The sequence below is a fragment of the Gordonia gummivorans genome (genome assembly GCF_022513585.1).
Classification (GTDB): Bacteria; Actinomycetota; Actinomycetes; order Mycobacteriales; family Mycobacteriaceae; genus Gordonia.
In genome coordinates this window covers 1-57671 of sequence record NZ_JAKWBF010000019.1, presented here as the reverse complement: position 1 = coordinate 57671, position 57671 = coordinate 1, and the positions used below count along the sequence as shown (strand labels likewise).

Here is a 57671-nt window from a genome sequence, read left to right as displayed (position 1 = left end):
AAGGCCATGCCCAGGGGCAGGGCGATCAGGACACCGAAAACGGCGGCCACGTAGAGCGGCACATCGACGTCGACAAGCCGGGCGCCCAGCACGATCACAACCGCCACCACCACGACCAACGCGAGTCGGGCCAGGGTGTAGGCGGCCAGCGCGAGGGCCAGCGACCCGGCGGTGGCACGCTCGCCCGAGGAGGGGGTGTCGGTCTTGTCTTCGGCAGCACTCACGACGACCAGACTACTGGGCGCGTTCCGGACCACGGTCCGCGCGTCCGCAGGTCACAGGCTTCTTTGCCGGTTCTTTACCTTCTGCTGACGGTTCGAGTACCTGGGCGATTTGCGTGTATTCATGAACCATCGCGCCCGAGGACTCGGGTGCGGCTGACAGAGGGGAACATCCGTGACCACCATCAATCCGGCACCCGCCGCAGCGTTCATCACTCCGGGCATGGCCAGCCAGCACACGCTGACCCCGGGCCAGGTCGCAGCGATGTTCAACGTCAACCCCAAGACCGTGGCGCGCTGGGCGACCTCGGGCATCCTCGGCTCCATCCGCACCCCCGGTGGCCACCGTCGCTTCCGTGAAGAGGACGTCGTCGCGCTGCTGAATCGCCGCACTCACTGAACGACAGTTGGCGCGTTACGAGACACCCTCACGTACTCTGGGTTACGGGAGGTTGCCATGACTTATCTGTTCGCCCTGATCGGTGTCATCGCCATCGGTTTCCTGTTGTGGCGTGCCTTTGGCCCGCAAAGCGAGGGCACCGGCGGCGTCTCGTCGGGCCCCAAGACGACGCGGGGTCCGCTGGGCCCCGACGACGATCAAGACTTCCTTCGCGACCTCGACAACAAGACCCGCGGCACCAACGGATCCGACGGTGATGACAGCTGATCGCCTCGATAGCTCATCTCCCCGGCAGCTGATCATCTGACCCACTCCGCACCTGCGACACCCTCCCGCAATGTCATCGCGTGCAACCGCCATACCTCGGGGTAGGGTTGATTTTCCGACACGCGAGGGGGTGACGAGGGTGAACCCGGGACGGGCAGGTGCAACCGCGTCCGACGACGACCTCAGCTTCGCCGAGAAGCTGGCACATCTCTTCGAGCACAGCCGTGATGAGAACGGCGTGCGCTACACAGGCAAGAAGATCGCCGAGAAGGCCAACGCCCTCGGCTACTCGCTCTCCGACGCCTACATCTCGCAGCTCCGCACAGGTAAGGCCCGCACGCCGTCGTTCCGGACGGTCGAGGCCATCGCGCGGGCGTTCGAGGTCAGCGTCACCTACTTTCTTGCCAACCCCGACGAAGACCTCGACCGCGTCCGGCAACAGCAGGACTACGTCGAGATGCTCGCCGTCACCGGCACGCATCTGTCGGGGATCGATCTCAACTCGCTGTGCCCGGACACCATCGACGTCATGATCGACCTGCTGAAGATGGTCAGGGCGCAGGTGGTGGAGAACCGGGATTCGGGTGGGTCGTCAGCTGCTGGCTGAGTCCCCTCCTGCTGGTTGAGTAGGCGAGCCCCATAGGGCGAGCCGTATCGAAACCCGGTGAGGCGAAGATGTCCGCAATCCGTGGTCACCGATACGCTTGACTCACGAGGTTTCGATACGCGTCGGACTCGCTGCGCTCGCTCGCCGCTACTCAACCAGCAGAAAAGGCCGCCCCAGCCAGCAAAGTGGCGACCGATCAGAGGCCCTGGTAGGAGTGCAGGCCCGAGACGACCAGGTTGATGATGAACAGGTTGAACAGCAGCGCGACGAAGCCGGCGACGTTGATCCAGGCGGCGGCGGTGTTGCGCCAGCCGGCGGTCGCGCGGGCGTGCAGGTAGGCCGCGTAGATGACCCACGCGATGAACGAGACGGTCTCCTTGGGGTCCCAGCCCCAGAAACGGCCCCACGCGGACTCGGCCCAGATGGCACCGCAGATGACGCCCAGACCGAACAGCGGGAAGCCGAAGACGACGCATTTGTAGGCGAGGCGGTCGAGGGTATCGGCGTTGGGGATGTGCGCGACGACGCGTCGAACCGCTCCCCCGAAGCCTTTCATCCCGGTGCCGTCGACCAGCGAGTCGTATGCCTCGTCGGCGGTCTGTGTGCCCCAGCGCATCTTGATCAGGTACAGCACGCTGGCGACGCCCGAGACGAGCAGGACGCCCGACGAGATCGAGATGATCGACACGTGGATGGCCAGCCAGTACGACTTCAGCGCGGGGACCACGGGTGCGGCGTCGGTGTAGAGGTAGCGGCCGCCGATGAACATCAGCAGCGTGACCGGCAGCAGGACGAACGAGATCAGCGGGCGATGCTCGGGTTTGCGCAGCACCACGAGTCCGGCGACGACGCAGGCCGCGCAGGTCAGCGAGATGAACTCGTACATGTTGCCCCACGGCGCACGGTCGGTGGCCATGCCGCGGCAGACGATCGAACCGATGTGGGCGAGCAGCCCGACGATGACGACCGGGTAGGCCATGTTGCCGAGCTTGTCGCCGAAGCTGCGACGCGGTGCCTGCTCGAGCTTGCCGGGGGTGCGCGCGCCGGTCTCCGTGGTGCCGACACCCGCGCCCACCAGCGACTTGTCGGCCAGCTTGCGGCTGCGCACCGCGGCCAACGACACCAGGAACATCGCCATGGCCAGCACGTAGATCGTGATGGCGGTACCGAAGAGGAGGTCGGAGTAGCGTGCCATCGTCTCGTCGACCGGTACGCCGTTGACGGTGGCCGCCATGTGCTCAACTGCACTGCTCACAAGTGCCGTCCTCTCCCGCTCGCCTACAACCGACCCCGGGAGCGTCGGGACGTGCGCGCGCTCTCCGGATCATCGGTGACCAGGGCCGACGCCTGCTCGTCGAAGCCCTCGCCCCAACCGGCCTGATCCGTGCGGGCCAGGCCGGCAATTTCTACTACAGTACGTCGTGCTCGGCCGCTCTGTCCGTCGGGAGTGTCTGCGGCGACCGGCACGAGTCGCGCCCAGATGCGCCGACGACGAATCAGCAACGACACCAACAGCCCGCCGAGCATGACGATTGCGCTGACCAGCACCCAGTTCTGCGCCGGGTCGTGCGACACCTGCACCGACACCCACCGCTGGTAGCCGTCGAAGCGGACGACGGTGCCGTCGGCGAGCGTGGTGCTCTGTCCGGACGCGAGGTTCACCTGCGACTGCCGGACGAGGCGTCCCTGGTCGATGAGTTTCTGGTCGAGTGCGTACGCGTTCTGCGGGCGGCCGGTGTCCAGGCCGGTGTCGCCCTTGTAGATGCGGATGGCGACGTACGGGTCGTCGGGGACGGGCGACGCCGAGAGCAGCAGCGTGCCGTGGAAGGTGGCGGTCGGCGCGAACAGACCCTCGATGGCGATCTGGTTCTTGCGGCGCACATCCTCGTCGGGGTACATGCCGGCGGGGGTGTCGAAGCGGACGGCACCCGACGACATCATGGTCGTCAGATCGTCGGGGATGAACGGCACGGTCTGGGTGCGGGTCTTCCCGTTGGGGAAGGTGACCGTGAAGGTCGGGGCGAATCCGTTGCCGAGCACGTACACGCGGTCACCGGCGACGCGCAGCGGCTCGTTGACGCGCACCGACTTGGTCTGCCAGGTCGACGGCGGACCGGGGTGCGGCCCTTCGGTGTAGCGCATCGTGGCGTCGTACATGTCGGGCTGACCGCTGGGCAGGAAGGTCGCGGAGAACTTGTCGATGCGGAAACAGAAGGGTGTCAGGTCGGTTCCGTCGACGAGGCTGCCGGCGCGGAACGAGTCGTAGACGGCGGTCGAGTTGTTGCACAGCGCCTGCTCACCGTCGGCGACGAGTGTGCGGGTGCCCTCGTAGCCGTAGACCTTGCCGACGGCGATCGCGACCAGCAAGGCCAGCAACGCGAAATGGAAGACCAGGTTGCCGAATTCGCGGAGGTAGCCCTTCTCCGCCGACACCTCGACCACGCCGTCGGGATAGCGCTCACTCGGTTCGCGCACCACCACGGTGCGTCGCCAGCCGCGCAGCCTGCTGTTGATCCGGGCCGCGATCTCCTCGGGGTCGCCGTCCACGGTGTGTTCGACGTGCCGCGGCAGCCGCGACAGATTCCGCGGCGCGGCAACCGGTTTGGCGCGCAGGTTGTGGAAGTGTTCGACCATGCGCGGTGTCAGGCAGCCCACCAGCGACACGAACAGCAGCACATAGATCGCGGTGAACCAGGTGCTGGAGAAGACCTCGAACAGCTGCACGCGGTCCATCAGCTCGCCGAGCGTTCCGTGATCGGCGATGTACTGCACCGTCTTCTGCTCGTTGAGATCCCGTTGTGGCAGCAGCGCACCGGGAATGGCCGCGAGCGCCAACAGGAACAGCAGCACCAGAGCGGTGCGCATCGACGTCAGCGACCGCCACAGGTTGCGCAGCGGCCACAGCACGCGGCGCTTGATCCAGTGTGGTCGGGACGCAGCGGGTTTCGGCGCGTCCGGCGGTGGCGCGTCGTGCGTGGTGGTTTCGACGACGCCGGTCATATCGGCAATTCCGTGTCGGTGATGAAGGCCTCACGAACCCAGACGGTGAACTGATCCCACAGGCCGGTCACCAGTGCGATACCGACCAGGATCAGCATGATCCCGCCGAACACCTGGATGGCGCGCGCATTCCGGCGCAGCCACCCCATGCTGCGCAATGCCCACGCCGACGAAAAGGCCAAGACCACGAACGGGATTCCCAATCCTGCGCAGTAGGCGACGATCAGCGCCACACCCTTGGCCGCGGTCACGCCCTCGGTACCGGTCGCGGTGACCACGATCGCGCTCAGCGTCGGACCCAGACACGGGGTCCAGCCCAGCGCGAACACCGCGCCGAGCAGTGGTGCACCCACGAGGTTGGAGACGAGTCGCGGATGGAATCGGTAGTCGCGCTGCATCATCGGGACCAGTCCGATGAACACGAGGCCCATCACGATGGTGATGACTCCGCCAACCCGTTGCAGCAGATCATGATTGATGACGTAGCTGCGGGTGAGTCCGAAGACGCTCGCGGTAGCGATGACGAAGACGGCAGTGAACCCGGCGACGAACATTGCCGCCGCCATCGCCACACGATGCCGTCCACGTTTGGCCGGTTCGTCGGCCGTCACCGCCGGGGCCTCCGCCCCGACCAGCCCGGCGAGATAAGACAGGTAGCCCGGGACGAGCGGCACGACGCACGGCGAGGCGAACGAGACCAGGCCGGCCACCAGGCAGGCGGCCAACGCAAGGAGCAGCGGTCCGCTGAGCACGGTGTTCTGGAAGCTCTCCCCCACCGCGGCCTGCGGTTGCGCCGCCATCAGCGCGAGGGTGGTCATCCGGCCACCGGACCCGAGGTCTCGGCGACCACTCGCGCCACCGCGGCACCGAGTTCTTCGGCGGTGATGGATTTGATGAAGACCGCGGCCGGCCGGTGTTGCCGGTCGAGGACCACGGTCACCGGCAGCACCGGCAGCGGGATGCCGAGGTCGCCGACGGTGGCTCCGGCGTAGTCGTAGATCGACGGATATCCGACCTTGCGGTCGCCGACGAAGTCCTGCGCGGACTGCCGGTCGTCGCGCATGTTGAGGCCGAGGAAGTCGACGCCCTGCGCTTTGAACTGCTCGTAGACCTGCTCGAGGTCGTCGGACTCGCCGCGGCACGGACCGCACCACGACGCCCACGCGTTGATCACCACGACCTTGCCGGCATAGCGCGGGTCGGTGATCGACAGTGGCTGCCCGGTGAGGAGGTCCTCGCCGGAGACCGGGCCGATCGGCTTGCGGTCGTCGGGGTCGTAGGTGATGACGGTTTTGCCGCCGGGCGAGACGAATTGGAAGGTGTCACCCTGCGCGACCGCGTCGTCGCCGGTGCTACACGCCCCGGCGAAGCCGACGACAGCGGCGAGCAGGAGAGCCAGGATCGCCACGCGGCGGTATCGCCGACTGGTCTGAACACTGCTCACTTGAACCGCCGTCATTCGCTGTTGTTCCGGGTCAGGCCCCGGTCACCAGCGGGTCGGATGCCCCGGCCGGTTCGGAATAGATGATGTCGACGAGCGCGTCGTCCTCGTAGATCAGGCTGGTCAGCGACGCGAGCGAACACTGCCGACGACGCGGGTCGTGCCAGAGTCGCTGGCCTTCCAGGAAGCGGCGCAGCGTGTACACGGGCAGCTGATGGCTGACACAGATGGCCTCGTGGCCCTTGGCCGCGTCGCGCGCCTTGTTGGCGGCGGCGAGCATGCGGTGGGCCAACTGGATGTACGGCTCGCCCCACGACGGGGTGAACGGGTCGCGAATCTTGGGCCAGTGCCGCGGCTTCGACAACGCGCCGTCGCCGACGGACACCTTGAGTCCCTCGAAGACGTTGTCGGCCTCGATGAGGTCGTCGTTGGTGAAGATCGGCAGTCCGTGCGCGGCCGCGATCGGTGTCGCGGTCTCCTGCGCACGCTGCAGCGGCGACGCGAACACGGCGGTGACGTCGTGGTCGGCGAGGGTGTCGGCGACTTTGCGGGCCTGCACCCGGCCCGTGGTCGACAGCCGGAATCCGGGCAGCCGTCCGTAGAGGATGCCGTCGGGATTGTGCACCTCACCGTGGCGCATCATGTGGACGATCGTGTGCATCAGTCGGTCTCCCCCGGTCGGCGGGCCGCGCCTGCCGCTTCGGCAGCGGCAGGAAGCGCGTCGGCGATTCGTGAAAAAGCGTCGTCGCCGAGTGCGGCCGAGACGAACCACGCCTCGAAGGCACTCGGCGGTGCGTACACGCCCCGGTCGAGGAGCGCGTGGAAGAACGGCGCGAACCGCCAGGTGTCGGTGGCCTTGACGCCCGCGTAGTCGACGATCTCGGTGTCGGGGTCGTCGGTGAAGAAGATACTGATCAGGCTGCCCGCACGCTGCACGCGGTGGGAAACCCCCGCAGACGTGAGGGCGCCGGTGAAGAGTTCACCGAGTCGGTCGGCGTTGGCGTCGAGGGCGGCGTAGACGTCGACGTCGGCGTTGCGCAGGGTCGCCAGTCCGGCGGCCACGGCCACTGGGTTCCCTGACAGGGTGCCCGCCTGATAGACGGGACCGGTCGGCGCGAGGCGTTCCATGACGTCGGCGCGACCCCCGAATGCGGCGGCAGGTAGCCCGCCGCTCATCACCTTGCCGAAGGTGTAGAGGTCGCCTGCGACGCCTTCGAGGCCGTACCAGCCGGCGGGGCTCACCCGGAATCCGGTCATGACCTCGTCGATGATCAGTAGCGCCCCGTGCCGGGCGGTCAGTTCACGCAGGCCGGCGTTGAATCCGTCACGCGGCGCGACCGCACCCATGTTGCCGGCGGCGGCCTCGGTGATGACCGCGGCGATCTCGTCGCCGAACTCCTCGAAGGCCTTGGCGACGGCTTTCAGGTCGTTGTAAGGCAGGACGATGGTGTCGTGGGCGGTGGCGCCGGTGACGCCCGGCGACGTCGGCAGGCCGAGGGTCGCGACTCCCGACCCCGCGTCGGCGAGCAGGGCGTCGACGTGACCGTGATAACAGCCCGCGAACTTGATGATCTTGCTGCGGCCGGTGAATCCGCGTGCGAGGCGGATGGCCGACATGGTGGCCTCGGTGCCCGAGTTGACCAGCCGGACACGTTGCACGGGGTCGACGCGGTCGATGATCTCCTCGGCCAGTTCCACCTCGGCCTCGGTCGGGGCGCCGAAGGACAGGCCACCGACCGCCGCGCGCGCTACGGCCTCGACGACCGCCGGATGGGCGTGGCCCAGGATCATCGGACCCCATGAAGAGACCAGGTCAACGTAGTCGGCGCCGTCGGCGTCGTAGAGGTGGCAGCCCTGCGCGCGGGCGATGAATCGGGGTGTCCCGCCGACCGCGTAAAACGCGCGGACCGGGGAGTTGACCCCGCCCGGGATGACCTTCCCGGCGCGCGCGAACAGAGCGGCTGACGTCTCGGCGGTCGGGGCGGTGCGGGTCACGGCCTCCAGTGTTCCAAACGGCACCGGGTGACCCAAATCGTTCAGGTGCTTCTCAGGCCAGCGACCTGGCAACCTGGTCGGCGATCGCTTGCTGCCCGCGCGCGTTCGGGTGCACGGCACCAGGCCCGCTCCTGGTCATCGGCTCGATCCAGCGTTGACTTCCCGCGCAGGCGTCGTGCCCCTCGGACACCGCTTCCATGTCGACGTAGGTGGCGCCGGTCTGGGCGGCCGCGCGTCGGATCGCGTCGTTGAGAGTTGCCTGCAGATGACGCAGGTAGGGAACGTCGCCGGCGGCGACTCGCATGGTCGGATAGCAGCCGCCCGTCGCCGGAAGAATCCACGGATAGCCGACGATGACGACCCGGGCGTGTGGCGCCTTCTGCTGCACCTGCCGGAGCGCCGTCAGCAGGCTCGGATAGGTCGTGGTGAGGATCGGCTTCTCCAGCGAATCGCCGTAGCGGTCGCGGCACGGCGAGCCGGACGGATCGCTGGACGCGACGTCGCGGCAGGCGCGGATCGAACCGGAGTACGTGTCGTTGTCGTTGCCGCCGATCATCATGGTGACCAGGTCGGTGTCGGGTGTCACGGCGTCGAATTGCGCTGGGACGCCGTCGTATTGGGCGTTCGCCAAGTCCGCGGTGTCGGCGCCGGCGCAGCTGACGTCGGTCAGCCGGTAGTGCTGCCGCTCGGTGAGGATCTGAGCGAAGTTCCGCGACGACCGCTGACATAGGAACGGCGACCCTGCCGCGAGCGGGCTGACCCCGGTGCCCGCGCTGTAACTGTCGCCCAGATTGACCTGATCGATCGTGGTGTCGATGCTCGTGGATGGTGCGCTACTGGTGGTGCTCGCGTCGTCGGGTGCGTTGCAGCCGGCGAGGGTGCACGCGGCAACGGCAATCGCAAGCCAGGAGATCCGACGACTGATCACCGTCCCCACCGTACCGAGCAGATTGGATTCGACCCGCTCGCTCCGCTCCCGGCGTCGTGAGAGGCACACTGGGGTCATGGCCGAGCAACGAAGTTCCGCAACCAGCAACAACGAAGTTCTCGACGTCGGCGCCGTGCTCGACGGCGTCCCCACCGGCCTGTGGATCGGCGGCAAGTCGGTTCCGTCCGCGTCGGGCAAGACCTTCCCGGTGTACGACCCGGCGACCGAGGAGCCACTGGTGTCGGTCGCCGACGCCGGGGTCGAGGATGCGCGCGCCGCTCTCGACGCCGCGGCGGCGGCCGCTCAGGACTGGGCCGCGACCGCCCCGCGCGAGCGTGGCGAAATCCTGCGTCGCACCTTTGAACTGCTCACCGATCGCGCCGACGACATCGCGCTGCTCATGACGGCCGAACTCGGTCGCGCGCTGCCCGACAGCGCCGCGGAGGCCAAGTACGGCACCGAATTCTTGCGCTGGTTCGCCGAGGAGGCGGTCCGGGTGAACGGTCGCTTCACCCAGGCCCCGGCGGGCAACGGTCGGATTCTGGTCAGCCACGCGCCTGTTGGGCCGTGTCTGGCAATCACGCCGTGGAACTTTCCGCTCGCGATGGGTACGCGCAAGATCGCGCCGGCATTGGCTGCGGGCAACGTCATGCTGGTCAAACCCGCGCACGAGACCCCCCTGACCATGCTTGCGCTCGCCGAGGCGTTCGCGGAGGCCGGTCTTCCGCCGGGAGTTCTGTCGGTGCTGCCGACCAGCGACAGCCGCGGCGTCAGCACGGCGCTGATCGAGGACGACCGCATCCGCAAGATCAGCTTCACCGGGTCCACGCCGGTCGGGCGCGGATTGTTGGAGCAGGCCGCCGAACGTATCCAGCGGACGTCGATGGAACTCGGCGGCAACGCGCCGTTCCTCGTCTTCGACGACGCGGATGTCGACGCAGCGGTCGAGGGCGCATTCGCGGCCAAGATGCGCAACGGCGGCGAGGCGTGCACGGCCGCCAACCGGTTCCTCGTGCAGTCCGGCGTCGCCGACGAGTTCACCACCAAACTCACCGAGAAGATGGCCGCGGTGCGCATGGGTCCCGGGTATGTCGACGGGGTCACGCTCGGACCGCTCGTCAACGCCTCCCAGCGCGACAAGGTCGCCGACGCCGTCGAGGGCGCGATCGCCGACGGCGCCCGGGTTCGCACCGGCGGAGAACGTCCTGATGGCCCCGGATTCTTCTATCCGGCAACGGTTCTCGACCAGGTGGACCCCTACGCTCCCGTCACACGCGGTGAGATCTTCGGGCCGGTCGCGGTGATCAGCACATTCACGAGCGAGGACGACGGCATCACAGCGGCAAACTCCACCGAATACGGCCTTGCCGCGTACTTCTACAGCCGCGACCTCGACCGCAGCATGCGCGTCGCCGAGGCGCTCGACTCCGGGATGGTCGGTGTCAACCGCGGCGTGATCTCCGACGCGGCAGCACCTTTCGGCGGCGTCAAACAGTCCGGCATCGGACGCGAAGGCGGTTCCGAGGGTATCGAAGAGTACCTTTCGGTGAAGTACGTCGCTCTCACATGAGGGTTTATCGACCCTTGATCCGATCGTCACTTTGGTCACATTGACCTCACCAGTAACTTCCGTACACTCGTCGTCATGCGTGTTCGAAACCTCGTGTCCGCAGTCGCCCTCTCCACCGCTCTCGTCACCGGCGCTGGAGTACTCACCGATGCCCCGGCGAAGGCTGCACCGGTCAGCACCGATCTCGGGAGCGTGGACCTCGGCAGCAGCGACCTGCTCACGCCGAACAGCATCTTCCTCTGGCAGGGCATCGCCACGCGCTACATCGTCGTACTCGGCGCCAAGATGGGCACCTACGGACAGACGCCGGCCATCCTCGACCGTCGTCTCAACGTCGCGGCACGGATGGCCAAACAGCATCCGTTCAACCGGATGATCGTCTCCGGCGGCAACACTTGGTGGCTGCCGGTATCGGAGGCACAGTTCATGAACCTCGGGCTCATCCGACGCGGAATTCCCATGTGGCAGATGGTGAATGAAGGCCGTTCGACCTCCACCGTGCAGAACGCGTCGTACACCGTCGGCATGCTGAAGGCGATGGGCGCCAACGGTGCGGTCATCGTCACCAACGGCTTCCACATGGGCCGCGCCCTCGGCGACTTCCGCGCGGCCGCCCGGAAGCAGCACGCACGCATCGAGTTTCGGGCGGCGTACGCCTGAGTTTCCAGAAACCTCACTTCTGGTCAGAAACCTCATTTCTCGCCAGAGACCGTCGGCCGTTCCGAAGGTCTCCGACTGGAAGTGAGGTCTTTGGCCAGCACCGGAACCGGTCGGAGCCTGCGCGCGTCTAATCTGGCATGGACATCTTCTCGTCACTCAAGGGCGCGGTCAGCCGCCCAGAACTCCTGGCCGCAGGCCTCGACGACCACGAGATCAGGGCAGCTCTGCGCTCGAAGCGACTCGTGAAGCTCGGCAACGGCATCGTGATACCGGCCGAAATGCTCGACGGCACACCGGAGACGCGCCATCGGCAGCGAGCGCTTGCCGTGGCGCGCAAGTCCGCAGGTGAAAGCCGCGCCCTCGGTGGTTCGGCGGCGGCCGCCGTCCTCGGTCTTCCCGTCTGGGGCTTGGATGTCACCCGGGTGGTGTTCGTCGAAAACGGCGCCAAGAAGGCGCGTACCCGGGCCACGGGTGCAGTGCGGGTCGAAATGGACCGTCGGCCACCCGCGATCACCGACGTTGACGGCGTGCGGGTTGTCTCGGCGGCGCGTGTCGTCGTCGACCTTGCACGCACCGCCGAACGCATCCCAGCCATCGCTGTCGGCGACGCAGCCCTGCACCTTGACCTGTGCACGGCGGATGAACTCGCAAACGAACTCGACCTCATCACCGGTATGGCCGGCGCAGCACGGGCACGGAGGGTGGTCGCGGAACTCAACGGAGATGCTGAATCCGTGTTGGAATCCCGCAGTCGGATCACCTTTGTCGACGAAGGCCTGCCCGTCCCAGAGCTTCAGGTGGATTTGTACGATGCCTGGGGTAACTGGGTGGCACGGGTCGATTTCCTTTGGCGCAAGCACGGTCTCGTGGGCGAATGCGACGGGAAGAAGAAGTACAGCGGCCAGGATGGCAGAGGCCGCTTGCTGTATGAAAAGTACCGGTCGGACGCGATCGCCGAGCTCGAGTATCAACAGGTTCACTGGGGATGGTGCGACCTCGAAGACCTCGACGATAAGGCACGGCTGATCAAGCGTCTTCGCCGCAAGCTCGGCCTGGACAAAGACCCCACAAATGGTCAGGGACCTTCGGAAGTTCCGAAGGTCCCTGACGAGAAGTGAGGTTTCTGACGAGAAGTGAGGTTTCTGCGTCGAACGCTCAGCGCAGCAACGCGCGCGACATGACGACGCGCTGGATCTGGTTGGTGCCCTCGTAGATCTGGGTGATCTTGGCGTCGCGCATCATGCGCTCGACCGGGAAGTCGCGGGTGTAGCCTGCGCCGCCGAAGAGCTGCACGGCGTCGGTGGTGACCTCCATTGCAACGTCGGAGGCGAAGCACTTCGACGCCGACGAGATGAAGCCGAGGTTCTTCTCGCCACGCTCGGCGCGGGCGGCCGAGGTGTAGACCATGAGGCGGGCCGCCTCGACCTTCATCGCCATGTCGGCGATCATGAACTCGACACCCTGGAACGTGCTGATCGGCTTGCCGAACTGCTTGCGGTCCTTGACGTATTCGATGGCTTTGTCGAGGGCGCCCTGCGCGATGCCGACGGCCTGCGCGCCGATGGTCGGGCGGGTGTGGTCGAGGGTCTGCAGCGCGGTCTTGAAGCCGGTGCCCTCGTCGCCGATGATGCGATCCTCGGGGATGGTGCAGTCCTCGAAGTAGAGTTCGGCGGTCGGAGATCCCTTGATGCCCAGCTTCTTTTCCAGCGGCCCGACGGTGAAGCCGGGATCATCCTTGTGCACCATGAACGCGGAGATGCCGTTGGCCTTGCGCTCCGGGTCGGTGACCGCCATGACGGTGTACCAGGATGACTTGCCGCCGTTGGTGATCCAGCACTTGGAGCCGTTGAGCACCCAGTTGTTGCCGTCCTTGCGGGCGCGGGTCTTCATGCCCGCGGCGTCGGAGCCGGCCTCGCGCTCCGACAGCGCGTACGACGCCATCGCCTCGCCCGACGCGATCGACGGCAGCACCTGCGCCTTGAGCTCGTCGGAGCCGTTCAGGATGAGACCCATGGTCCCGAGCTTGTTGACCGCCGGGATCAACGACGACGACGCGCACACCCGCGCGACCTCTTCGATGACGATGCAGGCAGCGACGGAGTCGGCGCCCTGACCCTCGTACTCGTCGGGGACGTGGATCGCGTTGAAGCCCGACGCGACCAGCGCGTCGAGGGCCTCCTGCGGGAACCGCGCCTCTTCGTCGACAGCGGCGGCGTGCGGCTCGATCTCCTTCTCGGAGAGCGCGCGGATAGCCTCGCGCAGCGCGACGTGCTCCTCCGGCAGCTCGAAGACGTTGAAATCAGGATTTCCGAATCCCATGAGTCGACTCCTCACGGCACTGCGTGCCAAACGTTGGATAAGTCCAGTTCATCACGGCACTCAGTGCCATGTCAATCTGATGTGGCCTACTCCGATTGTCCGTTACCGGGCCCTGCCTCGCCCAGTTGTTCGGCGACTCGACGCGCGATGTCGGCGACGGGGGTGCCGGCCGGATAGGTGACGACGCTGACCACCGCGTCGGCAGGAGTCTCGACGGTCGGGGCCGCACCGGCACCGAGTGCCGCCCGCACGCGCGCGAGTTCACTGCGCAGCCGTTCGGCGGTGGCGTCGGCGTCGCCGCGGATCATGCGTCGGAGCAGGTAGTTGTGGGCCGCGGTCACCGCGGACACATAGGCGACGACGCGCACCGGCGGCTCGTCGGGCCTGCGGTTGCGCAGGAAGTCCTCGAACAACCGCTGGTAGCGGTAGGTGGTAACGAGCTCGCGATCGCGCAGCGCCGGCACCTCCTGTACCACCTGCAGACGCCGCAGCGCGAGCGTCCGATCGCCCGAGAAATGCGCGAAAACCAGCTCGGCGGCGGTGCACACGGCCGACCACGGATCGTCGACGACGGCGGCAAGGTACTCGTCGACCTGCGTCAACAGCGCCTCGTGATCGGCGAAGATAACGTCTTCCTTGGACCCGAACTGCCGAAAGAACGTGCGCCGCGAGATGCCCGCGGCGGCCGCGATCTGCTCGACCGTCGTCGACTCGTAGCCGCCCTCGGAGAACAACCGAATCGACTCCGCCACGACCAGCGTCCGAAAGTCCGCGTCACTCGGTGCCATGTCACCCAGTATTGCCTGCGGCGGCCTGACCATCGTCGAAGACGGGTCAGATCGGTCATCCATTACGCTGAGTCGCTGTATCGCCCGAACCCGGGCGGTTCGGTTCGGGGGTGCCGACTCGTCACGTCCCGAGCCGCGTTCACCAGTGCGCCGAGGCCCACCGAAAATGGTTGTTCCGCATCCCCATTCGATTCTGCCCGACGGCGGGGTCCAGACCTCGATGATCGCCGACCGTTCGGTCGCCCGACGCCTCGCGACCCACACCGTCGCCCGCCGGGCGCGCTGGCTGATTCCGGCCATCGTCGTGGCGGGTTTGATCCTGAGTCTTTCCACCGTCGCCCTCGGGAATTCCCCTGGTTTCGACACCCTGCTCGACTGGGCGCTGGCCATGGTTCTCGGCGTCATCGTGGGCGGCGTCATCACCCTCCCGATGCTGGTCCTGATGTGGTGGATGACGCTCCGCCAAGTGCGCACGCTGATTCCCGACGGCACGCTGCTCACCTCGGAGTTCGGCGCCGACTGGATCGGTTATGGCGCCGACGGCATCCACACGCGGTTGCGCTTGTCCGAACTCGACCGCATCCGGGTGAGCCGAACCCATCTCGTGGCATTCGTTGCCGGGCAACCGGTCCTGATCATTCCCCGCGAATTGGTCCCAAACGAGGTGGCCGAGGGCATCGTGCAACGGCATCGGGAGATCAGGGCGGTTCATCGGCCGGGCGACGCCGGGGCTCAAGGGTCCGGTGCCGAACACGCCGGTGTCGACGGGCCAGGCTCGGCGCGGATCGTCAACGACGCCGACGGTACGACCGTGGCGACGATGGTCGCCGACCGGGGGCTGCCGATGCGCCTCGTCCGCGCGACGTTCACCGGTTCGTCGCTGGTGCTGTGCGTGGTCGCCGTGGCGATCCTCGTCGCGTGGGCGATCATCGACGATGCCGAAGGCGCGGGAATCCTGGTGTCCGCTCCGGTCATCGGCGCAGTCGTTTTCGTCGGTGTGCTGGCGACCTCGTATTGGCAACTGTTCGCCCGCCTTCGGCGACTGATGCCCGTGGGGGCACAGCTGTACGTCCGGTACTCACCCGATCGAGTGGAAGCCACCTACGGCACGGTGGCGACGTCGGTGTCGCTCGCCGACGTCACCAGGATCCGCGAAACCCGCGCCGCGATCGATCTGTGTCACGGCCGCACACCAGTGCTGACCATTCCGGCCGACATGATGCCGCCCGGCTTCGTCGACCACGTACGAACGAACCGCAACACCTGAGCCGCTGTCCGGACTCAGCTCTGGGTGGCCTCCTGGCGCAGCTCGAACTTGAGCACCTTCCCAGTGGGTGTGCGTGGCAGATCCTCGGCGAAGACGATGTCGCGCGGAACCTTGTAGCCGGCCAGCAGTCGCCGGGCGTGTGCGATCAGATCGTCCTTGGACAGCGATTCTCCCTGCCGCACAAGCACATACGCTCTCGGTCGCTCGCCCCACTTCTCGTCGGGGACGCCGATGACGGCGACGTCGAGCACCGCGTCATGGCTCACCAGTGCCTGTTCGACCTCGACCGTCGAGATGTTCTCACCACCGGAGATGATGATGTCCTTGGCACGGTCCTTGAGCTGGATGTAGCCGTCGGGATGCATGACGCCGAGATCGCCGGAATGGAACCAACCACCCGCGAACGCCTCGGCGGTGGCCTCCGGATTCTGGAAATACCCCGCCATCACGTTGTTGCCCCGCAGCACGATCTCGCCCATAGTCTCGCCGTCGGCCGCAACATCGACGAGCGGCACCCGATCGCGTTCGACGACGCGCGCATTCTCGGCCTGCAGCATCCCGACACCCTGCCGCGACAGTTTGGCGGCCCGCTCGTCGGGCGCGAGGTCGTCCCACGCCTGCTGGTACTCGCAGATCGTGTACGGGCCGTACACCTCGGTCAGTCCGTAGACGTGGACGACGGTGATCCCGATCGCCTCGAGATGGCCGATGACCGTCGGCGACGGCGGCGCCCCGGCCGTCGTGATGCGCAACGGCCGGTCGACGCGGTGGGCACGCGGCGATCCGACGATCGTCGTGCACACGGTCGGCGCACCGCACATATGTGTGGCGCCGAGATCGTCGATGGCATCCCACACGGCGTCGGCGCGGACGGCGCGCAGACAGATGTGGGTGCCAGCGGCGGCGGTCACCGCCCACGGGGTACACCAGCCGTTGCAGTGGAACATCGGCAGCGTCCACAGGTAGCGGGTGGTGCCGGTGAACTGGTTGTGGAAGGTCTCACCGAACGAATTGAGGTAGGCACCGCGGTGGGTGTACATGACGCCCTTGGGTTTTCCGGTGGTGCCCGAGGTGTAGTTGATCGAGATCACGGTGTTCTCGTCGCCGACCGTCCACGGCAGCGGTGTCGGGTCCAGGTCGTCGGCAGCCGCAAGATGATCCGCGTAGGCGACGAGACCGGGGATGCCCGACGCGTCGACGGGGCCCGGCGTCGGACCGAACTCGGGGTCGGTGATCTCGATGACCGTGGCGAGCTCCGGCAACTGACCGGCGATGGCGGCGACCGTGTGGCGGAACTCGGCGTCGAAGTAGAGGGCCGTGGCCCCGGAATGGTTGAGGATGTACACCAACTCCGGGCCGGCCAGTCGCGAGTTCAGCGCGACGAGCACCCCACCGGCCAACGGCACGGCGAAGTGCGCGATCAGCATCTCGGGGATGTTCGGCGTCAGGTAGGCGACGCGGTCGCCGGGCGCGATCGTGGCCCGCAGCACGCGAGCGAGCCGCTGCACCTCGTCGGCGAACTCGGCGTAGCTGTAGGTGCGCTCGCCGTAGACGATCGCCTCGCGGTCGCCGAACACCGCGGCGGAGCGTTCGAGGAAGCGCAGCGGACTCAGTTCCGAGCGGTTTGCCAGTCCCCAGTCGCCGGTCGTGAACACAGCCGATCGGTCGGCATCGTTTGCGGGCTGGGTGGTAGGGGCCGACATGCTTGCTCTCCTGTGCTCTTGATCTGACCGTCACAACTGTCCATGTCCGACGGTATGGATCACACTGGAAGCATCACTACCCCCGAATGGGGGTGATCGGCACGGAGGTGACGCCATGCACGACGACGTGTGGCGGCCCAGCGACGAAGATGCGATGCGCGCCGCGTTGCGGGCCGGGCAACGGGCGACGCAACTTCCGGTGCATTTCGGTGGGGTGGTGCGGGGACGCGACCTGGTCCTGTCGGGATTTGTCGGGACCCGCACGGGCAACCTGCGCGATCTCGTGATCAGCACACGCTGTGGCCTGGGCGGTCGTGCCATCGACGAGCGTCGTGCCGGCGCCGTCGTCGACTACGCCAACTCGACGGAGATCACCCACGAGTACGACGTCGAGGTGGCCTCCGAAGGCATCCAGTCGCTGGTCGCCGCCCCGGCCGTGGTCGCAGGCCGGACCAGGGCGCTGCTCTACGGCGGGTTGCGCAGCCCGGATCCGATCGGCGACGCCGCGATCACCCGCGTGGTGAACGCCGCGTCGCAGCTGGCGCGGGAGATCGAGATCCGAGACGAGGTCGACCGCCGCGTCGCGCTCATCGAGCAGGATCGGAGTCAACGGGGCCCGACGGTCGCACCGGCGGTCGCCGAGGGCATCGTGGAGAGCTACCTGGAGCTGCGGTCGATCGCGGAGTCGACCACCGACCCCGCCCTCGCCGAGCGGCTGCGCGGGATCGAGCTTCGGCTCGCCGGACTCGGCGAAACCAATCCCGCCGCCGCCCAACTGTCCGCACGGGAACATGACGTTCTGGCGCACCTGTCTCTTGGGTGCCCCAACCGTGAGATCGCCGACCGCCTGGGTCTTGCGCCGGAGACGGTCAAGGCCTACGTGCGCAATCTGATGGGGAAGCTCGGCGTGCACAACCGGCGCGCGGCGGTGGTCGAAGCACGACGTCAGGGACTTCTGCCCTGAAGGTTGCCACGCGGCAGGCACGCCATACGTAACGTGGGGTCATGAGTATGCCTACCGAAACCGCCACACCCGACGACGCCGACGTTCCGAACGATGTAGCCACGGTTTCTCCCGACGACGATCTGTCGGCCGACGAACGCGCCCTACTGGTGGAGAACCTACGGTACGCACTCGACGGGCGGTGGCGGTCCACCCGCGACATGGTGCGTGAGCGTTCCGACCGGGCCGATCTGCTCCCCGATCCGTCGCGCACGCTCGACGAGGCGCGGACACGGATGCTCGAAGAACTGAAGGAACTGTCGGGTCAGGGGTTCGCGTCGGCCGGTTTCGCGTCGGATCATGGCGGGACCGGCGACGTCGGCGCGTCGATCACGGCGATCGAGATGCTCGGCTATGCCGACCTGTCGCTGATGGTGAAGGCCGGCGTGCAATGGGGCCTGTTCGGCGGGGCGGTCGAAAACCTGGGCACCGCAAGGCATCACGAGCGCTACGTCAAGGGAATCATCGATCTCGACGTTCTCGGCTGCTTCGCCATGACCGAGACCGGGCACGGCTCCAACGTCCAGGCACTTGACACCACCGCAACCTACGACCGCGACACCCGCGAGTTCGTCATCCACTCGACCAAGGCGGCCGCGCGCAAGGACTACATCGGCGGCGCCGCCCTGCATGCGCGATACGCCGCAGTGTTCGCGCAACTCATCACCGCGGGCCCGGGTGAGGAGCCGGAAAGCAAAGGCGTGCACTGCTTTGTGGTCGAGATCCGCGACGAGGACGGCAACGACCGGCCGGGGATCACCACCAGCGACTGCGGCTACAAGGGCGGCCTGGCCGGTGTGGACAACGGGCGCATCGTCTTCGACAACGTGCGCATCCCCGCGGAGAATCTGCTCAATCGGTACGCCGATGTCGAGGCCGACGGCACGTACACGTCGCCGATCGAGAACCCCAACCGGCGCTTCTTCACGATGCTCGGCACCCTGATCCGCGGACGCGTGAGCGTCGCCGCGACGGCCGGCGCCGCGGGGCGCAAGGCCCTGACCATGGCGACGCGCTACGGCCTGATCCGCAAGCAGTTCGAGGCACCCGAGGAGACCGACGAGATCATCGTCATGGACTACCTCGGCCATCAGCGAAAGTTGTTGCCGCTCATAGCGAAATCCTACGCGATCGCGTTTGCGCAGAACGAGATCGTGGCCGAGTTGCACGAGGTGCAGAGCAACTCGCCCGACGATTCGGATGCCGGGCGGCAGCGTCAACTCGAGTCCGACGCCGCCGGGCTGAAGGCGTATGCCACCTGGCATGCGTCGAACGCCGTGAACGTCAGTCGCGAAGCCTGTGGTGGAGCGGGCTATCTCGACGAAAACCAGCTGTCGATCATCCGCGGCGACATCGACGTTTTCACCACGTTCGAGGGCGACAACACGGTGATGACGCAGCTCGTCGCCAAGGAGTTGTTGTCATCGTATTCCGATGACGTGCAGGGACTTTCGGCGGGCGGCTGGGTACGGTTCGTGGTCGGGATGGCGCGCGACGTGGTGGTCGAGAAAACCGCGGTCCGGCAGGTGGTGCAAACCCTGCTGGAGAGTTCCGACGAGGACACCGAGAAGTCGAATCTCACCAACCGCGGCACGCAGATCCGGTTGTTCCGCAACCGCGAAGATCACCTCATTCGCACGTGCGCGCAGCGTTTGCGTAGGGCCCTCGACGACGACAACGACGCGTTCGAGGTGTTCAACAACGCGCAAGATCATCTGCTGAAGGTCGGGCAGGCACACACCGAACGCGTTGTGCTCGAGGCCTTTATCGAGGCGATCAACGACTGCGACTCACGGTCGGCGGCTGAGCTCCTCGGCAAGGTGTGCGACCTGTTCGTCTACTCCGCCCTCGAAGAGGACATGGGCTGGTTCCTCATGCACCGGCACATCTCGGTGGAGCGGGCCAAGGCGATCCGGCGGGGCGTGAACACCCTGTGCCAGGAACTCCGACCACACGCCCGAACCCTGGTGGACGCCTTCGGCATTCCGGAAAGCCTCCTCGCCGCACCGATGCTCGAGCACGGCTGAGGCGACGGCGCCAAGGCGCCGGACGATCGGCTTGAAGTTGGGTCCGGAATCCGGACCCAACTTCAAACGGATGAGTGGACAGCCAGCCAAAGTCGTCGGGTCAGTCGTCGGAACTCCCCTTGGGCGGAATGCCCAGCCGCACGGCGGTATGCGCATCGTTCAGTTCGGAGCGAAAGCGATCGACGTTGCGCGCCCAGGCCTGATTCACCGTCCCGGACTTCAGCTTGACGCCGACACCCTTGCGTCGACGCGGTACGCCGTGGAGTTCGCCGAGCGCCGGGGCGCTCTCCCAGTCCTCGGGCACCGCGCCGTGGTTGGGCGGGTAGATCTTGGCGATGTCGTCGAGGCGGATGGTTTGCGCACCCTGCCGGAGCGTCGTCTCGGTGAGTTCGACGCTGACGTGGCGTCGGGCGGCGGTGACCTGAACCATCGAGAAGCCGACCAGGATCACCAGGAAGATGAGCAGCACCGGCCAGTGCACGCTGCCCGGTCCGGTGATCTCGAGAACCAGGACCGCGATCACCAACAACGGGCCGATCGACACCACCCACCAACTGCCGCCGGGCTCGTAGAAGAGCACGTCCCCCGGGTCCTCGTTCTCGTCCTCGGCCCGATCGTCGGGCTCGGCGTCGCTCACGCGCTCTTCCGCCGCGGCTTCTTCTGCAGGTTCTTCTTGACGGGCTCCGGGATCGGCTCGCCGGTGTACCAGGACTCCGACTCCGGCCGGTACGCGAGCAGCGACCCGAACAGCGCAATGATGCCGGCCAGGAGTGCGAACGCGAGAAGCGGCGCGAGGAAGCTGATGACCAGCAGCATCGCGACCACCACGAGGGTCAACGCGGCCAGCGACGACCGCCAACGCGCATCACCGACAAACGCTTTGGACCCCATCAGAATGTCGGCGACACCGACGATCGCGACGAGCACGCCGACGGCCACCGGTCCCAGCGTCGACATCGACGACACCGCACCGAGGATGACGAAACCGACACCGAGCAGAACCAGCAACGCACCGCCGGTCACCCAGCACCGGTAGGCCCAGACCACGAGTTTGGGTCGTTGTGCCGGATCAGGATTGGTCACTTGCTCGCCGTCCTTCGTCTGTCTGGTTCCCCGTCGCTTCGCTCGCCCTGGAGTAATTCCCCGTCGCTTCGCTCGCCCTGTTATCGCGGCCGGCCACGTCGTGATCGGATGCCGATTGATCGTCCCGGGTGACAGGTCCTCCGTCACCATACGGCGGTGTCTGCGGTGGCACCTGCGGTTGCGGAGGTCCCGGGCCGTACTGGGGTGGGTACGGGGGCTGGGGTGAGTACCCGGCCGGCGGATAGGGATAGGGATACGGACTCGGTGGCCCGAGGACCGGTCGCGGTTTGCGGAACTCGGCCATCGCGCGGCAGTACTTGTCCGATTCCGGGCGCATCAACAGGATCGTCGCCCCGATGGCGGCGACGCCGCTGATCACCGTCGGCACCATGGACCAGACCGGGTCGCGGTCGGAGAAGAAGGCCAAGAGCAGGTCGACCGTGACGTACACGCCCATCGCCGACGCGATCACCCGCGCCCATCCGTGGCCACGACGGGTGAAGAAGACAAAGACGAGCGGCAGCACGGAGAGCACCACGGCCACCCCGATCAGAAGGGCGACGATGAAGCCGGTCGACGTCATGAATTCGAGTTGGTCGGCCGGGACACCCGCCGACCCCTCGTGCACCGAGTCGCGAATCGACTTCGCGAGTGCCGAGGACTGGGCGAAGAACGCGACGATCTGCCCCAGGACCACGACGATCCACAATTCGGACGCGATCTTGATGGAGTCGGGCAGCTTCGGACGAACCGGCGCACCGGAGTCCCCCGGCCCGGCAGACCCCCCGGACGTCGGGTCGAACGGTGCAGACATGCCACCAGGGTAATGAACGGCACCTGTGCGCAACCTGGGAGGATGCGGCTTCGCACTGTCATTCGTTCGGTCTGTCTTGGCGCCCGGGTGCGGTCTCCGCGTCGACAGCCGATCCACCGCGTGTTTGACTCGGCCAATCGACCAGGTCATCCGGGTAGCACCAGGGAGCGAGGGACCGGCCATGACACAGACGGATCGTCGGTCCGATGAGGTAACCACGCCCGGCTTTCTCCACCCATCGGCACGGCCCCTGTGGCGCACCCCGGGTGCTGTGGTCGCCGCCGCGGGGGCCCTGCTGGTCGCCATCTCCTACGGTCTGGTCTGGTATCGACCCGACGTCGACGCGTCGGTCGCCATCACCGGGTGGGGCGGTGCGAGCGAATCCGGGTACGACGTCGACTTGAGTCTCCTGCATCTGTTGCCGGTGCTGGCGGTCGTGTTGGTGGTGACGATCGTCGTCGGCCTGGTCTGCGGGCGGACGATCGACGAGACGCGTCCGGTCGCGATGGTGACCGTCCTGTCGGCTCTCAGCGGAGCATTGGTGTCGTTGGCGGTGGTACCCGACGGCATCTCCGCGTCGGGGGCAGGCGTGTACGTGGCGGTCGTCGGCTGCCTGGTGATCGCTGCGGGTGGCGCGCTGCTCACCTTCGTACGGCGCTGACCGGCGCCGGCGCCGGCGCCGGCCTTGCCGACGATCATGGGCCAGCAAGAAGGTCGTCGGCGGCGAGAAGAGGATAGCCGTCCAAAACGGTCCTCCTCAGGGGCCACCGAGGCATATTGCCCTCGGAGACACATCACGGCGACCGTTTCAGTTGCGGTCCCAAGAAGTTGCGCTCAGCCCAGGCGAGCTGCCACCTCGGCAGCCCAGTAGGTGAGGATGATCGACGCTCCGGCGCGGCGAATCGATGTGAGTGACTCGAGGATCGCGGCGTCGCGGTCGATCCAGCCGCGTTCGGCGGCGGCGGTGATCATCGAGTACTCACCGCTGATCTGGTAGGCGGCCACCGGGACGTCGGCGATCTCGGCGACGTCGCGCACGATGTCGAGGTAGCTCATCGCCGGTTTCACCATGACGATGTCGGCGCCCTCGTCCAGGTCGAGCCGCACCTCGCGCAAGGCCTCGATCCGATTCGCCGAATCCTGTTGGTAGGTCCGACGATCGCCTTGGAGACTGGAGCCGACGGCCTCCCGGAACGGACCGTAGAAAGCCGACGCGTACTTGGCCGCATAGGCGAGGATGCCGGTGTCGGCGAAGCCGGCGTCGTCGAGCGCGGCGCGGATGGCGCCGACCTGGCCGTCCATCATGCCGCTCGGTCCCAGCAGATGCGCACCACTTCGCGCCTGCGCCAACGACATCGAGACGTAGCGTTCCAGGGTCGCGTCGTTGTCGACCCGACCTCGCGCATCCACGACGCCGCAATGCCCGTGGTCGGTGAACTCGTCGAGGCAGGTGTCGGCCATCAGGACGGTGTCGTCGCCGAGGTCGTCGGAGAGAATCCGCAACGCGCGGTTGAGAACTCCGTCGTCGGCGTCGGCGCCCGACCCCGTGGCATCCTTGTCGGCGGTTGCGGGCACCCCGAAGAGCATCAGGCCACCGACCCCGGCGCGAACGGCCTCTTCGGCCGCCTTGCGCAGCGAGTCGAAGGTGTGCTGGACGACGCCGGGCATCGACGAGATCTCACGAGGCTCGTCGAGGCCGTCGGCGACGAACATCGGCAACACCAGTTGCCTTGGCGCCAAGGTGGTCTCGGCCACCAGTCGACGCATGGCCGCGCTGGTGCGCAACCGCCGCGGGCGGATCACCGGTGCCATGACGCCTCCTTGCTGTTGTGTTGCCGGCCCTTCGAGGCTCGTCGCTAGCGCTCCTCGCACCTCAGGGACCGGTGGTCGTCTCGTCGCTAGCGCTCCTCGCACCTCAGGGAGCGGCTACTACGACCGCGACCGTCGCGACTTCTTGCGCGGCGGCGGCAGTGCGCCTTCGGCACGCAGACGCGCGGCGTGTTCGGCGAGTGCGTCGACGAGGTCGGGGATCGACGCCGTCTCCGGCTGCACGTCCACCCGCAGACCGAATTCGGTTGCGGTCTCGGCGGTCTTGGGTCCGATGCAGGCAACGATGGTGCGCGCGTGCGGCTTTCCGGCGATACCGACCAGGTTGCGGACGGTGGAGCTCGAGGTGAAGCACACCGCGTCGAAGCCGCCGGTCTTGATCATCTCGCGCGTCTGCGCGGGCGGCGGGGCCGCGCGCACGGTGCGGTAGGCGGTGACGTCGTCGATCTCCCAGCCGCGTTCACGCAGGCCTTCGGAGAGGGTTTCGGTGGCGATGTCGGCTCGCGGCAACAGGATTCGGTTCACCGGGTCGAAGACGTCGTCGTACGGCGGGAACTCGTCGAGCAGGCCGAGCGAGCTCTGCTCACCCGACGGAACCAGCTCCGGGTTGATGCCGAAGGAACGCACCCGCTCGGCGGTTGCCTCACCGACACAGGCGATCTTGACGCCGGAGAACGCCCGGGCGTCGAGCCCGAACTCGGCGAACTTCTCCCACACGGCCTTGACCGCGTTGGTGGAGGTGAACACCACCCACTGGTAGCGGCCGTCGACCAAACCTTTGACGGCCCTTTCCATCTGCGCGGGGCTGCGCGGCGGTTCGACGGCGATGGTCGGGACTTCCTTCGGGACCGCGCCGTGGCTGACGAGACGGTCACTCATGTCGCCGGCCTGGTCCTTGGTGCGCGGCACCAGGACGGTCCAGCCGTAGAGCGCCCGCGACTCCCACCACGACAGCTTGCCGCGCGAGGCGACGACCTTGCCGATGGTGAGGATCAGCGGACCGGTCAGCGCGTTGCCCTGCTCGTTGAGCGTCGCAAGCGTCGCCTCGATGGTGCGCTGCTGGCAGGTGGTGCCGTTGATCGTGATGGCGACCGGCGTCTGGGCGGCCAGACCCTGCTCGGTCAGCGCGCTCGCGGTCTCGGCGAGATGGCCGGAGGTCGCGTGCAGCACCAGCGGACCGGGGGCGGCTGCCAGTGCGGCCCAGTCGACCTCGCCGCGCACGTCGGCCTCGGTGTGGGTGGAGCCGAGCGGCATACCGGCGTAGCTGGGCACCACGGATGCCGCGGGCAGGCCGGGGAGCACCTCGAACGCGATCGAGGTGCGGGCGACGGCGTTGACCTCGGTGAGCACGGAATCGGTGGTCAGCGGATCGCCGGAGACCACACGGACCACGTCGTCGCCGGCCTTGGCAGCGGCGACCAGGGTCTTGGCGACCTCGGTGGGATCGCCGAGGGCCGGGTGGACGATCGCATCCGCGTCGTCGGTGGTCTCGTCGCTGTCGACCGGCGCGGTGCTGTTCTCCGTGTCGGTGCTATCGGCGCCCTTCGAGGCTCGCTCCGCTCGCACCTCAGGGAGCGGAGACTTGGCCCGACGGTTGTCGGCGGCCGGCTCCTCGCGGTGTGCGCTGCCGATCAGGTTCACCACCGCGGCGGGAACGTCGGGGTCGATGTAGGCCGTCGTCGCGTTCGCTATGACGGTCCGCGCCCGCACAGTGAGCAGCTCGGGATCCCCGGGGCCCGACCCCACGAAGAGGATTCTGCCCGCTCGCTTCGCTCCCGGCGCAGGCAAAATTCGTCCCGGATGTGCCTTGGTTGTCGTACGGCTCATGCGTTCGCACTCTCCTGCCCTCGCCTCGAGGGCTGCAGTTCCTTCTGGAACTAGGGAGAGTCGACGAGGTCGCCCGCTCCCAGTTCCAGCAGTTCGGCGGCGAGATCCGCACCGAGTTGAGCCGCACGATCGACCGGTCCCACCACCGAAGCCCGGATCACATCGGATCCGTCCTCGGCCGCCACCGCCGCACGAAGCGACAGTTCGGCGAAGATGCGCCCGTCGTCGTCGATCGACTCCACCACCTCGGCAATCGCTCCGATCGGGGCGGTGCATCCGGCTTCCAGAGCCGCAAGCACAGCCCGCTCGGCGTCGATCGCCGCACGGGTGGACTCGTCGTCCAACTCGGCGAGTACTCTCACCAGTTGGGCATCGTCGGAGCGGCACTCCACAGCCAAAGCACCCTGCGCCGGAGCCGGTAGCAAGACCACCGGATCAAACGACTCGGTGACCTCGTCGGCACGTCCGATACGGACGAGACCGGCGCGAGCGACCACGACTGCATCGAGTTCGCCACTGGCGACTTTGCCCAACCGAGAATCTAGGTTGCCTCGTAGGGGGCGGATTTCCAAACCGAGACCCAATGCTCTAAGCTGCGCCGCCCGTCGCGGGGCCGAGGTCCCGACCGTCGACCCGGGTGGGAGTGCGCCGAGGACCAGATTATCCCTGCTGACCAGCGCATCTCTGGGATCTTCGCGGGGCGGGATGGCCGCGATGACCAGGCCGTCCTCGGGTGCGGTGGGCAGATCCTTGTAGGAGTGCACCGCAACGTCGACCTCGTGTTTGTGCAACGCAGTGCGGATGGCGGTGGTGAACACCCCGACCCCGATCTCGGCGACCGGCGCAGCGGATTCGTCACCGGCCGTCCGGATGATCACCAGTTCGGCGGGGTGTCCGGCGGCGGTCAGGGCGTCGGCGATGGTCTGTGACTGGGTGGTGGCCAGCAGCGAACCCCGGGTGCCGATGCGAATCGGGATCGGGAGCGTTTCGCTCACTTATCTGCCTGGTTGATGGGGCGATCTCCGATCGGGTCGGACGAGAAGTCGCCGAGCTGGTCGGATGCGAGGTGGTCGGGCGCCGACACCGCCTCGGCCGCGCCCGGCTTCAGCTCGAAGAGTTCGCGCAGGGCCTCGGCGTAGTGGTCGCCGTTGGGGGTCGACGCGAGTTGCTTGACCCGAACCGTCGGGGCGTGCAGCAGCTTGTCGACGACGCGGCGCACCGTCTTGGCGACCTCGTCGCGCTGCGGGTCGTCGAGCTCGGGTAGCCGAGTCTCGAGGCGCAGGATCTCGGCCTCCACGACGTCGGCCGCACGCTGACGCAGGGCGGCGACGGTCGGGGTGACCTCGGCCTGGCGCTGGTGGGTCAGGTAGTCGGCCAGTTCGGCGGCGACGATCCCGCGGGCGGCCAGGGTGTCGTTCTCGGCGGCCTGGGTCTCGGAGTCGCCGCGCAGGCCCTCGATGTCGACGATGTGCACGCCGGGCAGTCGGGCCGCGGCGGGGTCGACGTTGCGCGGGAGCCCGAGGTCGCAGATCACCAGCGGCGACTTCGATGTCCGGGTGGCCAGCGCCGAATGGACCTCGCCCACGCTGACGACCGCGCCGATCGAACCGGTGCAGGTGACCACGATGTCGGCGGTCGCCATCACCGACGGCAGCTGGTCGAGCCCGACGCCGCGCACGGAGATGCCGTGGTTGGCCCTCACGTTGCCCGCCAGGTGCTCCGCGTTGTCGACGGTCCGGTTGACCACGACGAGGTCGGTGACGCCTTCTCGGGCGAGCTGAGCGGTCGCCAGACCACCCATCGCGCCCGCTCCGACCACCACGGCACGGCGCATCTGTGCCCCGACGGCCTTGGCACGGTGCAGCGCGACCGACACCACCGACGCACCGGCACGGTCGATACCGGTCTCGGCGTGCACGCGCTTGCCGACCCGCAGCGCCTGCTGCGCGAGCTCGTGCAGGACACGGCCGGCCGACTTGTTGGCGTCGGCGTTCAGGTACGCGTTGCGGATCTGGCCGAGGATCTGCTGCTCGCCGACGACCATCGAATCGAGCCCGGCGGCAACGGTGAAGAGGTGTTCGACGGCGGCTTCCGAGTAACGCACGTACGCGTGCCGGGTCATCTCGTTGATCGTCATGCCGGAGTGGTCGCCGAGTACGGCACCGACCGCTTCGAGCGCGGGGTGGAAGGCGTCGACGACGGCGTAGATCTCCACCCGGTTGCACGTCGAGACCAGCATCGCCTCGGAAATCGCACGGGAGGACAACAGGTCGTCGACCAGCTTGGGTCGGTCGTGATCGGAGACTGCCAGCCGCTCGAGCACCTCTACCGGCGCACTGCGATGCGACACCCCGAACAACAGAACACTCACGCTGTCACCGTCTCTTCACCCATCACACTTGCCTGGCGCCGCCCCGCCTGAAAAGCCAGCACCTGTAGTTCCAAGGCTAGATCAACCTGTCGGATGACGACATCTGAGTCCCCGGACTCGGTCAACGACAGGCTCACCGGGGTCACGTTGAGGATCTGCCGGACGCCGACCGCCGCGAAGGCGTCGAAGGTGCGCTGGGCGTCGGCGTCGGCGGTCGCGACCACGGCGACCTCGATCGGAGGGCTGTCGGACGCGCCGCAGACGCTCTCGATGTCGGCGAGCGGCGCGATGCGCGGGCCGCCGGCAACCAGCGCGGTGCCGAGCAGGCGCGGGTCGTCGTCGAAGAGTGCCGCGACGCGGAACCCACGACCGAAGCCGGTGTGCGCGAGCAGTGCGTGTCCGAGGCGCCCGGCACCGGCGAGCGCGACGGTGTGCACGCTGTCGGTGTGCAGCGCCATGGAGATGCGGGCGGTCAGCCGACCGACGTCGTAACCGACGCCACGTACCCCGTTCGCGCCGACGTGCGACAGGTCCTTACGCAGGATGGACGAATTGACCCCCGCCGCACGCGCCAGTTCGCCGCTGGAGGCGACGAGAACGCCCCGCTCACTGAAGGACCGCAGAACATGCAGATATGCGGCCAGACGGGCCACTGCGGGCGCGGGAATGTCGGTGGTGTCGATGGCCGGGGGTGGGTGCGCGTCGTCAAATGCGTCACTCCGCCTCACGCTCACCCACCTCGCTTCGAAGATCTCGGGCCGGTCGGTCGTGGCGGCCACTCGGTGAGGGTCAGCCTATACCTCTTGTGAAGAGGTTCACATTCTGCCCCTACCGGTTGCGAGATCGGCGCGCAGACGCTGTTCGTCGACCTCCCAGTAACTGTGTTCGACGCCGTCGAGCAGGACCACGGGGAGCCGGTCGCCGTACTCCGCGCGCAGCTCGCGATTGCCCTGCTCGGCCGCGGTGTCGACGTCGACCTCGGTGTAGGAGAGTCCGAGGTCGGCGCAGACCCGCTCGAGGTCGGCGCGCGCGGTCACGCAGGCCGAGCAACCGGCGCGGGTGAGCAGTTCGAGCGTCATGAATCTCATCGTCGCACTCGCGGCCCACCGACCGGGATCTGGGCACGCTGACGGCTGCTCGACGCGGGGCACACTACTGTGGGAGACACCAGCGTCAGGCAGTGTCAGGCAAGGAGGTCGGTTGTGCGCGACGATCCCGGCGGCGTGGAACCCGGTGTCGAGAACGGCCGAACACCGCCACCGCCGTCCGAGCCCGAGAAGACCGAATTGCCCACTCCGGAATCGTCGTCGCCGGAGGACTGGGAGGGCTGGGCTGCGAGCAGTGGCGCCGACGACGAGTTCTCCGAGGATGCCGAACTGCACACCCTGATCGACGACGACGAGTCCGGTCGGGTCACCGCGTGGATCTCCGAACGGGCATCGGCGGCGACCGGCCGCTTCCGCCAGACCGCGCAAGAACTGCGTCAAGCCCTCGCCGGTGAGGCGAGTGCGCAGGCGGCAGTCGACTCGCTCCGCGACCGCCCGCCGGCCGGCCCCGACCCCACGCAGGCGCCCCGCGACCTCACCGCGGCCGCATTCTTCGACGTCGACAACACGCTGGTCCAGGGTGCCTCGATCGTGCACTTCGCCCGCGGGCTCGCGGCCCGAAAGTACTTCTCCTACAGCGACATTCTCGACTTCGCCTGGACCCAGGCCAAATTCCGCATCACCGGCAAGGAGAACGCGAACGACGTCGCCGAGGGCCGCGAGAAGGCGTTGTCGTTCATCGCCGGACGCCCGACGGCAGAGCTCGCCGCGCTCGGCGAGGAGATCTACGACGAGTACATCGCCGACAAGATCTGGCCGGGCACCCGCGCCCTCGCGCAGCGACATCTCGATGCGGGACAACAGGTTTGGCTGGTGACCGCCACCCCGGTGGAACTCGCGCAGACCATCGCCGACCACCTCGGCCTCACCGGCGCACTCGGTACCGTGGCCGAGAGTGTCGACGGAACGTTCACCGGCCGCCTCGTCGGCGACATCCTGCACGGCCCCGGCAAGGCACATGCTGTGCGCGCGTTGGCAATCCGAGAGGGACTCAACCTCAAGCGATGCACCGCCTACTCCGATTCGCACAACGACGTGCCGATGCTGTCGCTCGTCGGGACGGCGGTCGCGATCAACCCCGACGCCGACCTGCGCGACGTAGCGAAGGTTCGCGGCTGGGAGATGTACGACTTCCGCACCGCCCGCAAGGCCGCGAAATACGGGGTCGGTTCGGCACTCGCGATCGGAGCAGCGAGCGCCGGGGCGGCGGCGGCCGTGCGCGTCATCCGGCAGCGTTAGTCACAGCGCCGACACCTCACTGGTCGGGTCGATGAGCACCTTGGCGTGATGTTCGGCCGACCCGAGGGCGTCGAACGCGGCGGACACACCGTCGAGGCCGACGGTCGCGGTGATCAGCGGTCCCACGTCGAGGGTCCCGTCGGCGATCATGCTCAGCGTGTGGTGGAACTCGGCGGGGTCGTAGGCGAAGACGAACCGCATCTCGAGTTCCTTGTTGATCGCCATCGCCGGACGGAAGGTGTCGGGTTCCATGCACACCCCGACCACCACGATGCGCGACCGGAACGGCGCCGAGGACACCACGTGCTCGATGATCCCGGGGGTGCCGACGCACTCGAACACGACCGGCCCCTTGGGTGTGGCGCCGAGGCGATCGGCCATCCGGAACATCGACGCCCACGGCACCACCGGGATACGACGCAGCGTCCGCATGCCCGCGAACGCCGCACCGAGGAGATCGCCGGCGGTGGTGATGTAGCCGCCCTGTTCGGCGGCCTTGTCCCATGGGGAGTCGACGGCGGGGTCGACGACGATGTCGGCGCCGACGCGTCGGGCCAGCGCCCGACGACCGTCGGACGGATCGCTGGCGACCACGGTGCGCACGTCCGCCGCTTTCAGCATCGCGATGACGGCGAGTCCGATCGGTCCGCAGCCCACCACCACCGCGACGTCGCGCTTGCCGATCTCGCTGCGTCGAACGGCGTGGTAGGCGACGGCCATCGGTTCGGTCAGCGCGGCCCGCTCGGCGGATACGCCGTCGGGCACCGGCATCGTCATGTCCTCGGAGGCCAGGACGAAGTCGGCGTAGGCGCCCTGCGCGGACGCCGACAATCCGGTGAGGTGCGGAGCGTCGCCGTGCTTGATCATCGGCACCGACACCACGGCGGTGCCCGGCTTCCAGCGTTTGCGGCAGCCCTCGCCGTAGGAGACGACCTCCCCGGCGAACTCGTGGCCCATCACGACAGCCTGATCCGATCGCATGAAGGCGTCGTAGCCGACCTCGGCCGTGACGTCGGCAGTGGCGTCGCAGTGATGGCGGGCATGGAGGTCGGAACCGCAGATCCCCGCCCGCGTGACCCGCAGCAGCACCTCACCCCGACCGGGCACCGGCGTGGGCAGTTCGTCGACCGTCAGTTCCCCCGCACGACACACCACAGCTCGCATGCTGTGAATCCTGCCATCCGCGCACCGCCGCAGTACCCAGTCAACGATTTACGACGCACGGTCAACGCAAGCTCGGGTCAGCCGAGGTAGACACTCCCGCGGCGACTGAGCATCCGGAACAGGGTCTGCTGGATCTCTTCGCGGACGTGGTCGGTGAGGTCGAAGACCACCATCGGATCGTCCGCGGAGGATTCGTCATAGCTGCCGGTCTCGATCGGCCGGCCGAAGTGGATGTGCCACTTCGACGGCAGCGGCACCATGCCCAGCGGGCCGAGCAGCGGAAAAATCGGCGTGATCGGAAAGTACGGGAGCCCGAGGATCTTGGCGAGCGGCTTGAGGTCGGCGAGCATCGGATAGATCTCCTCCGAGCCGACGATCGACACCGGGATGATCGGTGCGGCGTTGCGCAGCGCCGTCGTCACGAACCCGCCCCGACCGAACCGCTGCAGCTTGTAGCGGTCCTTGTACAGCTTGCCGATGCCCTTGTAGCCCTCCGGCCAGACGGCGGTGAGCTCGCCTGCGCGCAGCAGTCGGTCGGCGTCGTTGTTGCAGGCCACGGTGGCGCCGACCTTGCGCGCGACCTCGCTGATCGCCGGTGCCTCGAACGCCATGTCGGCGGCCAGCAACCGCAGGTAGCGACCGGTGGGATGGTTGTCGCGGACCGCGAGCGACGTCATCATCGCGTCGATCGGCAACGTGCCGGCATGGTTGGCGACCAGCAGCGCACCGCCTTCGACCGGCAGGTTCTCGATGCCGGTCACCTCGACGCGGAACCACTTGTCGTACACCTGGCGCACCGCCGGGAACCAGACGGCCTCGGTGAAGTGCGGGTCGAACCCGAACTCGTCGACCTCGTACTCGCCGGCCATCCGCTCGCGGATGAAGCCCGCGGTGGCGGTCAGCGAGTCGGCCACCGCACCCCGGATGCCACCAAGGCTGAACAGCGGCGACGACTTCGACGGACCGCGATGTTCGACGCCGAGCGCCTCGTCGGGCAGCGAGATCTCGTCGTTGATGGGCATCACCTGTGCCGGTGGTTGGCCGAAGCCGTCGGTGTTGGGGTGACCCTCCGACGAACCTCGTTGCGCTCCTGAGGATTTGGTGCCCGACTGTTGACTCGGATGTCGGCGGCGTCCCTGGTCGCGGGAGCCGCGGCGCCCGGCCGCGTCTGCACCCCCGGGTGTGGCATAGAGCTGGATGACCTTGGCCGTGCGGGCGTCGGTCGCGCCACCACTACCCAAGATGCTCACCCCGTCCCTGTCTCGTCGTAACCGTGTCGTTCGTGACCATGCCGCTCATGCCTTCGATCCATCGACCCCGACACCACAACGATGAGGCGGCACGTACCCGGAACCCGACCGATGCAAGTCTCACCATCGCCGTCGTCGGCGATTTCAATGAGACGATTGACCCATCGTAACCACGAGCAGTGTGAGTCTGACGTCCAAGCTTAGAGGTTGCAGTGACGTTGCGCACGTCCCCACCGAGATGTGCGCGCAACGACAACTCACACTTCACTGAAGTTGATGTGCGAAGTTGATGACGCGACGCTCCAGACCGCGCCAGGCGTCGGTCGAGATCACCGGTGTCACTCCCCCGCGGTCGATGAAATCGTCGAGGGTGTCCAGCGTGGTGTACCGCGGCACGAAGCCGAGTTCGGTGCGCATCCGCGTGGTGTCGAGCACCCGGCCGTAGGTCAGGAACTCGGTTTGCGAGCTGCGCAGCCGGGCCGATCGCAGGTCTTGGAAAACACCGGTGATCGGTGCCAGAAGACCGCTCGGAACAGGCAATTCGATGTGCCCGACGCGTCGGATCGCCTGCGTCAGCGTGACGACTCCGTCGCCGGAGACGTTGAACGTCCCGACCTTGCCCGCCAACGTCACATGCTCCATCGCCGCGAGGGCATCCTCCTCGTGGAGGAACTGCAGACGCGGCTGATAACCGATGACCGTCGGCACCACCGGCAGCGACAGATACGACCCCATCCGCGTGTTGATGCGCGGCCCCAGCATCGCCTGCGGGCGCACGATGGTGATGTCGATGTCGGGTCGGCGTCGGCCGAGTCCGCGAACATAACCCTCAACGTCAAGTAGGTCACGACCGTAGCCGCGAGTGGGCTCCCGGCGTGCCGGTGTCTCCTCGGCGAAGTGTGACGGATCTCTCCCGCTCGCGCCGTACACCATCGCCGTCGAGCGCAGCACGAGCCGCTTCACCGACGGTGTGCGCTGACACGCCGCACACACCTGCATGGCGCCGACGACGTTGAACTCCTTGATCGCCGCCGAATGTGGAGCGTTGTCCATGATCGACGTCGCGGCATGGACCACGGTGTCGACGTCGTAGCTGGCGAGCGCCTTGGCGATGGCCGGCCGCCGGATGTCGAGGCGCAGGAATTCGGCGCGTCCCATGCGACGCAGGAGATCCTTGCGCGGCACCCGGGAATCGACGGCCAGTACACGCTCGATCTCCGGATTGGCCGCCAGGCGAGCCACCAGGTAGCCGCCCAGAAAGGTCGACGCACCGGTGACCAGGACGGTCCGCGGGGGTTGCGGGGTGTGCTCGGGCATACCTCAGGCTAGCGGGCGTGGCCTGGTGGGCGCCGTGCGAGTCGACGTCGCACCCCGTCGGTTATCTGTACCCCCCAGCCCGACGAAACGCACTGTGCACCTGGCCGGTCTCCCAGGTACAGATTTCCTCAGGTCGACGCGGCACCACCGACACGACAAAGGACCCGCCGTAGCGGGTCCTTTGGACGAGTGCGCCTACTTACCGAGTTTGCGGCGCTGCACCCGGGTCCTGCGCAGCAGCTTGCGGTGCTTCTTCTTCGACATGCGCTTGCGGCGCTTCTTGATCACTGAACCCATCGGGGTGCTTCCTCACGATTGATGCTGTTGTTTGTGCTCGATCCTGGTCAGCAGCCGACTCACCGACGCGTCAACGGCCGATCCGGCGGTCTTCGACCACCTGATCCAGTGGTCTTCGACCACCCGATCCAGTGGTCTTCGACCAGGTACCAACGGCCAAGCCTACCGGGCTAGTCCCGCTATCGGAAAATCCGGGTCAGGCCACAAACCGGTCAGGACCGAGCCACACGACTATCCGGCGTCGAAGTACGACGTCTCCAGATAGTCGTGCACGGCCTTTGCATGCACGCGGAAAGAGCGACCCACGCGAACCGCGGGGAGCTCTCCGTTGTGCACAAGCCGGTACACAGTCATCTTGGAGACCCGCATCAGCGATGCGACCTCGGCGACCGTGAGGAACTGCGACCCCGACGCCGCGTTGCCAACGGAGCTGCCGCTGTTTCCTACTGTCCTGTCACCAGGAGTGTCTGCAGGTGCCATGAATCACTCATACCTCCGGTGCACGCGTCGCGGCCGCCGGCTTCCCCTCCGGCGGACATCAGACACGCACGTGCTTAGAGGAGCTTAGCGTGGCAGATGTGAAAAAAGCGACGTGAGTTGCCAGGAAATCCTGCGTCAATCTCATTTCGACACAACATCCTGGGGTTTAACCGCTCGTCGACCACAATTCTCGGAGTGTCGGGACACGCGTCAGACGCTGTTCGACGCCCCAGAACCCTCGACATCGACTCGACGTGCACCCCGCGCACTGGCCGCTGCAGCGGCCCGAGTGGCCTGATAGACGGTGTGCCGGAGGCCGCCGGCCTCGAATTCCCGGATCGCCTCTGCGGTGGTTCCGCCCGGCGAGGTCACCGCGGCCCGCAGATCCACCGGCGACACCCCGGCGTCGCTGAGCAGAATCCCGGCACCGCGGATGGTCTGCACGGCCATCTCCGACGCCTGCGAGCGGGTCAGGCCCAGCGCCACCCCGGCGTCGATCATGGCCTCGGCGAGCAGGAAGACATAGGCGGGCCCCGACCCCGAGACCGCGGTCACGGCGTCCATCTGCTTCTCCGGGACCACCGTCACCTTGCCGACGGTCTCGAGTAGCCCGACGACCGCGGACAGTTGGTCGGTGCTGACGTAGCGTCCGGCCGACACCGCCGACATCGCCTCGTTGACGAGCATCGGGGTGTTGGGCATGACGCGGATGACCGGTGAACCGGCCTGCAGCGCGTTCTCGTACCGGCTCAGCGGCAGACCGGCGACCAAGGTCACGGTGACGCGCTCGTTCTCACCGGAGTCCTCGGCGCCGGCGAGTGTGCGCAGTGCCTCGTCGACGTCGTCGGGCTTGATGGCGAGGAACACGTATTGGGCGCTCTCGGCGGCCGTACGCACGTCGGTCACCAGAACGCCGTACTCCTCGGCGATCTCGGCGGCGCGGTCGGGCGCCTTCTCGGCCACGACCAGGTTCTTGGTCGGTGTGCCCGATGCGATGAGACCGGCGAGCAGTGCCTCCCCGATCTTTCCGCCGCCGACGATGGCGATGCGTTCGGTCACTGGGATTGCCGCCTTCCTGTAGGTACGGGTTTTCAGCGTCGCGGGAGGAGCGCGAGCTGCCTCGACTGCGCGACGACCGTTCCCGTCGAGTCCACCACGAGGTGATCCTCCTCGAACATCCCGGGTCCCACCTCGACCGTGGTCGCGGCGAACCGCAGCCATCCCGGCGCAGGATGACGCCGCACATAGGTGGTGAGCTGCACCGTCGGCGCCCAGCCATGCAGGCCGAGATTCGCGACGACCGGAATCGAGATGTCGCAGACCAGCACCGCGAAGTCGGTGTCGGGCGCGACGCCCTTGGGCTGTATCCAGCCACGCACCAGCGGTTCTCCCTGCTTGCCCTCGACGAACGGCATCGTCTCAGGGTCGATGCGCAGGTCGAGGACGGGCCCGAGGTGATTGACACTCGCCAGCGGCGAGCCGTCGAGCGCCAGCGCACTCGGCGGGGGTTCGACCGGGACCCCGTCGAGCACCGACGCGCCGGTGTGGTGCGACGGCCCGGTGTCGGGTCGGGCCATGGTGATCGACGACGACACCATGACGCGGTCGGTTTGGACTGCGTCCACCGAGATCACCGTCACCGTCTTGCCGCGCTTGCGCAATGTCACCTCGAGGTCGATCTCGGCGGCGTCCGGCGCGTTCAGGAAGTCGCTGGAGATGGCGACCGGGATCTGTTCCGCCGCAGACTCCGCCTTCGGATCGTCGGGCGCGGTCAGCGCGGTGAGCGCCTCCCGGGCCGCATGGGCCACCACCATCTGTAGGCTGCCGCCGTGCACCTTGGGTCCGATGGTGAACACCGGGTCGATGACCGCGCGATAGGTGATGCGGTCGGGCTCGGCGCGCTTGATCTCGTCCAGCGTCAGCACTGTTGCCAACTTGTCGGTCATGTTCTCTCTTGTCTCCACGTCTGACTCCCACTACCCAATCGGCGATCGACGTGGCCCCGCGGGTTCAGGATGTGGCCCGACCCGTGTGCAGCTCGCGTTTGAGATGTCGCCGCGCAAAATCTAGCGAACGTGCAAGCAGGGCGCTGCGTTCGGGTTTGGTCCGCGCGGATCCGGTGTGCACCTCGAGGATCACCGCACCAGTGAAGTCACTCGCGGCCAGACGCCGGCAGATCTCGGCGCAGGGTTGTGAACCGTCGCCGGGGATCAGGTGTTCATCGGTGGCCGCGCCCAGGCCGTCGGCGAGATGCAGGTGGCTGAGCGCAGACCCCATCCGCTCGAACATGGCCAGCGCATCGGCACCGGCGGTGGCCGTGTGCGACAGGTCAAGGGTGTAGTTCGCGTAGCCGTCGTCGGTGGGGTCGATCGACTTGCCGAAGGCCGACATCGACACACCGGGGGTGCCGCCGCGTCGGGTCATGCGGTTCACCGAACGATCGCCCGCGCCGAACAGCCGGTCGGCGCGCATGGGGAACATGTTCTCCACCGCGACGGCCACCCCGGAGTCGGCCTCGAGCTCGGCGACGGTGTCGTCGAAAGCAGCGGTGTAGGCCCGCTGCCAGCGGAACGGCGGATGCACGACCACCGTCGGCGCGCCGAGATCCTCGGCTGCACGCACCGAACGCGCCAGCTTTATCAGGGGGTCACGTCCCCAGACGCGCTGCGAGATGAGCAGGCACGGCGCATGGATCGACAGCACCGGCATCTGATAGCGCTCGGAAAGGTATTCGACGTGTTTGACGTCCTGGCTGACGGCCTCGCCCCACACCATCAGCTCGACACCGTCGTAGCCGAGTTCGGAGGCGTAGGCGAAGGCCGCTTCGGTGTTCTGCGGATAGACCGACGCCGTCGACAGGCCGATCGGGATCTCGGGCCGGGGCAACCGTTCGATCACGCCCGGCTCGCGTTTGCCGTCCACGCCAGGTCCGTCAGCGACATCGAACCCATCAGCGACATCGAACCCATCAGCGACATCGAATTCATCAGCGACTCGCCAGGAGCACCAGCGGGCCGATCGTCACCAGAAGACCCACACCGAGCGCGAGCAGCGTCGTCGGGAGATCCCGGTTGCGTCGAAGCAGGTGCGCGAAGGTCACGATCCCGAAGATCACCAGCACCGCGAGGACGAGCGCGAAGATCACGCTCCACTTCCAGAGCTCGGTGAATCCCCAGAAGAGGCCGACGCCGATCACCAGACCGCCGACGACCTGGGCGATCACCAACAGCCATGCCTTCATCGGTGACGGTTCGGTGTCTTCAGCCATGTCGGCTTCGTCGCGGTCCAGATCGTCGTCGAGCGTTTCGGTCTCCGCGATCGGTTCGGCGGCGGTGTCGACGGCCTCAGGCGCGACATAGGGCGCGCGATCCGGCGTGACCTCCTCGAACTCGTCCCTGTCGAACTCATCCCCGTCGAACTCGCCCTTGTCGAATTCGTCGCTCGGTTCGGCGTCGCTCTTCGACAGGTCGACCGCGGGCTGCGCCCACGCGCCCGTGTCGGTCGTCGGGGGCTGTTCGACGGTCGGCTCGGGTGCCGGTTCGACCTCGCGTTCCTCCGGAACGGGTGCGGTGTCGACAAAGCTCGCCGGGCTGTCGGTCGTGGCGGTGTCGATAGCGGCGGGCGAATCGATGTCGGTGTCGGGTGTAGCGCTGTCGGGTTCGGTGTTGACGTCTTCCCGGTCGTGGAGCGCGGGCACGGCGGCGGTCGCGCCCGCGGCAGCCGCGGCGACCCCTGCGGCCCCGGCAGCTGCACGCCTCGACGACCGGCCATCGGTGACATCGGGTGTCTTGTCCGATTTCCGCTTCCGCCCGAACCAGCCGCGCTTGCGTTTCGGCTCGACAGGTTCGTCCTCGACGTCGGCGAACGAGCGGTACGCCTCGAAGTCGTCCATCACCTCGCCGAACTTGCTGTCGTCACGCACCCGAGCATCGGCGTCGGCCGATCCCGAGGTGGTCGACAGGTCGTAGGCTACGACGTCGTCGGAGTCGACCACTGTGAGATCGGAGTCCTCATCGCCGACGACCGGGATGATGCCGGTCACCGCATTCGCCGAGACCTCGTCGACCGCGTCGTCATTCTGATTCGATGCCGGCTGATTCGATGCGGTGGCGTCCGTGGTGGCCGAGGATTCGGCGAGTCTCCGGGCAACCGCGTCGGAGCTGAAGTCGCGGGTCGAGAGCGGCGTGGTGCCGCGATAGCCGGGCATGCCGCTGGCCGACCGCCCGCCGGCCGGGCTAGTGTTCGGCGCCCAACCCTGATCGGCCACGGGACGATCCGGCGCTCCGCGGCGTGCGACCGGATTGGCCGACCTCGGGAACGGCCCACTGACCGGTGCGGTGCCGCCGGCATCGGGCGTCGGGAACGGACCGGTCCGAGGGGCCGTCCGACCGGACGGAGTCTGCGGAGTCGTGAACTGGGCCGACGGTGTCGGTGCCGGTGCCGGTGGGGTCGGCTGAGACGGTGTCTGCTGGGCGGCAGGCTGCTGGGCCGGTGTCTGCTGGGTCTGCGTCGGCTGGGTCTGCGGGGCGGTCCGCGCGGTGCGCGGGGCCGGGGCAGGCGTGGCGTCGGTGATCTTCGGAATTTCACCCGTGAGTTCGGACACCGACACGGTGCCCTCGCGGCCGACTCGGCGCCGTCCGCGGTCCCGCGACCGACGGCTGGTCGTCTCGCCACCGTCGGTTCCCTGCGAGCGGGCCAGCAGTTCGGCTACCGAGATGGGCCGGGGATCGGGTCCCGCTTCGTTGGCCCCCGCTTCGTTCGCCATGCTGGCTCTCCGTCCTCCCTGTGATGACCCGGTCGTTGTTCACGTGTCCCGGGCCGAGATGTTCACCCGGCGTCCGCGGGTTCGGCGGTGTCGGCCGGTTCGGTGTCGAGTCGGCGCAGGATGACTCCCTCCCGCAGCGCCCACGGACAGATTTCCAGTGTATCGACTTGCAGAGCGCGCATGGCCGCCTCCGCCACGAGAGCGCCGGCAACCAGCTGACCAGCACGATCAGCGCTCACGCCTTCCAGCTCGGCCCGGTCGTCGCGGGTCATGCGTGAGATGAAGGCGATGAGCTGCCGCAGCCCGTTGGCGGTGAGCTGACGCTTCACACGCGGCCCCGCGCTCGACGGCGCGGCGCCGGTCAGCCGGGCCAGGCTGCGGAAGGTCTTGGATGTGGCGACGGCGAGGTCGGGCTGTCCGGGCCCGAGGAGTTGTTTGGCGGGGACGCGCAGTTCGGCGTCGAGCCAATCGCGCAGGACCCCGATCCGACGACGGTCTGGCGGGTCGTCGGGCAGCCACTCGCGGGTGAGTCGGCCGGCGCCGAGGGGCAGCGACAGCGCCACGTCGGGCTCCTCGTCGACGCCGTTGGACATCTCCAGCGACCCGCCGCCGATGTCGAGGGCCAGCACCCGCCCGGCGCTCCAGCCGTACCAGCGTCGGACGGCCAGCGAGGTGAGTCGCGCTTCGTCGCGGCCGGACAGCACCTGCACACGGACGTCGGTCTTGGCGGCGACCTCGGCGAGCACGTCGTCGCAGTTGGTGGCGTCACGGACGGCCGACGTCGCGAACGCCATGATCTGCTGACATCCGGAGCTCGTCGCGATGTGGGTGAATTCGTCCACCGATTCGACGAGTTTGTTCGCGGCGCGATCGGACAGCCGCCCGTCGGAATCGATCTGTTCGGCCAGGCGCAGCACCGCCTTGGTCGAACTCATCGGGGTCGGATGACCGCCGCGATGAGCATCGACCACGAGCAGGTGAACAGTGTTGCTGCCCACGTCGAGAACACCAAGTCGCACGATTACAAAATAGTGCTTGCGCAATCCGCATCGGCAGGCGGTTGCGATATCGGCCGACTCGCGCCCAACCCGGCTTCCCGTCGGGCGCGTTGACCGCTTCGGCGGTTACCGTGGAAAGGTGTCTGTCACCACGCCCGCTCCGACGCAGCGGCGCATGAAGCCCGCGCCCGAGGTCGACCTCGACTTTCCGCGCGAATGGTACGAATTCACCGATCCGGCGAACTCCGAACACGTCATCAACGCGGACCTCACGTGGCTGCTGTCGTATTGGACGTGCGTCTTCGGCACGCCTGCCTGTCAGGGCATCATCGAGGGCCGCGAGACCGACGGCTGCTGCAGTCATGGCGCGTACCTGTCCGACAAGGACGACCGCAAACGCCTCGCGCACGGCGTCTCGATGCTCACCGAGAAGGATTGGCAGTTCTACAAGAAGGGGTCGGGCAAGGACCCGCTGGGCAACCGCGGCTACCTCGAGGAGGTCGACCTCGACGACGAGCCGGCGCTCAAGACCCGACGACACAAGGGCGCCTGCATCTTCCTCAACCGGCCCGGCTTCGAGGGTGGGGCGGGCTGCGCGCTGCATTCGATGGCGCTGCGCAAGGGGCTCGAGCCGCTGACCGTGAAACCCGACGTCTGCTGGCAGTTGCCGGTACGACGCGAACAGGACTGGGTCGAGCGGCCCGACGGCACCCAGGTTCTCAAGACCACCATCACCGAATTCGATCGTCGTGGCTGGGGCGAGGGCGGCCACGATCTGCAGTGGTACTGCTCCGGCTCGCCCGACGCCCACATCGGAGCGACGCAGGTCTGGCAGTCCTACGGCCCCGAACTCACCGAGCTGATCGGCAAACCCGCCTACGACGCGCTGGCCGCCGCATGCCGACGCCGTAACGGGTTGGGGCTCATCGCCGTTCATCCGGCAACCGCAGCCGCGACCACTCGTCGGGAGACCGACATCAAGTACGAGTTGATCGAAGGCGATCACGCCGAGTGACACTCGCGGGCGGCGCTGTACCGCACCCTGAGGCGCTCGAGAGCCTGGCCTCCACCGCTCCCTGAGGTGCTCGAGGCGCTAGCCGAGAGCCTCGAAGGGCTTGCGAGACAAGGCAATTAGGCGACCAAGTAGCGACGGTGACCAGGCCTGCGATGCTCCACGGACACCATCTCGCCCCCGTGCAAACGCCTCACCTCCACGGTCCCCAACTGCTGTGCGTCGAGCCCGCGAATGTCGATCGACGCGTTCCGCGGAACGAGCCGCACAGTCGCGTCGCCCCAAAAGTAGGGGAAGAACCTTCTTCCCCTACCCTTGGTGTCCTCCCCGCGAATTTTCTGGGGGACGACTCCAAACCTCGCGGAAGAAACTTCTTCCCCTAGTTTTGGTGGGTCGGCCGCGGCAGAGTCCTCCACATTTGCCCAGGTCAGAGCGCTGGTCACCTAACTCTTCGATTCGGGTAGCGGATGGGATTCTTCGGATCAGCCGCGCCACGCAACCGCCGGCTCACGCCTCGAGCTTGTAACCCAGTCCGCGAACCGTGATGAGGTGCTTGGGATTTGCGGGATCCGGTTCGATCTTCGAGCGCAGACGCTTGACGTGGACGTCGAGCGTCTTGGTGTCGCCGACGTAGTCGGCACCCCACACCCGATCGATGAGCTGCCCTCGCGTGAGCACCCGTCCCGCGTTGCGCAGGAGGTACTCGAGGAGATCGAACTCCTTGAGCGGCAACGTGATCTGCTCGCCGTTCACCGCGACGATGTGCCGTTCGACGTCCATCCGAACCGGCCCGGCCTCGAGTATCCCGATGTCGAGGTCCTCGTCGGCAAAGTCTCCGCCCCGACGCAGCACCGCGCGGATGCGGGCGATGAGTTCGCGGGCCGAATACGGTTTGGTCACATAGTCGTCGGCACCGAGTTCGAGGCCGACCACTTTGTCGATCTCGCTGTCGCGCGCGGTCACCATGATGACCGGCACGCTTGACTTGGAGCGCAACGCCTTACAGACTTCGGTGCCGGACATGCCGGGGAGCATGAGGTCGAGCAGGACGATGTCGGGGCTGACGCGGTCGAATGTCGCCAGCGCTTGCGCGCCGTCGTTGATCACACTCGCCTCGAAACCCTCTTTGCGCAGCAGGAAGGCCAGCGGATCCGCCAGCGATTCCTCGTCCTCGACTATCAGAACGTGGGTCACCTAATCGATTTCCTTCTTCGGTTGGTTCTCGAAATCCGGGGAAGTTGTTGCAGCATCGTGGATCTCGGCGTCATGGATCTCAGCGTCATGAACTTCGGCGATCCAGGCCGAGTCGGAGAGATCCTCGGGGATGCACAGGGTGAAGGTAGAGCCGGTGCCGGGCTTGCTCCACACATCGATGACGCCGTCGTGGTTGGCGGCGACATGTTTGACGATCGCCAGTCCGAGGCCGGTGCCGCCGGTCATCCGCGACCGCGCCTGATCGACGCGGAAGAATCGCTCGAACACGCGCTGCTGATCGTCGGGCGCGATGCCGATGCCGCGGTCGGTGACCGCGATGGCCACCATCGGACGGCCGTCGATGCGGGTGACGCGCCGGCTGATCGACACGGTGGTGTCGGCGGCCGAGTACGAGATCGCGTTGGCGATGAGGTTGTTGAGCGCGGTCAGCAGCAGCGGACGGTCACCGCGGATCGTGACGTGGATCGGGTCGTCGGTGCGCAGTTCGATGGCCGCGGCTTCGGCGGCGATCGTGCCGGCGTCGATGGCGTCGGCGATCAGGGCGTCGACGTCGACGGAGGTGAACTCGGACGTCTCGCCGCCCTGCAACCGCGACAACGCGATGAGTTCGGACACCAGGTTGCCCATGCGTGCGGTCTCGGCGACCACGCGTCGGCCGAAGTGCTCGACCGACTCCGCGTCGTCGGCCGATTCCAGCATCGCCTCGGCGAGCAATCCGATGGCCCCGACCGGCGTCTTGAGTTCATGGGAGACGTTGGCGACGAAGTCACGCCGCGTCGCCTCGACCCGCATGTGCTCGGTGTCGTCCTGGCCGTAGACCACGGCATAGCGCTCGTTGTCGTCGGCGACGAGCCGCGCGAGGCAGCGCACCGATTCGACCGTCGGCTTGCGTGACCGCCCGGTGGAGACGAAGCCCAGTGACGACGCGGGCGGACTGAAATCGAAGCGGCATTCGACCTCGGTGTCGAGCACTTCCTTGGCGGCATCCCACACCGGGTCGGCGAGCAGCCGTTCGCGCACCAGACCGAGTTCGACGGCCTGGTGGTTGTAGAGCACCACGTCGCGGAATTCGTCGACCACCGCGACCGCGGTCTCGGAGTTGCGCACGATGAGACTGAGCAGTCCCGCTTTGGTCATGCGTCCGTCGCGGGTGGTCGCGGGCACGTCGTTGACCCGCAGCTCGGCGGATTCCGGAACGGCGCGCGGCGCGCTCGCGCGGTCGTGAGTGGATGTGTCGGAGTGCACCGCACCTGCCGGCGGAACCGCGAGCGCACCACCCTGCCGCGGCGTCTGGCCACCGATGTGCGCTGGGTCGGCGCCATCGCGCGATGCGCTCCGCAGGACCAGGGCGCGACCCACCACGATGCCGACCACGAGCGCGATCGCGACCGCTGCGGCAACGAATGCAACGAACACAAGCGCAGCTTACGGCCCGACAAACGTCGAGCGCACATCCTCCGGGCAAGTTCGGCAGCTGTTCATCTGGAGTTCGCCGGTAGCGCGGCGCAACAGCTGTCAGAGGGTCACTGTGGGACAGATACCGCCATGTCGGCATATTCCGGATGTCGTTCGATGAAACGCTGCACGTACGAGCAGACCGGCACGACCTGCTTGCCACTGGCCCGGATGTCTTCGAGGACCGTCTGCACCAGCTCGGCCGCGTAGCCGTGACCGCTGTATTGCTCGCGGATCACCGTGTGCGTCAGGACCACCTGATACGGCTCGGAGACGTAGTCGACGTAGCCGACGACCGCATCACCTGCCATCGGATCGGACGGATCCGCAGTCAGTACGGCCTCGTACCGCTCCTGAGCAGGAGAGTGAACAATTCGCAGGGTCCCCAGATCCGCCATGGAATCCAATGTAGCGCGCGTCACACCTAGCGCACCATGACGATTGTGTTACGGGACGCCACACGCGTCCCGTAACAGCGCGTGACTACTTCTTCTGCCCCTGCGCGGCCACTGCGGCGGCACCGGCGGCCGCGGCTTCCGGATCGAGGTACGTGCCACCCGGATTGAGCGGCTTCAGGTTCTCGTCGAGGTCGTAGCGCAGCGGATTGCCGGTGGGGATGTTGAGGCCCGCGATGTCGGCGTCGGAGATGTCGTCGAGGTACTTGACCAAGGCGCGCAGCGAGTTGCCGTGAGCGGCGACCAGGACGGTCTTGCCGGCCTGGATGTCGGTGGCGATGGACTCGGTGAAGTACGGGATCATCCGCGCGACGACGTCCTTGAGGCACTCGGTCAGCGGCACCTCGTCGAGGTCGGCGTAGCGCGGATCGCTCGACTGGCTGTATTCGGCGTCGGGTTCGATGGGCGGCGGCGGGGTGTCGTAGCTGCGACGCCACAGCATGAACTGCTCGTTGCCGTACTTCTCGAGGGTGTCGGCCTTGTTGAGTCCCTGCAGCGCGCCGTAATGACGCTCGTTGAGGCGCCAGTCGCGCTTCACCGGAATCCAATGGCGGTCGGCCTTGTCGAGCGCGATCTGCGCGGTCTGGATGGCCCGACGCAGCAGCGAGGTGTAAAGGATGTCGGGCAGCAGATCATGTTCGACGAGGAGCTCGCCGGCGCGCACGGCTTCGGCCTGCCCCTTCTCGGTGAGCGCCACGTCCACCCACCCGGTGAACTGGTTGGACGCATTCCATTCGCTCTCGCCATGACGCATCAGGATCAGGGTGCCGTTGCTCATGGCAGCAAGTCTGGCACATGCCGGTACGACGCTCCCGGCGAGCGGGGAATGTTCTACGGAGACACGCCCTAGCGCCGAACCGGCGCGGCGGCGGCGAGTGCCCAGATGGTCAGATAGGCCAGCGCGAAGAACCCGCCGACGGCCAGCGCGACCCCCGTCGACTCCACGTGGGCCAGCGGCGATCGCACCCACTGCAGGGTGGTCGCGGCGACGGCGTCGGGCCGGGTGACGAGGTCCCAGGAGTTCCAGCGCTGGAACCGTCCGATGACGATGCCGATCGCACAGAGACCGGCGGCCACGACGACCGTCGCCCAGCCCGCGACCCGACCGAACTCGCGGTCGATGCGACGGTGCACCAACAGCATCGACACGACGCCCAGGATGATGCCGGTCCAGGCCGCGAACCCGTACTGCAGCACATGCCGCCACAGTTCGTAGCCCTCGCCGAGGTGCACGAGGTCGGTGACGAGGTAGGGCGCATTGGGGAGGAAGGCGAGCCACCCGATCCCCAGTGGGATGAGCCAGAATCGTTGCCGCACAACCGCGAATCCGGCGGCGAACACCACCGGAATCCAGGCGAGGAAGAGATTCCAGATCAGGAACCGCGTCGGATAGTAGAGCGGTGTCGCGGGATCGGTGACGCCGAGCAGGATCGTGAGCGCCGTTGTCGCGAGCAAGGAGGCAGCAAGCACCACGCGGTGCATGTTGGTCATCTGACCATTCTGCCGGACTCAATCCGGCCACAAACCCGGCAAACCAGACAGGTCGGGACTAGCGTCGGAGAATGACCAGCACTGAATCCGGTGCGACGCGCACCGATCAACCCGAACTGAAGCGCGTTCTCGGATGGAAGCTGTTGCTGCTGTTCATCGTCGGCGACATCCTCGGCACCGGCGTGTACGCCCTGACCGGGCAGGTGGCCGGCGAGGTCGGCGGCGCGGCGTGGCTGCCGTTCCTCATCGCCTTCGCGGTCGCGACGCTGACCGCGTTCTCCTACCTGGAACTCGTCACCAAGTACCCGCAGGCGGCGGGCGCGGCGCTCTACGTACACAAGGCTTTCGGCATCCACTTCATCACCTTCATCGTGCTGTTCACGGTGATGTGTTCGGGAATCACCTCGGCGACCACCGCATCGCGCGCGTTCGCGGTGAACATGCTGACCGCATTCAGTGGTGGCGACAAGCCCGACGCGACCAATCCCGCGCTGCTGTTCTTCGCGATCGGTTTCCTGCTGCTGGTCATGTTCATCAACTTCCGCGGCGTCGCCGAGGGCGTCGGCACCAATGTCGTTCTGACCCTTGTCGAGTTGTCGGGTCTGCTGATGGTGATCTTCATCGGCTACTGGTTCATCGTCGGCGGCAATGCCGAGCACTGGGATGCGGTGGTGGCCTTCGAGGCCCAGGGCGACAAGAACGTCTTCATCGCGGTGACCGCGGCGACCTCGTTGGCGTTCTTCGCACTCGTCGGGTTCGAGGACTCGGTCAACATGGCCGAGGAGTGCAAGGAACCCACCAAGATCTTCCCCAAGGTCATGCTCACCGGCCTCGGGCTCACCGCGACTGTCTACGTGCTGATCTCGATCTGCGCGGTGGCGATCGTCCCGGTCGGTGTCCTCGCCGAGAGCGAGACGCCGCTCGTCGACGTCGTGCAGGCGGCCGCCCCTGACTTCCCGATCACCGATCTGCTGCCGTGGATCTCGATGTTCGCCGTCGCCAACACCGCACTCATCAACATGATGATGGCCAGCCGTCTCCTCTACGGCATGGCCAAACAGGGTGTGCTGCCGGCGTTCCTCGCGTACGTGCACCCGGGGCGTCGAACTCCGTTCGCGGCCATCATCTTCACCACGGTCATCGCGCTCTGCCTGCTGGTGTACGTCAGCGCCGACCCCGACAGTTCGGTGGTCGGCCTCCTCGGCGGCACGACGGCATTGCTCTTGCTCGCGGTGTTCACGGTCGTCAACATCTCGGTGCTGGTATTGCGCCGCGATCACGTCGACCACCCACACTTCCGCACCAACACGGTTGTCGCGGTGTTGGGTGCGATCACCTGCGGCTACCTCACCCTGCCGATCACCGGACGTGACCCCGAGCAGTACGTGATCGCGGGCTGGCTACTGCTCCTCGGCGTCATCCTGTGGGCACTCACCTACTGGCACCACAAACGTCACCACGTGCCCGAGGGACATCTCGAGGACGTGAACTAGCCTGGGAGAATTCGGGATCGCCTGCCCGAAAAATCTAGGGGAAGAGTTTCTTCCCCGGGGTTCAGAGTCTTCCCCCAGATATTTCTGGGGGAAGACACCAAGGGTAGGGGATGAAACTTCTTCCCCTACTTTCATCGGCGGTGCCAAGAGTGCTACCGCCGCAAGTCCTTTCGCAAGATCTTGCCCGATGCAGACTTCGGGATCGCCTCGATGAACTCGACCGCGCGCACCTTCTTGTGCGGGGCGACCTTGGCGGCGACGAACTCGATGACCTCGTCCTCACTGAGGTCGGCGTCGGCCTGCTTGACGACGAACGCCTTCGGGATCTCCTCGCCGCTCTCCTCTTCGATGACGCCGATGACCGCGGTGTCGGCGATCTTCGGGTGTGTCAGCAGCAGCGCCTCGAGTTCGGCGGGCGGAACCTGATAGCCCTTGTACTTGATGAGTTCCTTGAGCCGGTCGACGATGTAGATGCAGCCGGTGGGGTCGACGCGCGCGAGGTCGCCGGTGTGCAGGTACCCGTCGGCGTCGATGGTGTCTGCGGTGGCCTGCGGGTTGTTGAGGTAACCAAGCATCACGTTGGGCCCCTTCACCCACAGCTCGCCCGGCTCCGATAACCCCTCCGCCGGGAGTTCGATCTCCTCGCCGGTGGCTGGGTCGACGATCTTGTTCTCGGTGTTGGGCGCTGCCCAGCCGGTCGACGACAGCGGCGGATCATCCTGTCCCAGCATGCCTTTGGTGTCGTCGGGGATCATGTGACTCACCGGCGAGAGTTCACTCATGCCGTAACCCTGCAGCATGTGCACGTTCAGTCGCTTGGCGACGGCCTGCCCGAGTTCGTCGTCGAGCGGCGCAGCGCCCGACAGCATCGTCTTGAGCGAGCTCAGGTCGTAGTTGTCGATGATCGGGTGCTTGGCGAGTGCCACCGCGACCGGCGGCGCGATGTAAGCGTGGGTGACCTTGTGGTTCTGCATGTTCTCCAGGAACTCGACGAGGTCGAACCGCGGCATGATCACCAGACGAGACCTGTTGTGCAGGGCCGCATTCAGCAGCACGGTCATCCCGTAGATGTGGAAGAACGGGAGCACTGCGATGACGACGTCGTCGGGACTCGCGCCCTGCAGCGGCGTGATCTGTGCGACGTTGGCAACCAGATTCCGGTGACTCAACGCCACGCCCTTGGGGTTACCCGTGGTGCCGGAGCTGTACGGCAGCGCGGCCACATGCGTCGCCGGGTCGAAGCTCACCTCGGGTGCCGGCAGATTGGGCGCGAGCAGATCGACGGCGTTCGGGTGACCGGTCGCCTTCTGCCCCTCACCGTCGAGCACGATGAGGTTCTCGTCGGAGATACCGACCTCTTTGGCCGCGGCCGCGGCCTGCTCGAACATCGGCGAGACGGTGACCAGCATCTTCGCCTTGGAGTCGGTGAGCTGCTTGGCGATCTCGGGCGCGGTGAAGAGCGCGTTGATGGTCGTCGCGGTTCCGCCGGCACGCAGGATGCCGTGGAACACGGTCGCGAAGGCGGGGATGTTGGGCGAGAGGATGCCCACCACGTCGCCGACGCCGATCCCCCGCGCCGCAAGCGCACCCGCGGCCGCGTGGATCTGGCCGATCAGCCGCGCGTAGGTGGTCTCGTCACCCGACTTCGGGTCGACGAGCGCGACGCGGTCCATGTCCGCGTCGTCGATGGAGCCGAACAGGAAGTCGTAGACGCTGACCTCGGGGATCTCGACGTCGGGAAAGGGACTCGTGAAGCTCATGGCACCTCCAGTGGTGGGTTTCGCGCGCAATCGTATCAACAGTCATTGCCACTATGTGACGTGGACCTCTGTCCGTATCGTCGGGTTTACCACAGGCGCGAAGTGGGCAGAAGGGGCCTCAGTCGGCAGAAGCACCCGGCTCGTCCGGCCCGGTCACACCGGGTACATAGCGATCGGGAAGGGGCTCACCGGGTTCGGGCAAGGAGTCCTTGTCGATGAGGTGCTCGAACGCGAGCAGATTGCGCAACGATTCCCCGCGCGACACCCGCCACGCCCATTCCCGACGGATCGACGTGTGAAAACCGATCTCGAGCAGGGTGTTGAAGTCGCCGTCGGCGGCCTCGAGCACCTGACCGAGCACGCGGTCGATCTCATCAGAATCCAGGGCGTCGGTCGAGATGCGGCCGACGAGGTAGATGTCGCCGGTGTTGTCGATGGTGTACGCGACGCCGTAGAGCCGGCGGTTGCGTTTGAGCAGGTACCGGTAGACGGCCTCGTGATCCTCGTCCGGCCGACGACACACAAACGCCTCGACGCGCACACCGTGGCGACTCGCGGTCAGCAGAACGGTCGTCTTGAGCTTGCGTTCACCGGGGAGTTCGAGGACGACGTGCTCGGACTCCGAACCGCCGGAACTCTTGCGGCTGAACGGGATATCGCGTTCCGCGAGGGTTCGTTCAAGCAGTTCCACCACGTCCGTGTGGGACACCGATTCAACTCCGTCCGATTGTGGGTGCCAACCTGGTCCGACGACGCCGCCACGGCCTGCGCTGCCGCGACACCGGCGCCGCTGCGGCCGGCGACCGCGCCGCGAACGACTGCATCGCACCCGAGTAGCTCGACAGCAACTGGTCGACGGTGTGATCCCAGGAGAACTGTTCGGCGTGCAGACGTGCGCTACGACCCATCTCGGCAAGCTGATCCGGTTGCGCCAGAGCCTTTTCCAGCGCATTCGTCCAGTCCCCGACCGCATGTCCGTCGACGAGCACACCGGTGACCCCGCCCGACACCGCCACCGACAGACCCCCGACGTCGGCAGCGATCACCGGCGTGCCACACGCCTGGGCCTCGATGGCCACCAGACCGAAGCTCTCCGAATAGCTGGGCACTGCAACAAGATCCGACGCCCTATACACATCGGCGAGCGCAGCCGAACGCTGCGGCGGCAAGAACGTGACGGCGTCGGAGATACCGACGGCGTCGGCCAGGTCGATCAGCGCGCCGGGGCGGTCGAGTCCCGAGCCCGACGGTCCGCCGACGATGAGGACGCGCAACCGTCGGCCCGACTCGCGTGCCCCGCGGATCAGCGGGGCGGCCGCCTCGATCAGCAGGTCGGGCGCCTTGAGCGGTTGGATCCGGCCGACGAACGTCACGATCGCCTCGTCGTGGTCGAGACCCAGCGCGGACCGCGCCGCACGTTTGTCACCCGGGATATAGCAGTCCAGATCGGCACCCGGCGTCACCACGTCGATCCGGTCGGCGTCGGCCCGGTACATCGAAACCAGTTCGCTCGCTTCGGTTTCGGTGTTGGCCACCAGACGGTCGGCCTCGTCGACCACCTGTTGTTCGCCGATCACCCGCAACTGCGGCTCGGCGGTGTCACCGGCGGCCAGGAAGGCATTCTTGACCGCCGCCAGCGTGTGCGCGGTGTGCACCAGCGGGACACCCCACCGGTCGCGGGCCAACCAGCCCACCTGCCCCGACAGCCAGTAGTGCGAGTGGATCAGATCGTAGTAGCCGGGCTCCTGCGCGGCCTCGGCACGCAGGACGCCGGCGGTGAAGGCGCAGAGCTGGGCCGGCAGATCACGTTTGTCGAGACCCTCGAACGGGCCGGCCACGACGTTTCGGACCGTCACCCCGGGAGCCGCCGCGACCGACGGCGCGTCGCTCGACGACGTGGCGCGCGTGAAGATCTCCACCTCGACCCCGCGTCGGGCGAGGCGCTGAGCCGTCTGCCAGACGTAGACGTTCATCCCGCCGGCATCTCCGGTGCCCGGTTGCGCCAGCGGTGACGTGTGCACCGAGATCAGCGCGACACGCCGCGGGAACGGACTGGAGGTCATACCTCCACCATAGAAGATTGACACTTTTCGACAAGTGTCTCATATTGGCTACATGAGGACTCAGACGTCTCATCGGCCCGTGTTTGTGCTGCGGTCGGGCACGACCTGGGCCGACCCCTTCGAGCTGTACGCACAGCTCCGGTCGGAATCGCCGGTGCATCACGTCGACGATGGTGATTACTGGGTGCTCACGCGCCACGCCGACGTCATCGCGGCCGCGTCGGATCCGGCGACGTTCTCGTCGTCGGACGGCCTCACGGTGGCCTATGGCGAACTCGAGGCGATCGGGATGGCCGACAACCCACCGATGGTGATGACCGACCCGCCGGTGCACACACAGTTCCGTCGGCTGGTGTCGCGCGGATTCACCCCGCGCCAGGTCACGACGCTCGAACCGCAGGTCCGCGACTTCGTCCGCGAACGACTCGACCGGATCGACGGCTCGGGGTCGGCGCCTGCCGACATCGTCGGCGAACTCTTCAAACCGCTGCCCAGCATGGTGGTCGCGCACTACCTGGGCGTACCGGAGTCGGATCGATCGCAGTTCGACGGCTGGACCGACGCCATAGTCGGCGCCGCGACCGGCAACAAGGACACCGAGGACCAGGCAGGCGCCGCGACCATGGACATGCTCGGCTACTTCGCCGGGCTCATCGAGTACCGCCGCAAGCATCCGGCCGACGACACCGTCTCGCACCTGGTGGCCGCCGGCCTTGCCGACGACCCGCCCGGTCTCCTGTCGATCCTGGCCTTCACCTTCACGATGGTCGCCGGTGGCAACGACACCACCACCGGCATGCTCGGCGGCAGCGTCGACCTTCTGCATCGCAACCCCGATCAGCGCGCCCGGCTGATCGACGACGACACACTGATCCCCGACGCGGTGAACGAGTTGCTGCGTCTCACCTCACCGGTCCAGAACCTCGCGCGCACGACGACCCGCGAGGTGACCTTGCCCGACGCGGACGTCGGGCGAACCGTCACCCTCCCGGCCGGGCGCAAGGTCCTGCTCTGCTACGCCGCGGCCAATCGCGATCCCGCCGCCTACGGCCCCGACGCCGAGGACCTCGACATCGACCGTCGACCCCGGAACATCCTGACCTTCAGCCATGGCAATCACCACTGCCTCGGCGCCGCTGCTGCCCGCATGCAGGCACGGATAGCGCTCACCGAGTTGCTCCGGCGGTATCCGAGTTTCGCTGTGGACTCCGACGGAATACGTTGGGCAGCAGGGAACTACGTTCGCCGACCCACCTTTGTGCCGTTCTACCCGGCGGGTCGATGAGTACCGGCTGGCTCACCGACGAGCGCGCCGAACTCGCTGCCGGGCGCATCCTCGACGTCGCCGAGGAGTTGTTTCTCGCGCGTGGCGTCTCGTCGGTCACCATGCGCCACCTCGCCTCGGCGGTGGGGTGCTCCCGAGCGACGCTGTACCGCTACTTCCCCGGCAAACAGGAACTGCACGCCGCCTACGTCGACCGCGCAGCAACGCGCGTGGCCGAGTCGATCGCCGAGCAGATTCGGGAGATCGGCGGTCCGGCCGACCGTCTCACCGCCGCCATCACCACGGCGCTGACCGGGGTCCGCGCCGACCCCGCACTCCTGGCCTGGTTCACCCCCGACGCCGCCGGCACGTCGACCAGACTTGCCCTGCTGTCACCGGCCATCGAATCGATCGCCGGGTCGTTCCTGCAGGACCTGGGCGTTACCGATGCGGAGCGCGCCCTGCGCGCGCAGTGGCTCGTGCGTGTCATCGTGTCGCTGCTCACCGACCCGGACCCCGACAACGAGGAAGCACTGCTGCGACGTTTCGTGCTGCCTGTCGTCCTCACCTGATTCCGGTTGCCATCACGCTCGCTTTCCGAGCGCGATGGCAACCACTTGTGGAAACGTCAGTTCTCTTCGGCGAAGCCGGGATTGCATCGCGTGTCGATCATGGTCTGCTCGTCGACGACGGGCCGGCGCGGCTCGAGATTCCAGCTCGCCTTCTCCGGGTCGACGATGCGCGCGAAGCGCCAGTGGCAGTCGAATTGCGCCTGCATACCGGGGCTGTTCGCCGACGCGTCGAGGCGCACCACCTCCGACCACGCATCACCCATGGCGGATTCGTCGGTCGTGTACCTGCCGGACGTGGTCGGGTGCACCTGCAGACTCGGACCGACATCGGTCTGTACCCATTCGACGTGGTCGATGTAGGGCGGACGATAGGTGACGGTACTCGTCGGTGCCGGCGGGATCGAGGTGCTCAGCGGCGTCGACGACGTGCTCTCGAGGGCCGTAGACGACGGCGCTGCGTCGTCGTCCTCCGATTCGCAGCCGATGGCACCGACAAGCAGGACTGCGGCCACTACGGCCCCGCACCCGAACCGCGCGAAGGAATTCGCCATACCGTACACAGTAGTGGCGCGTAGTCTTGCGCTGTGACGATGCGTCGCGGCCCCCTGCTCCGGGCATCGGTGTTGATCGGCGTTGCGGTGCTCACCGCCGTGCTCATGACCGCGTGCTCGTCGACCTCCAAGCGTGCTGCCCCGGAGAGTATGAGCACGGGTCAGCGGCCCTCGCGTGTCGAAATCACCCCCACCGGCCTCCTGCTCGACGGAAAAGCGTGGTGGCCGAACGGGTTCAACGCCTACCAACTCGGCACCGACTGGGCGGTGAATCGTGGCTGCGGTGCGGCAGTCGACCTCGACAGCTACTTCAGCCGGCTTCCGCAGCGGGCACTGACCCGGTTCAACCTGTACTCCTCGTTCGCGGTCGACAAACGTACCGGCCTGCTCAACTTCGCGCCACTCGACGCGGTGTTCGCGGCGGCCGCACGGCACGGCCAGATGGTGCTGCCGGTGCTCACGAGTGGCGAAGGCGCCTGTGAGGACGAGGTTTTCAAAAAGCATGCGTGGTACGTCTCCGGCTGGCGCACCACGCCCAGTGCAGGCAATTTGACGTACTCGAAGTGGCTTGAAACTGCCGTCAACCGGTGGCATGGCGAAAAGACCATCGCCGGTTGGGAACTCGTCGGCGAACCGGAACCCAGCGTGTGCGGCGCATCGTGCGACTGGCAGCAGCGCAGATGCCCCGCCAACGCGGCCCGCGTGCTGCGCCAGTTCTTCGACGACGCGGGCGCGCAGTTGCGGACGCTGGATCCGAATCGTCCGATCTTCTCCGGCCTCGTCGGCGGCGACCAGTGCGGTACCGCCGGCCGCGACTACGTGACCGTCGGCCGCTCCCCCGGCGTCGACGTCCTCGACTTCCACGACTACCTGTCCGCGGTCGACGAGTCGGGCCCGCACGGCAGCAACCTGCCCGCCCGCATCCGGCAATCGCGAGAGATCGGTAAACCCCTGGTGGTCAACGAAATCGGCATCAAGGCCGGATCCTGCCTGAAGCTCGACGCGCGGGCGGCACGGTTCCGGCAACTCATCACGAGCCAACGGTCCGACGGGACAGCGGCCGCCCTGCTCTGGGCATTCGTGCCCGACCCCCGAACGTCGGAGTGCACCTACGACATCGGGCCGATCGACCCGGCTTGGCAAGTGGTCGCCGACACGGTGAAGTGATGCGTCGCAGAAGGCGAGCTCATCGCGGGATCACTCGATAGATCCGCCAGTCCGGGAGATTCGCGCCATCGTTGCGGGCTTCGAGAACGAGCACCGATATCTGAGAACCGTTGTCGTACAGGGTCGGGTACCGGATGTTGAGGGCGTCGGCGCTTCCCCGACCCTCGTTGGGCACCGACAGGAGATACTGGACACCATTCGCGGCCGGGTCGTTGAGGATGGTGGTGAAATCCTGATCCGACGGGATCACAAACTGTTTGGGCCGGGTGGACGCAACCACCACCGCGAATCCGTACACGGTGTCGCACAGCACGCTGCCCTCCGGGAGGTCGAGGCTGTCCAGGTACTGCGCCAGCGCCCGTTCGGTGGAGAAGGAGCGCAGAACACGTTGTGCGTCAAGGTGTTTGCGCTCGGTGGAGTCCGGCCGGGGTGCCACCACCGCGGTCAACGCGAACTCCTGCGGCGCGTACTTGGGCGAGGTCATTCCCCACGCGGTGACCGGGATGGCCACCAGCATGGTCACCACGGCCGCGATTCCCATGATGGTCACCGGCCGTCGCCGGGACTCGACCACCGGCATCGCCGCGTACACACCGGGCCGGCGGACCGGAGCCGTCCGACGGGCCGGCACCGCGAGCAAGGCCACGATCGCCGCGAGCGCGATCACCGTGATGTAGAACCGCAGGAAACCGAAGGTGGAACCGCGACTGTAACTGAGGATCTGGAAGGCGAGCACCGCACCGATCAGCAACACCGTCGGGAGCAGCGGGTAGAGACGACGACGCGTCGCCCGGGTGACGACAACCGCGACGAGCAACAGCGGGAACAGCGGCGCCAGGATCGCCAGCTCCGTCATCGAGAACCGCAGGGCCGCTTCGGTGGTGTCCGAGCCACTTCCCCCGGACTGCTCGATGATGCTCGCGTTGCCGTACTCGGAGCTGAACTGTGCGAAGGCGTTTCCAGTGATGAGCCAACTCGTCAGTGCCCAGCCGACGAAGGCCACCGCACTGGGCAGCACCACCAACCCGACATCGAGAATGGTGCGGTACCACCGCGTCGAGGGCGGTGTCCCGACCTTCTCGGCCCGCCGGAACGACACCAACCCGACCAGCAGCGCGGCGGCCATCGTGGCGGCGCCACCGTCGTATCTGGTCAGATACCCGAATCCCAATGCCATTGCGGCGACAACGAGTTCGTGGACGTCGTCGGTGTCGACCCAGCGGATCAGGCGTCGTGATGCCCACGCGAGGAAGAACAGGTAGGGAGCCTCGCTCATCCCGTTGGCGCCGTAGAAGACGATCATGGGGTTGATGGCGTAGCAGACGGTGATGAGACCGCCCATCCACCCGGGCAATCCGCGGTCGCGGGCCACACCGGAGATCTGGACCACCGATCCCGCCATGAACGCGGCCGACATCACCGCCGCCGAGATCGCCTCCGTGGTGAGCTCCGGCCACCATGGCGTGAGCGCGGTCAACGGCAACTGCACGATCGCGGTCAGCGGGGTGAAGATGAAACCGATCGCGGCCAGGTGCGGGTCGCGGCTGAACAGCACACTCTGCGCCGACTGCACCCGCGACAGCGAATCACCGACGTACACATGCAGGCCCGCGGCCAGATACACCCCGACCGCGAGATACAACACAAATGTCGCAGCGAAGATGGCCCGGCCCGGACCACGCGAGGCGCGCCTCATTTGGACGTGCCTTTATTGGACTCCGACAACCCGTGAAATGTCTTCTCCCAGTACGACGGATTGACCAGGATCTGCCACACGCCCTTGATCGCGGCCACGCTCATCAGGACCCAATATGCCGGGACCAGCAGAGCCGACACCACCAGATCACTGCGACCGTTCTCGCGGATCGCGATGAGATTCATGTAGATCACCGCGCCGTTGCCGAAGATCAGCGACAGCAACGACAAGTAGTAGATCGGGCCGGGGAACAACTCGGCGACCACCGGTGGCTGCCCCGCGATCCACAGCAGCATGATGAGCCAGAACAGCATGTTGACGCACGCGATCAGCGGAGTTCCCGCGATCAGCAGCGTGAATCGCAACCACGCCATCGCGCCGAGTATTCGCCACAGCCGAACCGGATGGCGCATGTGCACCAGCCACGTCTGCAGATATCCCTTGTACCACCGGGAGCGCTGCCTGACCCAGTTGATCGCATCGACGTTGGCTTCCTCCAGCGTCACCGAATCCAGCACGGCGGTGCGGTATCCCGAGTCGGCGATCCGGACGCCGAGGTCGGCATCTTCGGTCACGTTGAACGGGTCCCACGCGCCGATCTGGTCGAGCACGTCACGCTTGAAGTGATTCGACGTGCCGCCCAACGGGATCGGCGCCCGGCTGACCATCATCCCGGGCAGCAGGAAGCCGAACCAGATGCCGTAGTCGGCGGTGAACCATTCGGTGAGGATGTTGTCGCGCGA

General features: G+C 67.0%; 57 protein-coding genes (1 of these 57 running past the window's edge). 16 read left to right on the top strand and 41 right to left on the bottom strand.

The features are described 5' to 3' along the window. A protein-coding gene (locus MKW15_RS14935) for a DUF4229 domain-containing protein (protein ID WP_240859595.1) crosses the window boundary here: on the bottom strand, positions 1-224 show its 5' portion. The gene continues 106 nt to the left of window position 1, outside the view; the window shows 224 of its 330 coding nt (coding positions 1-224); its start codon is at positions 222-224; its stop codon lies off the left edge, out of view. A gap of 220 nt (positions 225-444) precedes the next feature. Here MKW15_RS14935 and MKW15_RS14930 point away from each other — a divergent pair, with 220 nt between their 5' ends. From MKW15_RS14930 to MKW15_RS14920, 3 genes are all read left to right on the top strand, one after another. Then, the gene (locus MKW15_RS14930) at positions 445-621 is read left to right on the top strand and encodes a BldC family transcriptional regulator (protein WP_240859709.1); all 177 of its coding nucleotides are present in this window, start codon (positions 445-447) and stop codon (positions 619-621) included. Between the two features lie 57 nt (positions 622-678). Then, positions 679-888, top strand: a complete 210-nt coding sequence (locus MKW15_RS14925) for a hypothetical protein (protein WP_240859594.1) — start codon at positions 679-681, stop codon at positions 886-888. A gap of 139 nt (positions 889-1027) precedes the next feature. Further along, positions 1028-1495, top strand: a complete 468-nt coding sequence (locus MKW15_RS14920; RefSeq protein WP_240859591.1) for a helix-turn-helix domain-containing protein — start codon at positions 1028-1030, stop codon at positions 1493-1495. A 196-nt stretch (positions 1496-1691) separates the two neighbouring features. Here the strand turns inward: MKW15_RS14920 and ccsB are convergent, their stop codons facing one another. From ccsB to MKW15_RS14885, 7 genes are read right to left on the bottom strand one after another with little or no spacing between them, the layout of a single operon-like run. Further along, positions 1692-2729: a c-type cytochrome biogenesis protein CcsB gene (gene ccsB / locus MKW15_RS14915; protein WP_240859705.1), complete on the bottom strand. Its 1038-nt coding sequence runs from the start codon at positions 2727-2729 to the stop codon at positions 1692-1694. Between the two features lie 44 nt (positions 2730-2773). Continuing rightward, the gene (resB, locus tag MKW15_RS14910) at positions 2774-4495 is read right to left on the bottom strand and encodes a cytochrome c biogenesis protein ResB (RefSeq protein ID WP_240859589.1); all 1722 of its coding nucleotides are present in this window, start codon (positions 4493-4495) and stop codon (positions 2774-2776) included. Beyond that, positions 4492-5313 carry a cytochrome c biogenesis CcdA family protein gene (locus tag MKW15_RS14905; RefSeq protein WP_240859588.1) on the bottom strand — a complete coding sequence of 274 codons (822 nt, stop codon included), beginning with the start codon at positions 5311-5313 and terminating at the stop codon, positions 4492-4494. The genes resB and MKW15_RS14905 overlap by 4 nt, the downstream gene beginning before the upstream one ends. After that, positions 5310-5939 (bottom strand): TlpA family protein disulfide reductase, encoded by a 630-nt coding sequence (locus tag MKW15_RS14900; protein ID WP_240859586.1) that lies wholly within the window; start codon positions 5937-5939, stop codon positions 5310-5312. The genes MKW15_RS14905 and MKW15_RS14900 overlap by 4 nt, the downstream gene beginning before the upstream one ends. 31 nt (positions 5940-5970) lie before the next feature. After that, positions 5971-6597 carry a histidine phosphatase family protein gene (locus MKW15_RS14895; protein WP_240859583.1) on the bottom strand — a complete coding sequence of 209 codons (627 nt, stop codon included), beginning with the start codon at positions 6595-6597 and terminating at the stop codon, positions 5971-5973. After that, on the bottom strand, positions 6597-7931 hold the full coding sequence (gene hemL, locus MKW15_RS14890) for a glutamate-1-semialdehyde 2,1-aminomutase (RefSeq protein WP_240859581.1): 1335 nt from the start codon (positions 7929-7931) through the stop codon (positions 6597-6599). The genes MKW15_RS14895 and hemL overlap by 1 nt, the downstream gene beginning before the upstream one ends. Before the next feature lie 52 nt (positions 7932-7983). Next, complete coding sequence (locus MKW15_RS14885) at positions 7984-8859, bottom strand: SGNH/GDSL hydrolase family protein (RefSeq protein WP_240859578.1); 876 nt, start codon at positions 8857-8859, stop codon at positions 7984-7986. 76 nt (positions 8860-8935) lie between these two features. On the opposite strand from MKW15_RS14885, the gene MKW15_RS14880 reads away from it, so the two are divergent. The 3 genes from MKW15_RS14880 to MKW15_RS14870 all read left to right on the top strand — a co-directional run bounded on the left by MKW15_RS14880 (position 8936) and on the right by MKW15_RS14870 (position 12207). Beyond that, the gene (locus tag MKW15_RS14880; RefSeq protein ID WP_240859576.1) at positions 8936-10429 is read left to right on the top strand and encodes an NAD-dependent succinate-semialdehyde dehydrogenase; all 1494 of its coding nucleotides are present in this window, start codon (positions 8936-8938) and stop codon (positions 10427-10429) included. Positions 10430-10504: 75 nt separating this feature from the next. After that, positions 10505-11089: a YdcF family protein gene (locus MKW15_RS14875; RefSeq protein ID WP_240859574.1), complete on the top strand. Its 585-nt coding sequence runs from the start codon at positions 10505-10507 to the stop codon at positions 11087-11089. 242 nt (positions 11090-11331) lie between these two features. Next, complete coding sequence (locus MKW15_RS14870) at positions 11332-12207, top strand: hypothetical protein (protein WP_240859572.1); 876 nt, start codon at positions 11332-11334, stop codon at positions 12205-12207. Positions 12208-12244: 37 nt separating this feature from the next. Here the strand turns inward: MKW15_RS14870 and MKW15_RS14865 are convergent, their stop codons facing one another. Both MKW15_RS14865 and MKW15_RS14860 read right to left on the bottom strand, forming a co-directional pair. Beyond that, on the bottom strand, positions 12245-13408 hold the full coding sequence (locus tag MKW15_RS14865) for an acyl-CoA dehydrogenase (protein ID WP_240859570.1): 1164 nt from the start codon (positions 13406-13408) through the stop codon (positions 12245-12247). A gap of 86 nt (positions 13409-13494) precedes the next feature. Continuing rightward, complete coding sequence (locus MKW15_RS14860; protein ID WP_240859568.1) at positions 13495-14196, bottom strand: TetR family transcriptional regulator; 702 nt, start codon at positions 14194-14196, stop codon at positions 13495-13497. A 166-nt stretch (positions 14197-14362) separates the two neighbouring features. Here MKW15_RS14860 and MKW15_RS14855 point away from each other — a divergent pair, with 166 nt between their 5' ends. Continuing rightward, entirely contained in the window at positions 14363-15463 is a 1101-nt protein-coding gene (locus MKW15_RS14855) for a hypothetical protein (RefSeq protein ID WP_240859566.1), read from the top strand. A 14-nt stretch (positions 15464-15477) separates the two neighbouring features. On the opposite strand, the gene MKW15_RS14850 is transcribed toward MKW15_RS14855, so the two are convergent. Next, entirely contained in the window at positions 15478-17166 is a 1689-nt protein-coding gene (locus MKW15_RS14850) for an AMP-binding protein (RefSeq protein ID WP_240859564.1), read from the bottom strand. Between the two features lie 115 nt (positions 17167-17281). Between MKW15_RS14850 and MKW15_RS14845 the strand changes: the two genes are divergently transcribed. Both MKW15_RS14845 and MKW15_RS14840 read left to right on the top strand, forming a co-directional pair. After that, positions 17282-18130 carry a response regulator transcription factor gene (locus MKW15_RS14845; protein WP_240859562.1) on the top strand — a complete coding sequence of 283 codons (849 nt, stop codon included), beginning with the start codon at positions 17282-17284 and terminating at the stop codon, positions 18128-18130. 47 nt (positions 18131-18177) lie between these two features. Then, entirely contained in the window at positions 18178-20196 is a 2019-nt protein-coding gene (locus tag MKW15_RS14840) for an acyl-CoA dehydrogenase family protein (RefSeq protein WP_374247255.1), read from the top strand. Positions 20197-20296: 100 nt separating this feature from the next. On the opposite strand, the gene MKW15_RS14835 is transcribed toward MKW15_RS14840, so the two are convergent. The 3 genes from MKW15_RS14835 to MKW15_RS14825 are packed head-to-tail and all read right to left on the bottom strand — an operon-like array spanning position 20297 to position 22093. Next, entirely contained in the window at positions 20297-20833 is a 537-nt protein-coding gene (locus MKW15_RS14835; RefSeq protein ID WP_240859558.1) for an EbsA family protein, read from the bottom strand. Beyond that, complete coding sequence (locus MKW15_RS14830) at positions 20830-21279, bottom strand: hypothetical protein (RefSeq protein WP_240859555.1); 450 nt, start codon at positions 21277-21279, stop codon at positions 20830-20832. Before MKW15_RS14830 ends, MKW15_RS14835 begins: the two co-directional genes overlap by 4 nt. Then, positions 21266-22093: a hypothetical protein gene (locus MKW15_RS14825; RefSeq protein WP_240859553.1), complete on the bottom strand. Its 828-nt coding sequence runs from the start codon at positions 22091-22093 to the stop codon at positions 21266-21268. Before MKW15_RS14825 ends, MKW15_RS14830 begins: the two co-directional genes overlap by 14 nt. A 181-nt stretch (positions 22094-22274) precedes the next feature. Between MKW15_RS14825 and MKW15_RS14820 the strand changes: the two genes are divergently transcribed. Then, positions 22275-22754: a hypothetical protein gene (locus MKW15_RS14820; protein WP_240859551.1), complete on the top strand. Its 480-nt coding sequence runs from the start codon at positions 22275-22277 to the stop codon at positions 22752-22754. Positions 22755-22927: 173 nt separating this feature from the next. On the opposite strand, the gene hemB is transcribed toward MKW15_RS14820, so the two are convergent. The 6 genes from hemB to MKW15_RS14790 form a co-directional block, all read right to left on the bottom strand. After that, positions 22928-23905, bottom strand: a complete 978-nt coding sequence (gene hemB / locus MKW15_RS14815; RefSeq protein ID WP_240859549.1) for a porphobilinogen synthase — start codon at positions 23903-23905, stop codon at positions 22928-22930. A 117-nt stretch (positions 23906-24022) separates the two neighbouring features. Next, positions 24023-25747 (bottom strand): bifunctional uroporphyrinogen-III C-methyltransferase/uroporphyrinogen-III synthase, encoded by a 1725-nt coding sequence (locus MKW15_RS14810; protein ID WP_240859547.1) that lies wholly within the window; start codon positions 25745-25747, stop codon positions 24023-24025. A gap of 50 nt (positions 25748-25797) precedes the next feature. Further along, positions 25798-26742 carry a hydroxymethylbilane synthase gene (gene hemC, locus MKW15_RS14805; protein ID WP_240859545.1) on the bottom strand — a complete coding sequence of 315 codons (945 nt, stop codon included), beginning with the start codon at positions 26740-26742 and terminating at the stop codon, positions 25798-25800. After that, positions 26739-28118 carry a glutamyl-tRNA reductase gene (locus MKW15_RS14800; RefSeq protein ID WP_240859541.1) on the bottom strand — a complete coding sequence of 460 codons (1380 nt, stop codon included), beginning with the start codon at positions 28116-28118 and terminating at the stop codon, positions 26739-26741. The genes hemC and MKW15_RS14800 overlap by 4 nt, the downstream gene beginning before the upstream one ends. After that, entirely contained in the window at positions 28115-28846 is a 732-nt protein-coding gene (locus tag MKW15_RS14795) for a redox-sensing transcriptional repressor Rex (RefSeq protein WP_240859540.1), read from the bottom strand. Before MKW15_RS14795 ends, MKW15_RS14800 begins: the two co-directional genes overlap by 4 nt. Positions 28847-28933: 87 nt before the next feature. After that, complete coding sequence (locus MKW15_RS14790) at positions 28934-29197, bottom strand: glutaredoxin family protein (RefSeq protein ID WP_240859538.1); 264 nt, start codon at positions 29195-29197, stop codon at positions 28934-28936. Positions 29198-29404: 207 nt separating this feature from the next. Here MKW15_RS14790 and MKW15_RS14785 point away from each other — a divergent pair, with 207 nt between their 5' ends. Beyond that, a complete protein-coding gene (locus MKW15_RS14785) occupies positions 29405-30463 on the top strand; it encodes an HAD family hydrolase (RefSeq protein WP_240859703.1) in 1059 nt (352 codons plus the stop codon). Here MKW15_RS14785 and MKW15_RS14780 read toward each other — a convergent pair whose 3' ends face one another. The 10 genes from MKW15_RS14780 to MKW15_RS14735 all read right to left on the bottom strand — a co-directional run bounded on the left by MKW15_RS14780 (position 30464) and on the right by MKW15_RS14735 (position 40755). Next, a complete protein-coding gene (locus tag MKW15_RS14780; RefSeq protein WP_240859536.1) occupies positions 30464-31627 on the bottom strand; it encodes a zinc-binding dehydrogenase in 1164 nt (387 codons plus the stop codon). It lies immediately after the preceding gene. A 77-nt stretch (positions 31628-31704) separates the two neighbouring features. Further along, on the bottom strand, positions 31705-32877 hold the full coding sequence (locus MKW15_RS14775) for a lysophospholipid acyltransferase family protein (RefSeq protein ID WP_240859534.1): 1173 nt from the start codon (positions 32875-32877) through the stop codon (positions 31705-31707). Positions 32878-33141: 264 nt separating this feature from the next. Continuing rightward, entirely contained in the window at positions 33142-34194 is a 1053-nt protein-coding gene (locus tag MKW15_RS14770) for an NAD-dependent epimerase/dehydratase family protein (RefSeq protein WP_240859532.1), read from the bottom strand. 195 nt (positions 34195-34389) lie between these two features. Beyond that, on the bottom strand, positions 34390-34491 hold the full coding sequence (locus MKW15_RS14765; RefSeq protein WP_003402602.1) for a 30S ribosomal protein bS22: 102 nt from the start codon (positions 34489-34491) through the stop codon (positions 34390-34392). A gap of 231 nt (positions 34492-34722) precedes the next feature. After that, the gene (locus MKW15_RS14760) at positions 34723-34971 is read right to left on the bottom strand and encodes a helix-turn-helix domain-containing protein (protein WP_240859530.1); all 249 of its coding nucleotides are present in this window, start codon (positions 34969-34971) and stop codon (positions 34723-34725) included. A 210-nt stretch (positions 34972-35181) separates the two neighbouring features. Beyond that, entirely contained in the window at positions 35182-36030 is an 849-nt protein-coding gene (gene proC / locus MKW15_RS14755; protein WP_240859527.1) for a pyrroline-5-carboxylate reductase, read from the bottom strand. A 32-nt stretch (positions 36031-36062) separates the two neighbouring features. Beyond that, positions 36063-36917, bottom strand: a complete 855-nt coding sequence (locus tag MKW15_RS14750) for a thioesterase family protein (protein ID WP_240859521.1) — start codon at positions 36915-36917, stop codon at positions 36063-36065. Between the two features lie 64 nt (positions 36918-36981). Next, positions 36982-37893, bottom strand: a complete 912-nt coding sequence (locus MKW15_RS14745; RefSeq protein ID WP_240859519.1) for a sugar phosphate isomerase/epimerase family protein — start codon at positions 37891-37893, stop codon at positions 36982-36984. Positions 37894-37957: 64 nt separating this feature from the next. After that, on the bottom strand, positions 37958-39736 hold the full coding sequence (locus tag MKW15_RS14740; RefSeq protein WP_240859517.1) for a hypothetical protein: 1779 nt from the start codon (positions 39734-39736) through the stop codon (positions 37958-37960). A 62-nt stretch (positions 39737-39798) separates the two neighbouring features. Further along, entirely contained in the window at positions 39799-40755 is a 957-nt protein-coding gene (locus tag MKW15_RS14735) for a Ppx/GppA family phosphatase (RefSeq protein ID WP_240859516.1), read from the bottom strand. A 154-nt stretch (positions 40756-40909) separates the two neighbouring features. On the opposite strand from MKW15_RS14735, the gene MKW15_RS14730 reads away from it, so the two are divergent. Next, a complete protein-coding gene (locus tag MKW15_RS14730; RefSeq protein WP_240859701.1) occupies positions 40910-41749 on the top strand; it encodes a hypothetical protein in 840 nt (279 codons plus the stop codon). A gap of 504 nt (positions 41750-42253) precedes the next feature. On the opposite strand, the gene MKW15_RS14725 is transcribed toward MKW15_RS14730, so the two are convergent. The 5 genes from MKW15_RS14725 to MKW15_RS14705 form a co-directional block, all read right to left on the bottom strand. Further along, complete coding sequence (locus tag MKW15_RS14725) at positions 42254-42940, bottom strand: response regulator transcription factor (protein WP_240859515.1); 687 nt, start codon at positions 42938-42940, stop codon at positions 42254-42256. After that, positions 42941-44377 carry a sensor histidine kinase gene (locus MKW15_RS14720; protein ID WP_240859514.1) on the bottom strand — a complete coding sequence of 479 codons (1437 nt, stop codon included), beginning with the start codon at positions 44375-44377 and terminating at the stop codon, positions 42941-42943. Between the two features lie 107 nt (positions 44378-44484). Beyond that, positions 44485-44814, bottom strand: coding sequence for a GNAT family N-acetyltransferase (locus MKW15_RS14715; RefSeq protein WP_240859513.1), 330 nt, complete (start codon positions 44812-44814; stop codon positions 44485-44487). An 85-nt stretch (positions 44815-44899) separates the two neighbouring features. Next, positions 44900-45649 carry a phosphoglyceromutase gene (locus MKW15_RS14710; protein ID WP_240859512.1) on the bottom strand — a complete coding sequence of 250 codons (750 nt, stop codon included), beginning with the start codon at positions 45647-45649 and terminating at the stop codon, positions 44900-44902. 68 nt (positions 45650-45717) lie between these two features. Beyond that, on the bottom strand, positions 45718-46362 hold the full coding sequence (locus MKW15_RS14705; protein ID WP_240859511.1) for a DUF1361 domain-containing protein: 645 nt from the start codon (positions 46360-46362) through the stop codon (positions 45718-45720). 71 nt (positions 46363-46433) lie between these two features. Between MKW15_RS14705 and MKW15_RS14700 the strand changes: the two genes are divergently transcribed. Next, on the top strand, positions 46434-47855 hold the full coding sequence (locus MKW15_RS14700) for an APC family permease (RefSeq protein WP_240859510.1): 1422 nt from the start codon (positions 46434-46436) through the stop codon (positions 47853-47855). Positions 47856-48007: 152 nt separating this feature from the next. Here MKW15_RS14700 and MKW15_RS14695 read toward each other — a convergent pair whose 3' ends face one another. The 3 genes from MKW15_RS14695 to mshA all read right to left on the bottom strand — a co-directional run bounded on the left by MKW15_RS14695 (position 48008) and on the right by mshA (position 51678). Continuing rightward, entirely contained in the window at positions 48008-49615 is a 1608-nt protein-coding gene (locus tag MKW15_RS14695) for a 4-coumarate--CoA ligase family protein (RefSeq protein WP_240859508.1), read from the bottom strand. A 118-nt stretch (positions 49616-49733) separates the two neighbouring features. Continuing rightward, positions 49734-50324: a type III secretion system chaperone family protein gene (locus MKW15_RS14690; protein ID WP_240859506.1), complete on the bottom strand. Its 591-nt coding sequence runs from the start codon at positions 50322-50324 to the stop codon at positions 49734-49736. A 4-nt stretch (positions 50325-50328) separates the two neighbouring features. Further along, entirely contained in the window at positions 50329-51678 is a 1350-nt protein-coding gene (mshA, locus tag MKW15_RS14685) for a D-inositol-3-phosphate glycosyltransferase (protein ID WP_240859504.1), read from the bottom strand. Positions 51679-51730: 52 nt separating this feature from the next. On the opposite strand from mshA, the gene MKW15_RS14680 reads away from it, so the two are divergent. Beyond that, positions 51731-52963: a cytochrome P450 gene (locus MKW15_RS14680; protein WP_240859502.1), complete on the top strand. Its 1233-nt coding sequence runs from the start codon at positions 51731-51733 to the stop codon at positions 52961-52963. After that, positions 52960-53514, top strand: coding sequence for a TetR/AcrR family transcriptional regulator (locus MKW15_RS14675; RefSeq protein ID WP_240859501.1), 555 nt, complete (start codon positions 52960-52962; stop codon positions 53512-53514). The genes MKW15_RS14680 and MKW15_RS14675 overlap by 4 nt, the downstream gene beginning before the upstream one ends. A gap of 56 nt (positions 53515-53570) precedes the next feature. Here MKW15_RS14675 and MKW15_RS14670 read toward each other — a convergent pair whose 3' ends face one another. Then, complete coding sequence (locus MKW15_RS14670; protein ID WP_240859499.1) at positions 53571-54065, bottom strand: DUF2599 domain-containing protein; 495 nt, start codon at positions 54063-54065, stop codon at positions 53571-53573. Positions 54066-54104: 39 nt separating this feature from the next. Between MKW15_RS14670 and MKW15_RS14665 the strand changes: the two genes are divergently transcribed. Next, positions 54105-55232, top strand: coding sequence for a beta-mannosidase (locus MKW15_RS14665; protein ID WP_240859699.1), 1128 nt, complete (start codon positions 54105-54107; stop codon positions 55230-55232). Positions 55233-55251: 19 nt separating this feature from the next. On the opposite strand, the gene MKW15_RS14660 is transcribed toward MKW15_RS14665, so the two are convergent. After that, positions 55252-56928, bottom strand: coding sequence for an ArnT family glycosyltransferase (locus MKW15_RS14660; protein ID WP_240859497.1), 1677 nt, complete (start codon positions 56926-56928; stop codon positions 55252-55254). Next, positions 56925-57671 (bottom strand): glycosyltransferase family 2 protein (locus tag MKW15_RS14655; protein WP_240859495.1); only part of this gene is annotated, 747 nt, incomplete at its 5' end. The genes MKW15_RS14655 and MKW15_RS14660, both read right to left, overlap by 4 nt.

Coding starts and splice junctions, on each gene's coding strand:
- MKW15_RS14895 (WP_240859583.1), bottom strand. CDS start 6,597: ATGCACACGATCGTCCACATGATGCGCCACGGTGAGGTGCACAATCCC.
- MKW15_RS14865 (WP_240859570.1), bottom strand. CDS start 13,408: ATGGGATTCGGAAATCCTGATTTCAACGTCTTCGAGCTGCCGGAGGAG.
- MKW15_RS14820 (WP_240859551.1), top strand. CDS start 22,275: ATGACACAGACGGATCGTCGGTCCGATGAGGTAACCACGCCCGGCTTT.
- MKW15_RS14695 (WP_240859508.1), bottom strand. CDS start 49,615: ATGAGCTTCACGAGTCCCTTTCCCGACGTCGAGATCCCCGAGGTCAGC.
- MKW15_RS14880 (WP_240859576.1), top strand. CDS start 8,936: ATGGCCGAGCAACGAAGTTCCGCAACCAGCAACAACGAAGTTCTCGAC.
- MKW15_RS14875 (WP_240859574.1), top strand. CDS start 10,505: ATGCGTGTTCGAAACCTCGTGTCCGCAGTCGCCCTCTCCACCGCTCTC.
- MKW15_RS14670 (WP_240859499.1), bottom strand. CDS start 54,065: ATGGCGAATTCCTTCGCGCGGTTCGGGTGCGGGGCCGTAGTGGCCGCA.
- MKW15_RS14780 (WP_240859536.1), bottom strand. CDS start 31,627: ATGCGAGCTGTGGTGTGTCGTGCGGGGGAACTGACGGTCGACGAACTG.
- MKW15_RS14760 (WP_240859530.1), bottom strand. CDS start 34,971: ATGGCACCTGCAGACACTCCTGGTGACAGGACAGTAGGAAACAGCGGC.
- MKW15_RS14860 (WP_240859568.1), bottom strand. CDS start 14,196: ATGGCACCGAGTGACGCGGACTTTCGGACGCTGGTCGTGGCGGAGTCG.
- MKW15_RS14675 (WP_240859501.1), top strand. CDS start 52,960: ATGAGTACCGGCTGGCTCACCGACGAGCGCGCCGAACTCGCTGCCGGG.
- MKW15_RS14730 (WP_240859701.1), top strand. CDS start 40,910: ATGAAGCCCGCGCCCGAGGTCGACCTCGACTTTCCGCGCGAATGGTAC.
- MKW15_RS14810 (WP_240859547.1), bottom strand. CDS start 25,747: ATGAGCCGTACGACAACCAAGGCACATCCGGGACGAATTTTGCCTGCG.
- MKW15_RS14740 (WP_240859517.1), bottom strand. CDS start 39,736: ATGGCGAACGAAGCGGGGGCCAACGAAGCGGGACCCGATCCCCGGCCC.
- MKW15_RS14680 (WP_240859502.1), top strand. CDS start 51,731: ATGAGGACTCAGACGTCTCATCGGCCCGTGTTTGTGCTGCGGTCGGGC.
- MKW15_RS14925 (WP_240859594.1), top strand. CDS start 679: ATGACTTATCTGTTCGCCCTGATCGGTGTCATCGCCATCGGTTTCCTG.
- MKW15_RS14750 (WP_240859521.1), bottom strand. CDS start 36,917: ATGACCGACAAGTTGGCAACAGTGCTGACGCTGGACGAGATCAAGCGC.
- MKW15_RS14665 (WP_240859699.1), top strand. CDS start 54,105: ATGCGTCGCGGCCCCCTGCTCCGGGCATCGGTGTTGATCGGCGTTGCG.
- mshA (WP_240859504.1), bottom strand. CDS start 51,678: ATGACCTCCAGTCCGTTCCCGCGGCGTGTCGCGCTGATCTCGGTGCAC.
- MKW15_RS14700 (WP_240859510.1), top strand. CDS start 46,434: ATGACCAGCACTGAATCCGGTGCGACGCGCACCGATCAACCCGAACTG.
- ccsB (WP_240859705.1), bottom strand. CDS start 2,729: ATGGCGGCCACCGTCAACGGCGTACCGGTCGACGAGACGATGGCACGC.
- MKW15_RS14770 (WP_240859532.1), bottom strand. CDS start 34,194: ATGCCCGAGCACACCCCGCAACCCCCGCGGACCGTCCTGGTCACCGGT.
- MKW15_RS14715 (WP_240859513.1), bottom strand. CDS start 44,814: ATGGCGGATCTGGGGACCCTGCGAATTGTTCACTCTCCTGCTCAGGAG.
- resB (WP_240859589.1), bottom strand. CDS start 4,495: ATGACCGGCGTCGTCGAAACCACCACGCACGACGCGCCACCGCCGGAC.
- MKW15_RS14765 (WP_003402602.1), bottom strand. CDS start 34,491: ATGGGTTCAGTGATCAAGAAGCGCCGCAAGCGCATGTCGAAGAAGAAG.
- MKW15_RS14850 (WP_240859564.1), bottom strand. CDS start 17,166: ATGTCGGCCCCTACCACCCAGCCCGCAAACGATGCCGACCGATCGGCT.
- MKW15_RS14710 (WP_240859512.1), bottom strand. CDS start 45,649: ATGAGCAACGGCACCCTGATCCTGATGCGTCATGGCGAGAGCGAATGG.
- MKW15_RS14705 (WP_240859511.1), bottom strand. CDS start 46,362: ATGACCAACATGCACCGCGTGGTGCTTGCTGCCTCCTTGCTCGCGACA.
- MKW15_RS14905 (WP_240859588.1), bottom strand. CDS start 5,313: ATGACCACCCTCGCGCTGATGGCGGCGCAACCGCAGGCCGCGGTGGGG.
- MKW15_RS14845 (WP_240859562.1), top strand. CDS start 17,282: ATGCACGACGACGTGTGGCGGCCCAGCGACGAAGATGCGATGCGCGCC.
- MKW15_RS14855 (WP_240859566.1), top strand. CDS start 14,363: ATGGTTGTTCCGCATCCCCATTCGATTCTGCCCGACGGCGGGGTCCAG.
- MKW15_RS14825 (WP_240859553.1), bottom strand. CDS start 22,093: ATGTCTGCACCGTTCGACCCGACGTCCGGGGGGTCTGCCGGGCCGGGG.
- MKW15_RS14930 (WP_240859709.1), top strand. CDS start 445: ATGGCCAGCCAGCACACGCTGACCCCGGGCCAGGTCGCAGCGATGTTC.
- hemB (WP_240859549.1), bottom strand. CDS start 23,905: ATGGCACCGGTGATCCGCCCGCGGCGGTTGCGCACCAGCGCGGCCATG.
- MKW15_RS14840 (WP_374247255.1), top strand. CDS start 18,178: ATGCCTACCGAAACCGCCACACCCGACGACGCCGACGTTCCGAACGAT.
- MKW15_RS14790 (WP_240859538.1), bottom strand. CDS start 29,197: ATGACGCTCGAACTGCTCACCCGCGCCGGTTGCTCGGCCTGCGTGACC.
- MKW15_RS14660 (WP_240859497.1), bottom strand. CDS start 56,928: ATGAGGCGCGCCTCGCGTGGTCCGGGCCGGGCCATCTTCGCTGCGACA.